Annotated in this window: 27 protein-coding genes, 4 tRNA genes and 1 riboswitch (1 of these 32 only partly in view); of the genes, 22 read left to right on the top strand and 9 right to left on the bottom strand. The window is 63.1% G+C overall.

Features of this window, described 5'->3' with window-relative positions:
- Nucleotides 1–1,632, bottom strand: a 1,632-nt coding sequence (locus GEV02_RS28470; RefSeq protein WP_152841235.1) for a methyl-accepting chemotaxis protein, incomplete at its 3' end; no start/stop codon positions are given.
- Between the two features lie 28 nt (nucleotides 1,633–1,660).
- Nucleotides 1,661–2,143: a chemotaxis protein CheW gene (locus GEV02_RS28465; RefSeq protein ID WP_152841234.1), complete on the bottom strand. Its 483-nt coding sequence runs from the start codon at nucleotides 2,141–2,143 to the stop codon at nucleotides 1,661–1,663.
- Nucleotides 2,144–2,383: 240 nt separating this feature from the next.
- On the opposite strand from GEV02_RS28465, the gene GEV02_RS28460 reads away from it, so the two are divergent.
- Nucleotides 2,384–3,967, top strand: a complete 1,584-nt coding sequence (locus tag GEV02_RS28460; RefSeq protein ID WP_152841233.1) for a DUF3369 domain-containing protein — start codon at nucleotides 2,384–2,386, stop codon at nucleotides 3,965–3,967.
- 39 nt (nucleotides 3,968–4,006) lie between these two features.
- On the top strand, nucleotides 4,007–5,551 hold the full coding sequence (locus GEV02_RS28455) for an HDOD domain-containing protein (protein ID WP_152841232.1): 1,545 nt from the start codon (nucleotides 4,007–4,009) through the stop codon (nucleotides 5,549–5,551).
- A gap of 66 nt (nucleotides 5,552–5,617) precedes the next feature.
- Here the strand turns inward: GEV02_RS28455 and GEV02_RS28450 are convergent, their stop codons facing one another.
- Entirely contained in the window at nucleotides 5,618–8,881 is a 3,264-nt protein-coding gene (locus GEV02_RS28450; RefSeq protein WP_152841231.1) for an EAL domain-containing protein, read from the bottom strand.
- A gap of 195 nt (nucleotides 8,882–9,076) precedes the next feature.
- Between GEV02_RS28450 and GEV02_RS28445 the strand changes: the two genes are divergently transcribed.
- From GEV02_RS28445 to GEV02_RS28380, 14 genes are all read left to right on the top strand, one after another.
- Nucleotides 9,077–9,160, top strand: a tRNA-Tyr gene (locus tag GEV02_RS28445).
- Nucleotides 9,161–9,229: 69 nt separating this feature from the next.
- Nucleotides 9,230–9,303, top strand: a tRNA-Gly gene (locus GEV02_RS28440).
- Nucleotides 9,304–9,333: 30 nt separating this feature from the next.
- Nucleotides 9,334–9,408, top strand: a tRNA-Thr gene (locus GEV02_RS28435).
- A gap of 108 nt (nucleotides 9,409–9,516) precedes the next feature.
- Nucleotides 9,517–10,707, top strand: a complete 1,191-nt coding sequence (gene tuf / locus GEV02_RS28430) for an elongation factor Tu (RefSeq protein WP_008444105.1) — start codon at nucleotides 9,517–9,519, stop codon at nucleotides 10,705–10,707.
- Nucleotides 10,708–10,773: 66 nt separating this feature from the next.
- Nucleotides 10,774–10,849 (top strand) — tRNA-Trp (locus GEV02_RS28425).
- 36 nt (nucleotides 10,850–10,885) lie between these two features.
- The gene (gene secE, locus GEV02_RS28420; protein ID WP_008444107.1) at nucleotides 10,886–11,269 is read left to right on the top strand and encodes a preprotein translocase subunit SecE; all 384 of its coding nucleotides are present in this window, start codon (nucleotides 10,886–10,888) and stop codon (nucleotides 11,267–11,269) included.
- Complete coding sequence (gene nusG, locus GEV02_RS28415) at nucleotides 11,269–11,883, top strand: transcription termination/antitermination protein NusG (protein WP_008444109.1); 615 nt, start codon at nucleotides 11,269–11,271, stop codon at nucleotides 11,881–11,883. The genes secE and nusG overlap by 1 nt, the downstream gene beginning before the upstream one ends.
- Nucleotides 11,884–12,004: 121 nt before the next feature.
- Nucleotides 12,005–12,436 carry a 50S ribosomal protein L11 gene (rplK, locus tag GEV02_RS28410; protein ID WP_008444110.1) on the top strand — a complete coding sequence of 144 codons (432 nt, stop codon included), beginning with the start codon at nucleotides 12,005–12,007 and terminating at the stop codon, nucleotides 12,434–12,436.
- A gap of 2 nt (nucleotides 12,437–12,438) precedes the next feature.
- Nucleotides 12,439–13,134: a 50S ribosomal protein L1 gene (rplA, locus tag GEV02_RS28405; RefSeq protein WP_152841230.1), complete on the top strand. Its 696-nt coding sequence runs from the start codon at nucleotides 12,439–12,441 to the stop codon at nucleotides 13,132–13,134.
- 258 nt (nucleotides 13,135–13,392) lie between these two features.
- Nucleotides 13,393–13,932, top strand: a complete 540-nt coding sequence (gene rplJ / locus GEV02_RS28400; protein ID WP_070359471.1) for a 50S ribosomal protein L10 — start codon at nucleotides 13,393–13,395, stop codon at nucleotides 13,930–13,932.
- 72 nt (nucleotides 13,933–14,004) lie between these two features.
- Nucleotides 14,005–14,376 carry a 50S ribosomal protein L7/L12 gene (gene rplL / locus GEV02_RS28395; protein ID WP_008444126.1) on the top strand — a complete coding sequence of 124 codons (372 nt, stop codon included), beginning with the start codon at nucleotides 14,005–14,007 and terminating at the stop codon, nucleotides 14,374–14,376.
- A gap of 270 nt (nucleotides 14,377–14,646) precedes the next feature.
- Nucleotides 14,647–18,753 carry a DNA-directed RNA polymerase subunit beta gene (gene rpoB, locus GEV02_RS28390; RefSeq protein WP_152807843.1) on the top strand — a complete coding sequence of 1,369 codons (4,107 nt, stop codon included), beginning with the start codon at nucleotides 14,647–14,649 and terminating at the stop codon, nucleotides 18,751–18,753.
- Nucleotides 18,754–18,841: 88 nt separating this feature from the next.
- On the top strand, nucleotides 18,842–23,074 hold the full coding sequence (gene rpoC, locus GEV02_RS28385; RefSeq protein ID WP_152841229.1) for a DNA-directed RNA polymerase subunit beta': 4,233 nt from the start codon (nucleotides 18,842–18,844) through the stop codon (nucleotides 23,072–23,074).
- Between the two features lie 430 nt (nucleotides 23,075–23,504).
- Nucleotides 23,505–24,113 (top strand): helix-turn-helix domain-containing protein, encoded by a 609-nt coding sequence (locus GEV02_RS28380; protein ID WP_070359397.1) that lies wholly within the window; start codon nucleotides 23,505–23,507, stop codon nucleotides 24,111–24,113.
- Here GEV02_RS28380 and GEV02_RS28375 read toward each other — a convergent pair.
- Nucleotides 24,110–25,516, bottom strand: a complete 1,407-nt coding sequence (locus GEV02_RS28375; protein WP_152841228.1) for a sensor histidine kinase — start codon at nucleotides 25,514–25,516, stop codon at nucleotides 24,110–24,112. The genes GEV02_RS28380 and GEV02_RS28375 overlap by 4 nt on opposite strands.
- A gap of 198 nt (nucleotides 25,517–25,714) precedes the next feature.
- Here GEV02_RS28375 and GEV02_RS28370 point away from each other — a divergent pair, with 198 nt between their 5' ends.
- Nucleotides 25,715–26,173, top strand: a complete 459-nt coding sequence (locus GEV02_RS28370; RefSeq protein WP_152841227.1) for an acyl-CoA thioesterase — start codon at nucleotides 25,715–25,717, stop codon at nucleotides 26,171–26,173.
- 40 nt (nucleotides 26,174–26,213) lie between these two features.
- Here GEV02_RS28370 and GEV02_RS28365 read toward each other — a convergent pair whose 3' ends face one another.
- Entirely contained in the window at nucleotides 26,214–28,031 is a 1,818-nt protein-coding gene (locus tag GEV02_RS28365; RefSeq protein ID WP_152841226.1) for a DUF885 domain-containing protein, read from the bottom strand.
- A 211-nt stretch (nucleotides 28,032–28,242) separates the two neighbouring features.
- Between GEV02_RS28365 and GEV02_RS33490 the strand changes: the two genes are divergently transcribed.
- Nucleotides 28,243–28,905, top strand: coding sequence for a PEP-CTERM sorting domain-containing protein (locus GEV02_RS33490; RefSeq protein WP_235922999.1), 663 nt, complete (start codon nucleotides 28,243–28,245; stop codon nucleotides 28,903–28,905).
- A 59-nt stretch (nucleotides 28,906–28,964) separates the two neighbouring features.
- On the opposite strand, the gene GEV02_RS28355 is transcribed toward GEV02_RS33490, so the two are convergent.
- Both GEV02_RS28355 and GEV02_RS28350 read right to left on the bottom strand, forming a co-directional pair.
- Nucleotides 28,965–30,137 carry an HPP family protein gene (locus GEV02_RS28355; protein ID WP_152841225.1) on the bottom strand — a complete coding sequence of 391 codons (1,173 nt, stop codon included), beginning with the start codon at nucleotides 30,135–30,137 and terminating at the stop codon, nucleotides 28,965–28,967.
- 62 nt (nucleotides 30,138–30,199) lie between these two features.
- Nucleotides 30,200–30,676 (bottom strand): Lrp/AsnC family transcriptional regulator, encoded by a 477-nt coding sequence (locus GEV02_RS28350; RefSeq protein ID WP_070272348.1) that lies wholly within the window; start codon nucleotides 30,674–30,676, stop codon nucleotides 30,200–30,202.
- A gap of 132 nt (nucleotides 30,677–30,808) precedes the next feature.
- On the opposite strand from GEV02_RS28350, the gene GEV02_RS28345 reads away from it, so the two are divergent.
- From GEV02_RS28345 to GEV02_RS28335, 3 genes are all read left to right on the top strand, one after another.
- Nucleotides 30,809–32,854, top strand: a complete 2,046-nt coding sequence (locus tag GEV02_RS28345) for an aminotransferase class V-fold PLP-dependent enzyme (protein ID WP_152841224.1) — start codon at nucleotides 30,809–30,811, stop codon at nucleotides 32,852–32,854.
- Between the two features lie 194 nt (nucleotides 32,855–33,048).
- Nucleotides 33,049–41,718: a glycoside hydrolase family 94 protein gene (locus GEV02_RS28340; protein WP_152841241.1), complete on the top strand. Its 8,670-nt coding sequence runs from the start codon at nucleotides 33,049–33,051 to the stop codon at nucleotides 41,716–41,718.
- Between the two features lie 150 nt (nucleotides 41,719–41,868).
- On the top strand, nucleotides 41,869–44,025 hold the full coding sequence (locus GEV02_RS28335) for a CehA/McbA family metallohydrolase (RefSeq protein ID WP_328595940.1): 2,157 nt from the start codon (nucleotides 41,869–41,871) through the stop codon (nucleotides 44,023–44,025).
- Nucleotides 44,026–44,031: 6 nt separating this feature from the next.
- On the opposite strand, the gene GEV02_RS28330 is transcribed toward GEV02_RS28335, so the two are convergent.
- Together GEV02_RS28330 and GEV02_RS28325 are read right to left on the bottom strand one after the other, a co-directional pair.
- The gene (locus GEV02_RS28330) at nucleotides 44,032–44,277 is read right to left on the bottom strand and encodes a PEP-CTERM sorting domain-containing protein (protein WP_235922998.1); all 246 of its coding nucleotides are present in this window, start codon (nucleotides 44,275–44,277) and stop codon (nucleotides 44,032–44,034) included.
- 108 nt (nucleotides 44,278–44,385) lie between these two features.
- Nucleotides 44,386–44,961, bottom strand: a complete 576-nt coding sequence (locus tag GEV02_RS28325; protein WP_152841222.1) for a TMEM165/GDT1 family protein — start codon at nucleotides 44,959–44,961, stop codon at nucleotides 44,386–44,388.
- A gap of 11 nt (nucleotides 44,962–44,972) precedes the next feature.
- Nucleotides 44,973–45,157: riboswitch (yybP-ykoY riboswitch) on the bottom strand.
- Between the two features lie 90 nt (nucleotides 45,158–45,247).
- Here GEV02_RS28325 and GEV02_RS28320 point away from each other — a divergent pair.
- A protein-coding gene (locus GEV02_RS28320) for a M1 family metallopeptidase (RefSeq protein ID WP_152841221.1) crosses the window boundary here: on the top strand, nucleotides 45,248–46,208 show its 5' portion. 884 nt of this gene lie beyond the right edge of the window; 961 of the gene's 1,845 nt are visible here — the first part of the coding sequence; it begins with the start codon at nucleotides 45,248–45,250; its stop codon lies beyond the right edge, outside the window.

Raw genomic sequence — 46,208 nt, 5'->3', positions numbered from 1 at the left:
CGCGGCGGCCGGCGTCGCCGCCCTGACTGCGGCCGGACGGGCGGCCGCACGCGATGGCGCCGGCGCCGGCGCCGCTGCGGCAAGCGCTTCATCCAGCGTGAACACGCTGACCGAGGCCGACAAGGTGGCCGCCTCGTCCTGCATGCTTTGCGCGGCGGCCGCCGCCTGCTCGACCAGCGCGGCGTTCTGCTGGGTCATCTCGTCCATCTGCGAAATCGCTTCGTTGACCTGCTCGATGCCCAGGCTCTGCTCCTGGCTGGCCGAGGTGATCTCCGCCATGATGTCGGCCACCTGCTGCACCGACGTGACGATCAGGCCCATGGTCTGGCCGGCCTCGTCGACCACGGCGCTGCCGCCGTCGACCTTTTCCACCGAATCGTCGATCAGCACCTTGATTTCCTTGGCCGCCGTGGCCGAGCGCTGCGCCAGTCCGCGCACCTCCGACGCCACCACCGCGAAGCCGCGCCCCTGTTCACCGGCGCGCGCCGCTTCCACCGCCGCGTTCAGGGCGAGGATATTGGTCTGGAAGGCGATGCCGTCGATGACGCCGATGATGTCGACGATCTTGCTGGAGCTGGCCTTGATCGAGCCCATGGTGTCGACCACCTGGGCCACCAGCTCGCCGCCGCGCGTGGCCACCGACGACGCCGAGATCACCAGCTGGTTGGCCTGGCGGGCGTTGTCGGCGTTCTGCTTGACGGTGGAGGTCAGCTCTTCCATGGTGCTGGCGGTCTGCTCCAGCGAGCTGGCCTGCGATTCGGTGCGGCCCGACAGGTCCATATTGCCGGTGGCGATTTCGCTCGACGCCTGGCTGATGGTGCCGGTGCTGCGCCGCACCTCGTGCACGGTGCGCGCCAGGCTGGCGTTCATGTGCTGCAGCGCGTCCAGCAGCTGGCCGGTTTCGTCGCCGGCGTTGACTTCGATGCGGGTGCTCAGGTCGCCGGCCGCCACCGATTTGGCGATCGCCACCGCTTCCTCCAGCGGGCCGGTGATCGAGGCCGTGATCCACACCGCCAGGCCGCCGGAAACGATCAGCGCCACCACGCCCAGCACCACCATCATGGTGCGCGAGAAGTCGATGTGGCCGGTGGCCACCTTGCCGCCGTCCTCGATGTCGCTCTTCTGCTGCTTGACCATGTCGCCGGTCAGGTCTTCCAGCGAGTCGAGCAGAGGGAAGGTTTCGCTGTTCATCAGCGCGGCCGCCTTGTCGCGCTCGTCCGCCTCGACCAGGTCGGCCACCTTCAGGAAGGAGGTGTTGTAGGCGGTGCGCGCCGCCTGGATCTTGCCCAGCAGCGCCTTTTCTTCCGGGGTGTCGGTCAGCTGGGCCAGCGTGGCCAGGGCGGCGTCGATGGCCTTCTTGTCCTGGTCGATGCGTTCGTAGCTCTTGGCGCGCATGGCCTTGTCGGTGATGACGAACAGGGCCAGCACGCGGCGCGCATCCTCGCGCGCGGCGGCGTCGATGGTGGCGGCGGCCGAGGCGCTGGGCCAGTCGCGCTCGACGATGCCCTTGGTGCTCTGGCTGATGGCGCCGAAGCGGCCGATGGCGGTGACGATCATGATGAGCATCAGCAGCACGACCAGGCCGAAGCCGGCGCCGAGGCGGGTTTTGATTTTGAAGTCGGTCAGGTTCATGGGGCGTGGTCGGGTAAGAGGTCGGGGGTCAGGTGGCGGCGGCGGTGACGTCCATCAGGCCCATCTCGGCGCTGGACATCAGTTTGTCGATATTGACCAGGATGAGCATGCGTTCGTCGATGGTGCCCAGGCCGATCATGTAGTCGGAGCTGAAGGCGGTGCCCATCTCCGGCGCCGGCTTGACCTCCTCGGGCATGAGCGTGGTGACGTCGGACACCGAGTCGACCACCATGCCGACCACCCGGCCGCCGATGTTGAGGATGATGACGACGGTGAACTGGTCGTACACCGGCTCGCCCAGGTTGAACTTGATCCGCATGTCCACCACCGGGATGATGATGCCGCGCAGGTTGATGACGCCCTTGATGAACTCGGGCGCGTTGGCGATGCGGGTGACGGTTTCGTAGCCGCGGATCTCCTGCACCTTGAGGATGTCGATGCCGTATTCCTCGGCGCCGAGGGTGAAGGCGAGGAACTCCCTGCCGGCGATATCCGATGCGTTTTCTTGCATGATTGTGGTCCTTGAAATGTTGATCTGACCGCTGATCGTCTTGGTCGCCGACAGCGCCGCTAACCTTACAATGACGGCCCTAGCGTATCAGAGTCGGGGCCTGATGACGAGCGCGGCCCGGCTGGGAATGGGCGAAAAGAACACGGCTGTTGCTAGCATTTTCGAAGGGGGTTGTCACAGGGGGGGAATCTGATTATGCTAGGCCTAAGACAGCCACGGGCCTAGCCCCAGGAGACGCGCATGACCGATTCCAACGCCGCAGACGACAACTGGCTGATCCAGGAGGACGAGGAAGCGGCGCCAGCTGCCGGCTCGGGTTCCCCGGACCAGCGCCTGTGGCGGGTGCTGATCGTCGACGATGATGTCGATGTCCACGCCGTCACGCGGCTGGCGCTGCGCAACGTCTCCTTCAAGGGCCGCGAGCTGGAGCTGTTTTCCGCCTACAGCGGGCGCGAGGCCTACGACTTCCTGCGCGACACGCCGGACATCGCGCTGGTGCTGCTGGACGTGGTGATGGAAACCGACGACGCCGGCCTGCTGCTGGCGCGCCGCATCCGCGAGGAACTGCACAACGCCATCGTGCGCGTGGTGCTGCGCACCGGCCAGCCGGGCCAGGCGCCCGAGCAGCGCGTCATCATCGAATACGATATCAACGATTACAAGGCCAAGACCGAGCTGACCACGCAGAAGCTGTTCACCACGGTGATCTCGGCGCTGCGCGCGTACGAAAGCCTGAACATGCTCGAACGCAGCCGCATCGGCCTGGGCAAGATCCTGGCCGGCGCCACCAATCTGTACCAGATCCACTCGCTGCGCGAATTCGCTTCCGGCGTGCTGAACCAGGTCAGCGCCATTCTCGATGTCGGCGCCGACGGCGTGCTGTGCCTGATGCAGGGCGATACCGGCGTCACCAGCGTGGTGGCCGCCACCGGCGGCTACGCCCAGCTGAGCGAATCGGAGCTGATGCCGACCGGCCATCCGCTGTGGCCGACCATCGCCAAGGCCTTCGCCGAAAAGAAAAGCCAGTTCGACCATCCGGCCAATGTGCTGTTCATCCACACGCAGGAAAACCGCGAGGTGGCGATTTCGGTCACGCCGCCGTGGCCGCTGGCGCAGATCCAGCGCGACCTGCTCGAAGTGTTTTGCCAGCGCATCGCCGCCGCCTTCGACAACCTGTACATGTTCGGCCAGCTGCGCAAGGCGCAGGAGGCCACCGTGGTGGCGCTGGCCGACCTGGCCGAGTTCCGCGACAGCGGCACCGGCGGCCATGTGCGCCGGGTGCAGATGCTGTCGTCGTCGCTGGCGCAGCGGCTGGCCGCGCGCGGCGTCTACCCCGACGAGCTGACGCCGCAGCTGCTCGACATGATAGGCCTGGCCAGCATCCTGCACGATGTCGGCAAGGTTGCCACGCCGGACCACATCCTGCTCAAGCCGGGCATCCACACGCCGGAAGAGCGGGCCGAGATGCAGACCCACGCGGCGGTCGGCAAATCCATCCTGGAGCGCGCCGCCAACATGGTCGACGGCGTCAGCTACCTGACCTACGGCGCCGAGATCGCCGGCGGCCATCACGAGCACTACGACGGCAACGGCTACCCGAATCAGCTCAAGGGCAAGGAGATTCCGATCTCGGCCCGCATCGTCGCCGTGGTCGACGTGTTCGACTCGCTGCTGCACGAGCGCCCGTACAAAGACCCGTGGCCGCACACCGAGGTGATGACCTACATCACCGACCGCGCCGGCAAGCAGTTCGACCCCGAGGTCGTGGCCGCGCTGCTGGACCTGATCGAGCGCGATCCGACCATCGGCCGTACGCCGGACTAGGCTGCGCGCCCGCGGGCGGCAGCACGCCAGGACCATGCCATGCCTACCCTTCCGTCACCGTCTGACAGCGAGCTGCGCCCGGTGCAGGGGTTGGCACGGACTGCGCTGCTGAAAAAGCTCAGCGGCGACGAAGGCATGTTCGCGCTGGGGGCGTCGGTGGCGCGCGTGGTGCAGCTGGCCGACTCCGACGACCAGGGCACGCAGAGCCTGGCCTACTATGTGCTGTCGGACGTGGCGCTGACGCAGAAGGTGCTGCGGCTGGCCAACACGCCGACCTACCGCGCCGCCGGCGGCACCGCCGTCACCACCATCTCGCGCGCGATTTCCCTGCTCGGCTTCGACAACGTCAAGACCACGGCGATGGCCATGCTGCTGGTCGATACGCTGGCCAACAGCAAGCACGCGCACAGCGTGCGGGTGGAGCTGGAGGCGGCGCTGTGCGCCAGCCTGGTGGGGCGCGAGATGGCCCGCTTCAGCGTCTACCAGGGCGCCGAGGAGGCGGCCATCGGCGCGCTGTTCAAGAACATCGGCGCGCTGGTGGTGGCGTCGCACGAGCATGGACTGTTCCGCGAAATCGCGCTGCTGACGGCGGCCGGCAAGCTGACGCAGGCGCAGGCGGCCCTGCAGGTGCTGGGCTGCAGCTACGACAGCCTGTCGGCCGCCATCCTCAACGAGTGGAAGATCCCGGACGTGATCGTGCGCTCGCTGGCGCCGCTGCCGCCGGGCGTGCTGAAGCCGGCCACGGCGCGCCAGGAGTGGATGCGCCAGGTGGTGTCGTTCAGCATGGAGACGGCGCGCCTGCTGGCGCGCCGCCAGGGCCCCGACAGCACGGAGGGCAGGGCGCTGGCGCAGCGCTATGGCGCCGCCCTCAATCTCGATCATGAGCGCCTGACGCAGCTGTTCACCACCGTCGCGCGCGACATGGACGGCTTGCTGGAGAGCCTGCAGATGGGCGGCCACGCCGATCCCGACGAGGGCGGCCCCGGCCTGCCCAGCGTGCTGGCGCAGGCGGCGATGAGCGCGGCCGAGCCGGCGCAGGGCGGCCATCCGAGCGGCAAGCCGTACAACGCGCGCGACCAGTTGCTGGCGGGCGTGCAGGAGGTGACGCAGATGCGCGCCGGCGGCCACGGCAAGGTCAACGACATCATCCAGGCGGTGCTGGAGACGCTGTATCGCGGCATGGGTTTCCGCTTTGCCACCGTGTGTCTGAAGGATGTGCGCAGCGGCCAGTACCGGGCGCGGGTGGCGTTCGGCGAGCGGCATGTGGAGCGCCAGGCGGGCTTCGTCTTTCCCACCGCCAGCGGCGACGATCTGTTCCATCTGGCGATGCAGAACAACGCCGACCTGATGATCGCCGACGCCAGCACGCCCAAGATACGGGCGCTGCTGCCGGAGTGGCACCGCCAGCTGCTGCCCGACGCGCGCAGCTTCATCGTGCTGCCGCTGGTGGTCAACTCGATCCAGCTGGGACTGTTCTACGCGGACCGCGCGCTGCCGGCGCCGGAGGGCGTGCCGCCCGACGAGACGTCGCTGATCCGCGCCCTCAAGGCGCAGGTGCTGGTGGCGCTGACCCCCGGCCCTTGATCAGTCATTCCCGCGCACGCGGGAATCCATACGCCGCGTCCGAATTCATTCAGCATGGGTCCCCGCTTACGCGAGGACGACATCCATGCTTTCGCTGCGCACCATCGCCTCGAACTGTGCCACCGGCATCGGCCGCGCGAACAGATAGCCCTGCGCCTCGTCGCACTGCTTGGCGCGCAGGAAGCTGCGCTGGGCCTGGGTCTCCACGCCCTCGGCCACCACGCCCAGGCCCAGCGAGTGGGCCAGCGCGATGGTGGCGGCGACGATCACGGCGTCGTTCGGATCGCTCTCGATATCCTTGACGAAGCCGCGGTCGATCTTGATGCGGTCGATCTCGAACAGCTTCAGGTAGCTCAGCGAGGAATAGCCGGTGCCGAAATCGTCGATCGCCACCTTGATGCCGCGCGAGCGCAGTTCCACCAGCAGCGCGCGGCTGCGTTCCGGATCCTGCATCGCCGCCGATTCGGTGATCTCCAGCTCCAGCAGGGCCGGGTCGATGCCGTGGGTGTCGAGCAGGCGGTCCAGGTGCGGCAGCAGGCCGGCGCCGTGGCACTGGCGCGCCGACAGGTTGACCGCCAGCCGCAGGTGCTCCAGCCCCGGCGTGCGCCACGAGGCCAGCAGGTGGCTGGCGCGCTGCAGCACCCAGTCGCCCAGCGGCAGGATCAGGCCCGATTCCTCGGCGATCGGAATGAAGCGGTCCGGCCCCACCATGCCCAGCTCCGGATGGTGCCAGCGCAGCAGCGCTTCGGCGCCGATGATGCGGCCGGACGCCAGTTCGATCTGCGGTTGCAGGTAGAGCTCGAATTCGTTTTGCTCCAGCGCCTGCCACAGCCGGTTTTCCAGCAGCAGGCGTTCGTGGGTGGCGGTGTTCATCTCGGCCGAGAAGAACTGGAAGTTGCCGCGTCCCTGGCTCTTGGCCGCGTACATCGCGGTGTCGGCGTGGCGCAGCAGGGTGCTGCCGTCTTCGCCGTCGGACGGGAACATGGCGACGCCGACGCTGGCGCCGCTGTGCACGGTCTTGCCTTGCAGATGGTAGGGCGAACTCAGCGAATCGACGATGCGCACGGCGATGTTGGATGCCTCGTCCGGCGTGACGCTGCCGGAGGTGACGACGATGAATTCGTCGCCGCCCAGGCGGGCGATGGTGTCGACTTCGCGCAGCAGTTCCTGCAGGCGCTGGGCGACGGCGACCAGCAGCAGGTCGCCGGTCTGGTGGCCGTGGGTGTCGTTGATTTTCTTGAAGTGGTCGAGGTCGATGAACAGCACGGCCGCCGCGCCGCCGCTGCGGCGGGTCTGGGCCAGCAGTTGATCGAGCCGCAGGTTCAGCGACAGGCGGTTGTCGAGGCCGGTCAGCGTGTCGTGGTGGGCCAGGCGGTGGATGCGCTCCTGCGCCAGCTGCTGCTCGGTGAGGTCGTGCAGGATGGCGACGAACAGGTGCTCGTCCGGCAGCTCCACTTCGCTGACCGACATCGCCAGCGGGAATTCGTTGCCGTCGCTGCGCCAGCCGGTCAGCTCGTATTCGTGGGTGACGCCGCAGGCGATCATGCGCAGCAGGCCGGCCGCATCGAGGCCGTCGGCGTCGCCGACGCCGACCGGGATCAGGCGGTCCAGCGGCAGCGCCGTCATGTTTTCCGGCGCGTAGCCGAACAGGCGGCCGGCGGCGGCGTTGGCCGACATCAGCAGGCCGTTGCCGTCGATGGTGAGGATGGCGTCGGCGGCCTTGTTGAGGATGGCCTGCAGGCGCGCCTCGCGTTCGCGCAGGCGCGCGGTGCTGTCCTTGACCTGGGCCTGGATGCGCGCGCGCTCGCCGCTGATCAGCATCATCAGCGTGCCCAGCAGACCGGTCAGCAGCAGGCCGCAGGTCAGCACGGTCCAGCTCTGCCAGCCGCGCTGCTGTTGCAGGTAGGCCGGCGTGGGCGCCAGCGTCAGTTCGTAGATGCGGCCGCCGAAGTGCAGCTGGCGCTGGAAGTCGCCCTGTTCGGCGGCGCGTTGCAGGCTGTCGCGCACGACGTGGCGCGGGCCATCGTCGTCCATGTCTTCGAAGCGTATCAGGAAGTGGCCGAACTCGGAGCGCCGCAGCGCCTGGTCGAGGTAGGCGTCGAACTGCATCGAGATCAGCAGCGAGCCGATGGCCTGGTGGCGGCTGTTATTGGGATAAACCGTTTGCAGCAATAGCAGGCCGGCGCTGGACTGCGAGGGGATCAGCAGCAGCGGCGCGGTGGCGGTGGGCTGGCCGGACTGGATGGCGCGCTCCAGCGCGGCGCGGCGCTGCGGGTCGGACAGCAAGTCCAGGCCCTGGTAGGCGCGGCTGGCTTCGGGTTCGATGAAGGTGGAGACGAAGTAGCGTTCGCGCTGCACGGCGGTGTGCAAGGTGCCGTCGGCGCTGCGCTGGCGGATTTCGAAGCCGGGCGCGACGTGGTCGCGGGCCCAGGCTTCGAAGGCGGTGCGCTCGCTGCCGGCCACCGGCGTCAGCCACGCCATCGACAGCAGCTCGGGGCGCTGGTCCAGGTAGCCGTGCGCGAGGTTGCCGAAATCCTCGGGGCTGAGCGTGCGGCGCGGATCGTTGAGCGCCTTGGCCATCGCATAGATGAAGCGTTCGTGTTCGCTGAACTGCGCTTGCAACAGATCGCCGGTCTGCTGGGCCTTGAGGCGGAAGGCTTGCAGCTGCTGGTTGTTTTCCCAGCGGTCGGCTTGCAGGTAGATGGCGATGAAGGCCGCGGCCGACAGCAGCAGCGGCAGGCCGACCAGCAGCCGGCGGCGCGACCACAGCGCGCGCGGGCGGCCGATGACGATCCAGGTCAGCGGCGCCGCCAGCAGGATGCCGATGGTGTCGCCCATCCACCAGGCCAGCCAGTCGAGGAAGATGGTGTCCCATTGCAGGATGCCGAGCAGGCCCATGCCGGTCAGCGAGACGGTGCTGCTGATGACGGTGACGCCGGTGGCCAGCAGGATGAAACGCACCACGTCGCGGCCGGAGCCGATGGCGGGATCGATATAGCGGCGGAACAGGGTGCTGCCGGCCCAGGCTTGCAGCGCGGCGCCCAGCGCCGGGGCGGTGGCGCCGGCCAGCGCGGTGGCGCTGATGCCGTCGGGACTGAGGAAGGGATAGACCAGGTTGACCGCCAGCGAGCCGAGCGCCACGGCGGGGAGCAGGCCGCGCCCGCCGATCACGCAGCAGGCCAGCGCCAGGCCGGCCGGCAGGAAGATCGGCGAGGCGTAGCCCGGCGGCAGCGCCAGCAGCAGGCCGAGACGGCCGGTGACGAAGTAACAGGCCAACAGGCCCACATTGGCCAGCACCAGGCTGCGCAAACTACCGCTACGGTTGTTCAACTGCGGGGCTCCAGATCTCACTATCGTCAGCCGATTGTATAGGAATTTGTGCAACGTAAAAACAACACTTGCACTTTTGCAGTTGGTGCAGTTAAAATCTCGCCCCGAAGCAGACAGTTCATCCGGATGACGCGAAATAACGTTGAGAAGGGTTGACAGGTCAAAGTAGTTGCTTCATACTCTGCGGTTCCTCGCGGAGGGGTGGCCGAGTGGTTAAAGGCGACAGACTGTAAATCTGTTCTTTCGAGTACGCTGGTTCGAATCCAGCCCCCTCCACCAAGTTTTTGCAAAAAGACTGGGTATGCAAGAAGTTACGCAAGTAGATGAAGTAAGAATTGAACAATCCTCGCGGGTGTAGCTCAATGGTAGAGCAGAAGCCTTCCAAGCTTACGACGAGGGTTCGATTCCCTTCACCCGCTCCAGTGTTGTTGCAATGCAGTAGTACCCCATAAGCCCTTTTAGCTCAGTGGTAGAGCACTCCCTTGGTAAGGGAGAGGCCACGTGTTCAATCCACGTAAAGGGCACCAGAATTCGCAGTATCCCGCAGTACCGCAGCATATAAATACATACGCAGCACTATCAAAGACAGTCGGGCGCACGCCCGGGCAATCACACCAAATCGTTAGGAGTCTAAAATGGCAAAAGAGAAATTCGAGCGGACCAAGCCGCACGTTAACGTCGGCACCATCGGCCACGTTGACCACGGCAAGACCACCCTGACCGCTGCGATCGCAACTGTTCTGTCGAAGAAATTCGGCGGCGAAGCTAAAGCATACGACCAGATCGATGCTGCTCCAGAAGAAAAAGCACGCGGCATTACCATCAACACCGCTCACGTCGAATACGAAACCTCCGGCCGTCACTACGCTCACGTTGACTGCCCAGGCCACGCCGACTACATCAAAAACATGATTACCGGTGCAGCGCAGATGGACGGCGCGATCCTGGTTTGCTCCGCAGCCGACGGCCCAATGCCACAGACCCGCGAGCACATCCTGCTGGCCCGCCAAGTTGGTGTTCCATACATCATCGTGTTCCTGAACAAGTGCGACCTGGTCGACGACGCAGAACTGCTGGAACTGGTTGAAATGGAAGTGCGCGAGTTGTTGTCGAAGTACGACTTCCCAGGCGACGACCTGCCTATCGTTAAAGGTTCGGCACGTATGGCGCTGGACGGCGACACCGGCCCAATGGGCGAGCAAGCCATCATGGCTCTGGCCGAAGCACTGGACACCTACATCCCTACGCCAGAGCGCGCAGTGGACGGCGCCTTCCTGATGCCAGTTGAAGACGTGTTCTCGATCTCGGGTCGCGGTACCGTTGTGACCGGTCGTATCGAGCGCGGCATCATCAAAGTCGGCGAAGAGATCGAAATCGTTGGTATCACCGACACCGTCAAAACCACTTGCACCGGCGTGGAAATGTTCCGCAAGCTGCTGGACCAGGGTCAAGCTGGCGACAACGTTGGTCTGCTGCTGCGCGGCACCAAGCGTGAAGACGTACAGCGTGGTCAGGTTCTGGCGAAGCCAGGCTCGATCAAGCCGCACAACCACTTCACCGGCGAGATCTATGTTCTGTCGAAAGACGAAGGCGGTCGTCACACTCCGTTCTTCAACAACTATCGTCCACAGTTCTACTTCCGTACGACTGACGTGACCGGTTCGATCGAACTGCCAGCGGACAAAGAAATGGTTATGCCAGGCGATAACGTGTCGATCACCGTCAAGCTGATCAACCCGATCGCGATGGAAGAAGGTCTGCGCTTCGCAATCCGCGAAGGTGGCCGTACCGTTGGTGCAGGTGTTGTAGCGAAGATCATCGCTTAAGGAATACTGGTCTTACCACCAGGGGCGTCTCTGGTGGTATAATCGATATCCTTTGTAGTTTTACGTAGGGACGTAGCTCAATTGGCAGAGCGTCGGTCTCCAAAACCGAAGGTTGGGGGTTCGATGCCCTCCGTCCCTGCCACCGTTTTCAGGTGCAGGGCACCGAAAGTAAATATAAATGTCAAATCAATCCGTGCAGACCGTCAGCACGTCGAATGACAAGATTAAGGTTGCTCTGGCAATAGCCGTTGCAATCGCAGGTGTGGTCGGGTTTTATTACCTGTCAGACAAACCAGCTCTCGTACGCGCAGGCGCACTTGTAGCTGGTTTGGCTTTTGCCGTTCTGCTCTTGTGGACCTCGACGACTGGCCGTGAATTCCTGAATTTCGCCAAAGAAGCCGTACGCGAAACGAAAAAGGTCGTCTGGCCTACTCGTCGCGAAGCTACCCAGATCACGGGCATCGTGTTTGCCTTCGTGCTGGTGATGGCGCTGTTCCTGTGGGGCACGGATAAGACACTTGAGTTCCTGTTGTACGACGTCATTCTGGGTATACGAAAATAATGAGCGAAAATGTGCAAGACGACGTGCCGGGCGAAGTTCCGGCACAAGATGCTGGCGCAGCGCCTATCAGCGTCCCAGTCAGCAACAAGCGCTGGTACGTTGTGCATGCGTATTCCGGCATGGAAAAAAGCGTACAGCGTGCTTTGACGGAACGCGTCGAGCGCGCCGGCATGCAAGACCAGTTCGGCCAGATCCTGGTGCCGACCGAAGAAGTAGTCGAAGTCAAGAACGGTCAAAAGTCCGTCACCGAGCGTCGTTTCTTCCCAGGTTATGTCCTGGTTGAGATGGAAATGACCGACGAAACGTGGCACCTGGTGAAAAACACCAATAAAGTGACCGGCTTCATCGGCGGCAAATCGAACAAGCCGACCCCGATTCCAGCGCGCGAGATCGACAAGATCATGCAGCAGATGCAAGAGGGTGTCGAGAAGCCGCGGCCGAAAGTGCTGTACGAAGTGGGCGAGCAAGTCCGCATCAAGGATGGCCCGTTCACCGATTTCAACGGCAATGTCGAAGAAGTCAATTACGAGAAATCCAAAGTACGCGTCTCGGTCACGATCTTCGGCCGCGCTACTCCGGTGGAACTTGAGTTCGGCCAGGTCGAAAAAGTATAAGCAGCACCGTTCGCCAGAACGGGCGACGGTGTAAAAACCTGACAAATCTGGCAAAGAGGAGCCCCGCCCTGCAACTGCGCATGGTGGGGCGCTACTACTCATATCCAAGATAGGAGCCATCATGGCAAAGAAAATCATTGGTTTTATCAAGCTGCAAGTGCCAGCTGGTAAAGCAAACCCATCCCCACCGATCGGTCCAGCTCTGGGTCAACGCGGTCTGAACATCATGGAATTCTGCAAAGCGTTCAACGCGCAGACCCAAGGTATGGAACCAGGCATGCCGATTCCAGTCGTGATCACCGCGTTCGCTGACAAGTCCTTCACCTTCGTGATGAAGACGCCTCCAGCAACCTTCCTGATCAAGAAGCACTCGGGCGTTGTCAAAGGTTCGCCGAAGCCACATACCGACAAAGTCGGTAAGCTGACCCGCGCTCAAGCTGAAGAAATCGCTAAATTGAAAACCCCTGATCTGACCGCTGCCGACCTGGATGCTGCTGTACGCACCATCGCTGGTTCCGCACGTTCGATGGGCATCACGGTGGAAGGTCTGTAATCATGGCAAAACTGTCCAAACGCGCAAAAGTTATCAAATCCAAAGTTGATAGCACCAAGTCCTACGCATTCGACAACGCAGTCGCTCTGATCAAAGAACTGGCTACCGCCAAGTTCAATGAATCGATCGACGTGTCGGTACAACTGGGCGTAGACCCTAAGAAGTCGGACCAGGTCGTTCGCGGTTCCGTCGTGCTGCCAGCTGGCACCGGCAAAACCGTTCGCGTTGCTGTGTTCGCTTCGGGCGACAAAGCTGAAGCCGCTAAAGCTGCTGGTGCTGACGTTGTTGGTATGGAAGACCTGGCCGAGCGCGTCAAAGCCGGCGACATGCCTTTCGATATCGTCATCGCTTCGCCAGACACCATGCGTATCGTTGGTACCCTGGGTCAGATCCTGGGCCCACGTGGCCTGATGCCTAACCCGAAAGTCGGCACCGTAACCCCTGACGTCGCTACCGCCGTGAAAAACGCGAAAGCCGGTCAAGTTCAGTACCGTACCGACAAAGCCGGTATCATCCACGCGACCATCGGCCGCAAATCGTTCGCTGACGCAGATCTGAAGAGCAACCTGGTTGCCCTGATCGACGCACTGAACAAAGCTAAGCCAGCCACCAGCAAGGGTGTCTACCTGCGCAAGGTATCGCTGTCGTCGACCATGGGCGCTGGCGTCCGTGTTGACCAGGCTACCCTGGCTGCTTAAGTACCAGTTTAAGTCCTTGTATCGCCTTAGCGCGGTATGGGGCAGTTCTTTGGGCTGGCCGTTTCTTCGGGAACGGCCAGGCAATCAAAGACCGTTGGGCCGGGTGCATCAGGCAGGCACTCAGTTAATTGAATTTTTCACCCAACGCAGATGGTGTACCCGATCAAGTTTCGTAGTCCATTGGACTCCTAAACCTCGGACGCCGTTGTTCGAACCGATGGCAGGCAGTTTGCCCGTCATCATTTAAGGAGGTTGACCGTGGGTCTCAATCTGAATGACAAAAAGGCCGTAGTCGCCGAAGTTTCCGCAAAAGTAGCAACTGCGCAAACTATCGTCGTGGCCGAATATCGTGGCATCCAGGTTGCTCACTTGACGCAACTTCGTGCTAAAGCGCGCGCTCAAGGCGTGTACCTGCGAGTGTTGAAAAACACCCTCGCACGTCGCTCCGTCGAAGGCACGCAGTTCGCCGGCCTGGCAGACAGCATGACCGGTCCGTTGATCTACTCGATCTCGGACGATGCCGTTGCAGCAGCTAAAGTCATCGCTGACTTCGCTAAAACCAACGACAAACTGGTCATCACCGCAGGTAACTACGCAGGCAAGCAGCTGGATAAAGCAGCTGTTGCAGCGTTGGCGAGCATTCCTTCCCGTGAAGTTCTCATTTCGCAGCTGTTGGGCGTTATGCTGGCTCCGGTGTCGGGCTTTGCACGTGGTCTGGCTGCTCTGGCAGCGAAAAAATCCGAAGGTGCTCCAGCTGTTGCCGAAGTGGCCGCAGAAGAAGCGCCAGCCGCAGCGTAATTGCCGCGACCGGTTTTTTTCTCAAGTACCAATCTGATGTATTAACGAATCAAAAAATTATTGGAGTTTCAAATGGCAATTAGCAAAGACGACATCCTGAACGCAGTTAGCGAAATGTCCGTAATGGACCTGAACGAACTGGTCAAAGCTTTCGAAGAAAAATTCGGCGTTTCGGCCGCTGCAATGGCTGCTCCAGCAGCTGGCGGCGCAGCTGTTGCTGCTGCTGAAGAGCAGACCGAATTCAACGTTGTTCTGACCGAAGTCGGCGCGAACAAAGTTGGCGTCATTAAAGCAGTTCGCGAAATCACCGGTCTGGGCCTGAAAGAAGCCAAAGACGTGGTTGATGGCGCTCCTAAGACCGTTAAAGAAGCCCTGTCGAAAGCTGACGCTGAAGCCGCTAAGAAAAAGCTGGAAGAAGCTGGCGCCAAGGCCGATCTGAAGTAATCAAGTTGTACGGCGGCTAGTTAGTTAGCGCCTCGAGCCAAAGCTGCGGATTTCCTCTCGAAAGGGAGGAAATCCGGCTTTGGCTCCTTTGTCGTCCTCGTCGTATTTGTAGCGTTTTGTCCGACGCCGCAGTTTTATCGAATCAGCTGGAAATGGTAGAAGTTTCAGGTTTCGTCTGTGTGACATGCAGCCGATCTTGTTGCTGAAGTGGCTAAAAATGCACTGGCAAAACCTGAATTTTTTATCCTTTCTGTCACTCACGGAGTGTCCATGCACTACTCATTTACTGAGAAGAAACGCATTCGCAAATCATTCGCGAAGCGCGCCAACGTTCACCACGTTCCGTTCCTGCTGGCTACCCAGCTCGAGTCCTACCATAGTTTCTTGCAAGAAGACGTAGCACCGTCGACACGCAAGAACGACGGCCTGCAGTCGGCCTTTACCTCGATTTTCCCTATCGTTTCGCACAATGGCTTTGCGCGTCTCGAATTCCTGTCGTACGTTCTGGGCGATCCTGCCTTTGACGTCAAGGAATGCCAACTGCGTGGCCTGACCTTCGCGTCGCCGCTGCGCGCCAAGGTCCGTCTGGTGATCCTGGACAAGGAATCGCCGACCAAGCCGGTCGTCAAAGAGATGAAGGAACAGGAAGTCTACATGGGCGAACTGCCCCTGATGACCACCACCGGTTCGTTCGTCATCAATGGTACCGAGCGCGTTATCGTTTCGCAGCTGCATCGCTCGCCTGGCGTGTTCTTCGAGCACGACCGCGGCAAGACCCACTCCTCGGGCAAACTGCTGTTCTCCGCGCGTATCATTCCTTACCGCGGTTCGTGGCTGGACTTCGAGTTCGACCCGAAAGACATCCTGTTCTTCCGCGTCGACCGCCGCCGCAAGATGCCAGTGACGATACTGCTGAAAGCAATCGGCATGTCGCACGAGCAGATCCTGGCGAACTTCTTCGTGTTCGACAATTTCAACCTGCGCTCCGAAGGCGCGGAAATGGAATTCGTCGCCGAACGCCTGCGTGGCGAAGTCGCGCGTTTCGACATCGTCAACAAGGAAGGCAAGACGCTGGTCCTGAAGGACAAGCGTATCAACGCCAAGCATGTGCGCGATATCGAATCGAACGGCATCAAGCACATCTCGGTACCGGAAGACTACCTGCTGGGCCGCGTGCTGGCCAAGAACATCGTCGATCCTGAGACCGGCGAAGTTGTCGCGTCCGCCAACGATGAACTGACCGAAGACGTGTTGGGCCGCCTGCGCGAAGCCAACATCTCCGAAATCCAGACCTTGTACACCAACGATCTGGACCAGGGCGCCTACATTTCGCAAACCCTGCGCATCGACGACACCGCCGACCAGATGGCCGCCCGTGTCGCGATCTACCGCATGATGCGTCCTGGCGAACCGCCAACGGAAGACTCCGTCGAAGCGCTGTTCAACGGCCTGTTCTACAGCGCCGACCGTTACGACCTGTCGGCCGTGGGCCGCATGAAGTTCAACCGCCGCATCGGCCGCGATGAACTGACCGGCGCCATGACGCTGTCGAACGAAGACGTGCTGGCCGTGATCAAGATCCTGGTGGAACTGCGCAATGGCCGCGGCGAAGTCGACGATATCGATCACCTGGGTAACCGTCGCGTACGTTGCGTCGGCGAACTGGCCGAGAACCAGTTCCGCGCCGGCCTGGTGCGCGTTGAACGCGCGGTCAAGGAACGCCTCGGCCAAGCCGAAGCGGACAACCTGATGCCGCACGACCTGATCAACTCGAAGCCGATCTCGGCCGCAATCCGCGAGTTCTTCGGTTCGTCCCAGCTGTCGCAGTTTATGGACCAGACCAACCCGCTGTCGGAAATCACGCACAAACGCCGTGTTTCCGCCCTGGGCCCTGGCGGTCTGACCCGCGAACGCGCAGGCTTTGAAGTACGCGACGTGCACCCGACCCACTACGGCCGCGTGTGCCCGATCGAAACGCCTGAAGGCCCGAACATCGGCCTGATCAACTCGCTGGCGCTGTACGCCCGCCTGAACGAATACGGCTTCCTGGAAACCCCATACCGCAAGGTCGAAGGCTCCAAGATCACCGACCAGATCGACTACCTGTCCGCCATTGAAGAAGGCCGCTACATCATCGCTCAGGCGAATGCGACCATCAACGACGCAGGCATGCTGAGCGATGAGCTGGTATCGGCCCGTGAAGCCGGCGAAACCATCCTGGTATCCCCAGAGCGCATCCAGTACATGGACGTGGCGCCGGGCCAGATCGTTTCCGTCGCAGCGTCGCTGATTCCGTTCCTCGAACACGATGATGCGAACCGCGCATTGATGGGTGCCAACATGCAGCGTCAGGCAGTACCTTGCCTGCGCCCAGAAAAAGCACTGGTCGGTACCGGCATCGAACGCACCGTGGCAGTCGACTCGGGTACTACTGTGCAGGCGCTGCGCGGCGGTATCGTCGACTACATCGATGCGGGCCGTGTCGTGATTCGCGTGAACGATGACGAAGCAACCGCCGGCGAAGTCGGTGTCGACATCTACAACCTGATCAAGTACACCCGTTCGAACCAGAACACCAACATCAACCAGCGTCCTATCGTCAAGGTAGGCGACCGTGTGGCCAAGCGCGACGTGATCGCCGACGGCGCATCGACCGACCTGGGTGAACTGGCTCTGGGCCAGAACATGACCGTGGCCTTCATGCCATGGAATGGTCTGAACTTCGAAGATTCGATCCTGATCTCGGAAAACGTGGTTAAAGACGACCGCTACACTTCGATTCACATCGAAGAGCTGTCCGTCGTTGCACGCGATACCAAGCTGGGCGCGGAAGAAATCACCCGCGACATCTCGAACCTGGCTGAGAACCAGCTGGCTCGTCTGGATGAGTCCGGTATCGTCTACATCGGCGCGGAAGTGCAAGCAGGCGACACCCTGGTCGGTAAAGTGACGCCTAAAGGCGAAACCCAGCTGACTCCGGAAGAGAAGCTGCTGCGCGCGATCTTCGGCGAAAAAGCATCGGACGTCAAAGACACCTCGCTGCGCGTGCCATCGGGCATGATCGGCACCGTGATCGACGTCCAGGTCTTCACCCGTGAAGGCATCGTTCGCGACAAGCGCGCGCAACAGATCATCGACGATGAACTGAAGCGTTTCCGCCTGGACCTGAACGACCAGATGCGTATCGTTGAAGGCGATGCCTTCCAGCGTCTGGAAAAAATGCTGATCGGCCAAGTCGTCAACGGCGGTCCGAAGAAGCTGGCCAAAGGCGCCAAGATCACCAAGGAATACCTGGCGGATCTGGACAAGTACCACTGGTTCGACATCCGTCCATCGGAAGACGCATCGGCTACCGCGCTGGAAGCGATCAAGGAATCGATCAACGAGAAGCGCCACCAGTTCGACCTGGCCTTCGAAGAGAAGCGCAAGAAGCTGACCCAGGGCGATGAACTGCAACCTGGCGTGCAGAAGATGGTCAAGGTTTACCTGGCCGTTAAACGCCGCCTGCAGTCGGGCGACAAGATGGCGGGTCGCCACGGTAACAAGGGTGTGGTTTCCCGTATCGTGCCGGTGGAAGACATGCCATACATGGCCGACGGTACGCCGGCCGACGTGGTGCTGAACCCGCTGGGTGTTCCTTCCCGTATGAACGTGGGTCAGATTCTTGAGACCCACCTGGGTTGGGCAGCGAAGGGCCTGGGTATCCGTATCGGCGAAATGCTGGCCGTGCACACCAAAGCCGAAGAGATGCGCAAGTATCTGACCGTGATCTACAACGAAAACGGCCGTCCGGAAGATCTGGACCAGTTCGACGACGAAGAGATCATGAAGCTGGCGAACAACCTGAAGAAGGGTGTTCCGTTCGCTACTCCGGTGTTCGACGGCGCGCACGAATCGGAAATCCGCCGCATGCTGGACTTGGCTTACCCGGACGACATCGCTCACAAGCTGGGCATGACGCCGTCGAAGAATCAGGTCACGATGTACGACGGCCGCACCGGCGAAGCGTTCGAGCGCAAGGTCACCGTTGGCGTGATGCACATGCTGAAACTGCACCACTTGGTCGACGACAAGATGCACGCGCGTTCGACCGGTCCATACTCGCTCGTTACGCAGCAGCCACTGGGCGGTAAAGCCCAGTTCGGTGGCCAGCGCTTCGGTGAGATGGAGGTGTGGGCACTGGAAGCATACGGCGCATCGTATGTGCTGCAAGAGATGTTGACCGTTAAGTCGGATGACGTGAACGGCCGTACCAAAGTGTACGAAAACCTGGTCAAAGGCGACCACGTGATCGACGCCGGTATGCCTGAATCGTTCAACGTGCTGGTGAAAGAGATCCGTTCCCTGGGTATCGATATCGACCTGGAACGCAACTAAGGCTTCGGCTTTATCTTCACAAGCACGGGCCCCGCCGGTCGTTGCCGGCGGGGCAGTTTAAAGAATTCATCACTACCTGGAGTGATACATGAAAGCACTGCTCGATTTATTCAAGCAAGTACAGACGAACGAGACTTTTGACGCGATCAAGATCGGTCTCGCTTCGCCTGAAAAAATCCGTTCGTGGTCCTACGGCGAAGTTAAAAAGCCGGAAACCATCAACTATCGTACCTTCAAGCCTGAGCGCGACGGTCTGTTCTGCGCCAAGATCTTTGGCCCGATCAAGGACTACGAATGCCTGTGCGGTAAGTACAAGCGTCTGAAACACCGCGGCGTGATCTGCGAAAAGTGCGGCGTCGAAGTGACGCTGGCCAAGGTGCGCCGCGAGCGCATGGGCCACATCGAGCTGGCTTCGCCTACCGCCCACATCTGGTTCCTGAAGTCGCTGCCATCCCGTCTGGGCATGGTGCTGGACATGACCCTGCGGGACATCGAACGCGTGCTGTATTTCGAAGCATACGTGGTGACCGATCCAGGCATGACCCCGCTGAAAAAATGCCAGATCATGTCGGAAGACGACTACGCCGCCAAGTACGAAGAGTACGGCGACGACTTCACCGCCTTCATGGGCGCTGAAGGTATCCGCGAACTGCTGCGCTCGATCGACATCCACCGCGATGCCGAAACCCTGCGCGTGGAACTGAAGGAATCGAAGTCCGAAGCCAAGATCAAGAAATACGCCAAGCGCCTGAAAGTGCTGGAAGCGTTCCAGCGTTCGGGCATCAAGCCTGAGTGGATGATCATGGAAGTGCTGCCGGTGCTGCCGCCGGAACTGCGTCCGCTGGTACCGCTGGACGGTGGCCGTTTCGCGACCTCGGATCTGAACGATCTGTATCGCCGCGTCATCAACCGTAACAACCGTCTGAAACGCCTGATGGAGCTGCGCGCTCCAGAGATCATCACGCGCAACGAAAAGCGCATGCTGCAAGAAGCAGTCGATTCGCTGCTGGACAACGGCCGTCGCGGCAAAGCGATGACCGGCGCCAACAAGCGTCCGCTGAAATCGCTGGCTGAAATGATCAAGGGTAAGGGCGGCCGCTTCCGTCAGAACTTGCTGGGTAAGCGCGTCGACTACTCGGGCCGTTCGGTCATCGTGGTGGGTCCGCAGCTGAAACTGCACCAGTGCGGTCTGCCGAAGCTGATGGCTCTGGAACTGTTCAAGCCGTTCATCTTCAACAAGCTGGAACTGATGGGCCTGGCTACCACGATCAAGGCCGCCAAGAAGCTGGTCGAGATCCAGGAGCCGGTCGTCTGGGACATCCTGGAAGACGTGATCCGCGAACATCCGATCATGCTGAACCGTGCGCCTACGCTGCACCGTCTGGGTATCCAGGCTTTCGAGCCGGTCCTGATTGAAGGCAAGGCGATCCAACTGCACCCACTCGTCTGCGCGGCATTCAACGCCGACTTCGACGGTGACCAGATGGCAGTTCACGTTCCGCTGTCGATCGAAGCACAGATGGAAGCCCGCACACTGATGCTGGCTTCGAACAACATCCTGTTCCCGTCGAACGGCGAACCATCGATCGTTCCTTCGCAGGATATCGTGCTGGGTCTGTACTACGCGACCCGCGAAGCGATCAATGCGAAAAACGAAGGCATGCTGTTCCCTGACGTGTCGGAAGTCATCCGTGCCTACGACAACAAGGAAGTGGAACTGACCACCCGTATCACCGTACGTATCGTTGAGAATCCAAAAGATCCAGCGACGGGCGAATTCGTTCGCACCGTGACCCGTTACGAGACCACGGTCGGCCGCGCCATCCTGTCGGAAATCCTGCCGAAAGGCCTGCCATTCTCCGTGCTGAACCGCGCGCTGAAGAAGAAAGAGATTTCCAAGCTGATCAACACGTCCTTCCGTAAGTGCGGCCTGCGCGCGACGGTGGTGTTTGCTGACCAACTGATGCAGTCGGGCTTCCGCCTGGCGACCCGCGCCGGTATTTCGATCTGCGTGGACGACATGCTGGTACCGCCTCAAAAAGTCACCCTGATTTCGGCTGCAGAATCCGAAGTCAAACAGATCGAGCAGCAGTACGCTTCGGGTCTGGTGACGGCCGGCGAGCGTTACAACAAGGTAGTCGACATCTGGGGCAAGACCTCCGATGAAGTCGGCAAGGCCATGATGGACCAACTGAAAGTGGAAGACGTCATCAAGCGTGACGGCACCAAGTCCACCCAGGAATCCTTCAACGCGATTTACATGATGGCCGACTCGGGCGCCCGCGGTTCCGCAGCGCAGATTCGCCAGCTGGCAGGTATGCGTGGTCTGATGGCGAAACCGGATGGTTCGATTATCGAAACGCCGATTACCGCGAACTTCCGCGAAGGCCTGAACGTTTTGCAGTACTTCATCTCGACCCACGGCGCTCGTAAAGGTCTGGCGGATACGGCACTGAAAACCGCGAACTCGGGTTACCTGACCCGTCGTCTGGTCGACGTGACCCAGGATTTGGTCGTCATCGAAGATGATTGCGGCACCTCGAACGGCACGCTGATGAAGGCGATGGTCGAAGGCGGTGAAGTGATCGAAGCCCTGCGCGACCGTATCCTCGGCCGTGTGGTGGTCAACGACGTCGTCAATCCGGAAACCCAGGCTACGCTGTACGAAGCCGGTACTCTGATGGACGAAGACATGGTGGAAGAGATCGAGCGTCTGTCGATCGATGAAGTCAAGGTCCGTACGCCGCTGACTTGCGACACGCGCTTCGGCCTGTGCGCCAAGTGCTACGGTCGCGATCTGGGCCGCGGCATGCTGGTCAACGCCGGCGAAGCCGTCGGTGTGGTCGCTGCGCAGTCGATCGGTGAACCAGGTACCCAGCTGACCATGCGTACCTTCCACATCGGTGGTGCGGCGTCGCGTGCGGCAGTGGCATCGTCGGTGGAAGCGAAGTCGAACGGTACCATCCGCTTCACCTCGACCATGCGTTACGTTACCAACGGCAAGGGCGCGCAAATCGTCATTTCCCGTTCGGGCGAAGTGCTGATTACCGACGACCACGGCCGTGAGCGCGAGCGTCACAAAGTGCCGTATGGCGCGACCCTGATCGTCAAAGACGGCATGGTGATCAAGGCCGGTACGGCCCTGGCAACCTGGGATCCGCTGACCCGTCCGATCATTACCGAGTACGCCGGTACGGTGCGTTTCGAGAACGTCGAAGAAGGCGTGACCGTTGCCCGTCAGGTGGACGAAGTGACCGGTCTGTCGACCCTGGTGGTAATCGATGCCAAGCGTCGCGGTTCGCTGACCAAAACCCTGCGTCCACAGGTCAAACTGTTGAACGAAGATGGTCACGAAGTGAAGATCGCCGGTACCGAACACGCTGTAGCGATCGGCTTCCAGGTCGGCGCGCTGATCATGGTGAAAGATGGCCAGGCAGTGTCCGTCGGTGAAGTGCTGGCACGTATCCCGACCGAATCGCAGAAGACTCGCGATATTACCGGTGGTCTGCCGCGCGTTGCCGAGCTGTTCGAAGCTCGTTCGCCGAAAGATGCGGGTATGCTGGCGGAAGTGACCGGTACTGTTGCATTCGGTAAAGAAACCAAAGGTAAGCAGCGTCTGGAAATCACGGACATGGACGGCAACAAGCACGAGTTCTTGATCACCAAGGACAAGCAAGTGCTGGTACACGACGGCCAGGTAGTGAACAAGGGCGAGATGATCGTGGACGGTCCTGCCGATCCGCAAGACATTCTGCGTCTGCTGGGTATCGAAGCGCTGGCGCGTTACATCGTTGACGAAGTGCAAGACGTGTACCGTCTGCAGGGCGTGAAGATTAACGACAAGCACATCGAAGTGATCGTGCGTCAGATGCTGCGTCGCGTACAGATCGTCAATGCCGGCGACACCAACTACATCGTTGGCGAGCAGGTTGAGCGTTCGGAACTGCTGGACGAGAACGATCGCGTAACCGCAGAGAATAAGATCCCTGCGACTTATGAAAACGTTCTGCTGGGTATTACCAAGGCATCGCTGTCGACCGATTCGTTTATCTCGGCCGCATCGTTCCAGGAAACTACCCGCGTTCTGACCGAAGCCGCGATTATGGGCAAACGCGATGGTCTGCGTGGTCTGAAAGAAAACGTCATCGTTGGTCGTCTGATTCCAGGCGGTACCGGTCTGGCATTCCACCGCGCTCGCAAAGAGAAAGAGCAGTGGGAAGTGGAAGAGCGTCAAGCTCTGCTGCTGGCCGAGAAAGCCTCGATGTCCAGCGGCGATGTGGAAGTGACCGAAACGGTTACTCCACACGACGGCGAAGCGTAATTCAGCTTTTAGTCCCGCAAAATAAAAACGGCACCTTCGGGTGCCGTTTTTTTATTTGTGGCACGATTAATTAATGCGCTACGCTGTATTAATCTGCCTCGACCGGAATATATTCAGAATGGCGGAGTGAGCGATCTGTCATGCGCCACGAATAGAATAACTAATTAGCGTCTGCTTTCGATTTTAAATAATAGTGGGCAGGTTTAATATGCTGCGCTGCCCCGGTTTTAAATGCCGCCCATGATCCGTTGGCTGTGGCAGCGGCGATGGCCACACCTAGCGGCTGGCCGGCATATCTCCGGCGCTGCTGAACTCATCCACTTACCGGCTGCCGCGACGCCGGGCTCATGACTCCTCGGATGCAAGCCAATCTGGAAAACCCTACGTTAAACATGCCAGCCAGTGGTGCGTTCATGCTAAGATTTGGCTCATGATCGCTCAAGCACTCTTCACCCCTGCCCAGCAAAAGCTGCTGGGCTTGCTATTTGTACGTGTCAATCAAGGATTCCACTTGAATGAGATCATGCGCCTGACCGGTTTGGGCAGCGCCTCGGCCCAGCGCGAGCTCAAGCGCCTGCACGAGTCGGGCGTCATCGTGTCCGAGCGGATCGGCAACGTACGTCGTTTTAAACCCAACAAGGAATGCATCGTATTCGGGGAATTAAGCAACCTGGTCAAGAAAACCTTCGGCCTGGTCAGCGTCTTGAATTCGGCGCTGGCACCGCTGCAACATGTGCTGAATGTGGCGTTTGTTTATGGCGCGACGGCCAAGGAACATGAGGGCATGGATACGCCGGTGGAATTAATGCTCATCGGCGATAACACCAGCTACGGCGAATTATTATCCCGCCTGCCGGTCGCCGAGCGATTGCTGCGCCGTAAAATCAATCCCAATCTGTATTCGATTCCGGACTTTAAACGCCGCCTGCGCGAACAGCAGCCGTTTATTCTCCAGGTGCTGCGCGAACAAAAGATTTATGTATTGGGCGATGAAACTGATTTGGAAAAAGTCAGTGGCGAGGAAGTCGGCGTCAGTTAATCCAATTCCCGTCCGACGCCATACGCCTGTTTTTGCGGAAAGAATAAAGAAAATCTGGTGTAATGGCCGGCGCGGGATTCGCAATGTATCTTGCCGCCGAATGCCGTGATAACCCTCTGGCAAAAAGCCAATCCCATCCCCGTGCCGCCGCCATTATGCCGCGTGCTGTAAAACGGTTCGAATACGTGCGGCAATACATCATCCGGTATTCCCGATCCGGTATCGGTCACTAATAATTGCTTGCTATTGCCATTGGTGAAGAACGCTATTTCCACATCTCCCCGTCCCGCCGATTTAATCGCGTGCATCGCGTTTTTAAAGAGATTATATAAAACGTAGACCAGCAATACATCCGAACCAAAAAAGGTGAAGTCTTCGGCGGCTTTGACCACGACCTTGTCGCGCATCGAGCTTTCAAACGGATAGCAGGCCAGGGCTTCGTCGACGCATTTCTTGATGGAATGATCGGCGAAATCATTGCGGTTCAGCGTGCCCGCCCGGGCCGACGCCAGCATCATGTCGACAATGAAATTGGAGCGGCTGATCTCGGCCTCGATGTGCTGGGTCAGCTTGCTGAGGTAGTTCAGCTGCGCCGGCTGCAGCAGCGGCTCGATATGCCGATGCTCCACCGCGCTCTGGTAGCCGGCCAGCAAATCCGGCAGGCACTTGGCCAGCACCCGCGACTGATTGCGTATGGTCGCCAGCGGCGTGCGCATTTCGTGGGCGATGGTGGCGGCCACCTCCATCGGGTCCGCCAGCAGGTTGTGCCGCACCATGGCCTGGGCGATCAGGCCCAGTCCGGCCGCGACGAACAGCACGCCGGGCGGGTAGAACTGCACGCCGTAGTTGCACAGGTAGTCGACCGAGGCAAAAAAATAGATCAGCAGGCTGACCAGGCAGTAGCGCAGCCTCGTCTTCTCGGTCGAAACGGCCAACTGCTGGCGCCGGTACAGCAGCCACAGGCCGCGCCCCACGACCAGTCCGGTCTGTACCAGATGCAGCGGGTGCAGCGGACCCGCCTTGGGATAGAAACCGAAGAAATACGGATACAGCCCGTCGATCACCCAGTCGGTGCTCAGCATGATGACGCCCAGCAGGCCGGCGGTCACATAGGACAGGTCCACCCAGCGGCGTTCGCTGCGCTGGGCCGTCAGTTCGGCGATGAAATGGTACAGCGTGGTCGGCAGGAACAGGATCAGCAGGTAGCCCAGCTTGGCCAGCGCCAGCGCCTCATCCTCGTTGTTGATTTGGAATAACACGGCCCAGGTGAATTGCCAGCAAAACGTGGTCGCGCACAGCAGGAAAAAGGTCAGGCTGATGCGGCTCACCCCGCGCGAATGCAGCACGTAAGCGCCGTAGCACAGGAACAGCAGGGAAACCACGGCGGGCAATAGGGAATGCATGCGCTCTTTCCACGGACTTTGGATGGTAGTCCGCAGTATTACGCGTGTTGATGTAGCTCGCTTGGCTATCGATTAACTATTTGCGTTATATCAAACAAGCGCAGGAGAAACCCGCTTTAAGTGTTTCTGCCCGGCTTGCGGGCAAAACGTCCCCGGCCGCAGGCCGGGACGGTCCAACTCACTGATAGGGGAATTCTCATGCTGCTGCACGCCACCGAAGTAGAAATGTCCGCACCCACCGCTGCCAGCGCCGCCAACGCCAGGCAGACTTTTACCCACGCCCTGACGATTTATCTGAAGGACTCCAACGCCTACGGCAACACGTATTTCGCGCGCTACTTTGAATGGCAGGGAATTTGCCGCGAAAAGTGGTTCTTCGACTGCATTTCGCGCGATATGCTGCAAAACGAAGGCGTCTTCATCACCAAGCACGCCGAGCAGGACTATCTGCAGGAGACTTTCCCATTCCAGGAAATTCACTGCGAGTTGAATGCTTATGATGTCAGGAAGTGCTCGTTTTGGCTGGAGTTCCGGTTTTATGCCGACGGCAAGCCGGTCTCGGTGGGGCGCCAGCAGATCGTCTTTGCCAACCACGCCAAGCAGATCACGGCCTTGCCCGAGCTGGTGATCGCCCGCATCAAGCGCTACGCCAGGTAATGCAAAAAGGGGCGGGCCTGTGCGGCCCGCCCCCTGGCGTTTATTTCTCCGCCGCGATCCAGCGGTCGACTTTCTCTTCCAGCAGCGCCAGCGGCAGCGTGCCGTCGCCCAGCACGATGGCGTGGAACTTCGGCAGGCTGAACTTGTCGCCCAGCGCCTGGGCCGCGCGCTGGCGCAGCTCGACGATCTTCAGCGCGCCGATCTTGTAGCCCAGCGCCTGGCCCGGCCAGGCCATGTAGCGTTCGGTCTCGGTCTTGGCCGAATTGTCGTAGCCCAGCGTGTCGTGCATGTACTGGATGCTTTGCTCGCGGGTCCAGCCCTGCGCGTGCATGCCGGTGTCGACCACCAGGCGGGTGGCGCGCAGCAACTCGTCGTTCAGGTGGCCGAAGTACTGGGCCGGATCGTCGAACAAGCCCATTTCCTTGCCCAGCGTTTCCGCATACAGCGCCCAGCCTTCGATAAAGGCGTTGTTGCCGCCATATTTGTGGAAGTTAGGCAGATTTAGCTCTTGTACCAACGCCAGGTGGAAGTGGTGGCCGGGCTTGCCCTCGTGCAGGAACAGCGTGGTCATGCCGGTGTTGCCGTACTTCGCGGGATCGTTGACCACCGACCAGAACACGCCGGGGCGCGAACCATCGCCGGCCGGCGAGGTGTAGTGGTCCGACGCGGTGGCGCGGCTCAGCTCAGGCTCCAGGCGCAGGTCCAGCTTGGCCTTGGGCAGCAGCGTGAACATCATCGGCAGCTTGGTGTCGAGCACGTCGTTGAGCTTGTGATAGACGGCCTGGACTTCGTTCTCGGTCTTGAACGGATAGAACTTCGGCTGCGCCGCCACCCAGACCGGCAGACCCGCGGCCGGGCCGGTGTAGCCCAGCTTGGGGCCCAGCACTTCAAACTGCGCCTGGATGCGCGCCACTTCCTTCAGGCCGATGGCGTGGATGGCGTCCGGCGTCAGCGAGGTGGTGGTGGCTTCGGCGACGCGGGCCTGGTACCAGGCGGCGCCGTTCGGCAGCGCGCCGAGGCCGGTCGTGGTGCGGCAGGCCGGCACGTATTCTTTTTCCAGGAAGGTGGACAGGCGGGCCAGCGCCGGCATCAGTTTTTCGCCGACGGCCTTGCGGTAGGCGGCCGTCAGGCGCTGCTTGTCGGCGTCGGAGAAGGCAGCCGGCAGCTTGGTGATCGGGGTGTAGAAGATGCTGCTTTCCGGCGTCGCGCTGACCAGCTTCTGGAACTGCGGCAAGCCCGATTCCATGATGGCTTTCGGCTGGGTGATGCCTTGCTTCATGCCCACGCGCATATTGGCGATGGCCTGGTCTATCCATGCCGGCAATTGCTTGATACGGCTCAGGTAAGCGTCATATTCCTTGACCGTGCCGATCGGTTGCGACGCTTCGCCGCCCGCGTAGTTGGCCAGCGTGACCGGCACGCTGTCCATCTGGTTGATCGGCAGCAGGTGCTGCGGGAAGGGCTCCATCGACAGCAGGCCGTGCAGTTCGTAGGCGAGGATGTCGTAGCTGACGCGGTCGGTGTTATTCAGCTGTGCGCGCTGAACCGCCTTCAGCCGGGTGGCGAACTGGCGGTACAGCTTGAACTGCTGGGCGCGCTTGGCGGGGGCGATGCTCATGCCCAGCTGGTCGTCGAAACGGTTGTCGCCGTTTTCGGTGGCGCCTATCGGCTCGAAGCGGGCGACGGCGTCGTAGTACTGGTCGGCGATGGCCAGCAGCGCCTTGTGCGCGGGCGCGGCGCTGACCTGCGGCACGGCGGCGGTCGGCGCGACGGCGTGAGCCGCCAGCGGCGCAAACGCCAGCATCACGGCGGCGGCGAGAGGGGCGAAAGCGGCGTAGGTGTTGCGGCGATGCGTCATATTCTTTCCTTCAAATGTAACAAAATTGGCGCATAGCATAAGCCATTGCGGGGCATCGCTGGGACAAAAATTGTATCCGCGATACATTGTTCTCTTGTGGAAATATTAAATTCTAATTTGAAAATATAATTGCCCAAATCGCATCGGAAGCGCGCTATGCTTGTCACATGGCAGCGCACCATCGCGCCGCAAAAAAATACGGGGAATACACATGAAAAAAGTAATGAAAGCCGCATTGGCGCTGGCCCTGGCCGCACCGCTGGCCGCGTTTGCGGCCGTACCGACCGTCAGCTGGACCGCCTGGAGCAATGGCAACAGCGGCACGCTGACCCAGAACGCCCAGACCGTCAACGTCAGCTACTCCGGCGACACCATCGGCGTCGACTACAACGCCTACATCTACGACGTGCCTTCGTCGTTCACCAGCGCCGAAGTGACCAACACGCCGGGCACCAACGGCACCATCCTGATGTCGGGCGGCTATGCCACCGTCAACAGCTTCCATTTCGACAAAGCCGTGGTCAATCCCTACATCGAGCTGTTCAGCGTGGGCCAGAACGGCGTGCCGGTGACCTTCGCATTCCAGGGCGGCGCGATCACCATCCTCAGCCAGGGCGGCGGACACTGGAACGGCGGCACGCTGACCCAGACCGGCCCATTGACCATCAGCGGCGAGGAAGGCAACGGCCTGCTGAAGTTTACCGGCACTTATACCGACATCACCTTCGTCACGCCGAACTACGAGTATTACTACGGCGCCACCGTCGGCGCCGCGTCGATCGCCGCCGTGCCGGAACCGGAAACCTACGCCATGCTGCTGGCCGGCCTGGGCCTGGTGGGCGCCATCGCCCGCCGCCGCAAGGCCGCCAGGTAACAACAGAATAACAAAGCAGTAACGACTGGCCGCTGCCTTCGGGGAGCGGCCTTTTTTATTCAGGCCGCCGCTTCGGCGAAGCGGCTTTCGTACAGCGCCGCCACCAGGTCCGATTGCGTGACGATGCCGGCGAAGCGCTGCTCCGCGTCGACGATGGGAATGTGGTGGAAGCCGGAGTCGGCCATCAGCGGCACCAGGTCGACGATGGGCGTATCGAGCTGTGCCGTGGTCGGGTGCTGGCTCATGATCTGGCCGACCACCTCGGCTTTTTCCGTGTGGGTTACGCCGCTTTTGCGCAGAAATCGCTGCAGTTGATTGCGGATGCCGCGGTAATCGTCCAAGCCGCCGTGTTCCAGGAAATCCGTCTGGGTGACGATGCCGATCACCCGCCGCGCGCGGTTGAGCACCGGCAGCGCCGCCACGCGGTGCGTGCGCATCTGTTGCCAGGCCTGTTCCAGGCTGGTGCCGAACTCGGCGCTGACGACATCGCGCGACATGATGTCGGCGCAGCTGATGATGCCGAAGCGGCGCTGGTAGGCGCGCTGCTCGGTCTGCATGAACAGCGATTCCAGATCGTCGCGGCTGATGTCCAGCACCTGGTTGTACTGCTTCAGCACGGCGTCCAGGTCTTCCGGCTTGAAGCCCAGCCGCACCGTCGGCACCGCGTCGGCGGTGGCGTGCGGATGCGGCTGCGCGCTTTGCTGCGCGTGGGGATAGCGGCGCCCGGTCAGCTTGTTGTAGAGCATGGCCACGACCACCAGCACCACCGTGTCGGCCAGCACCGTCAGCATGACGAAATCGAAGCCGGCCGCGTGCACGGCGGGGCCGCCGATCACCGTGGTCAGCGCCACCGCGCCGCCGGGCGGATGCAGGCAGCGCAGCGCGAACATGGCGGCGATCGCCAGCCCGGTGGCCAGCGCGCCCAGCAGCGGCAGCGACAGCGTGTCGCCCAGCAATTGCACGCAGGCCACGCCGACCAGCCCGCTGACGACATTGCCGCCGATGGCCGACCAGGGCTGGGCCAGCGGACTGGCCGGCAGCGCGAACAGCAGCACGGCGGAAGCGCCGATCGGGGCCACCATGAAAATCGCCGTGCCGACGGGGGCCAGCAGCAGGTGGCTGAGCAGGGCGGTGATGAACAGGCCGAGCAGGGCGCCGGCGGCGGCGCGCACTTGTTCGCGGCGGCCGGCGGTGATGGGGCTGGGCAGCCAGCGGTCGAGGAAAGCACGCATAGGCTTAATCAAGTATTTGATATGGGACAAATATTATCCCACGCCCAGCCCGCCTCTGCACTTCATTGGTGCGAAACCAGCTCCAGCGGCAGGGCCGTGGTGATCTTGATCTGTTCCATCGAAAACGCCGACGACACCCCGGTCAGCTGCGCAACCTTGATTAACTTCTTGTAAAAGCGGTCATATCCTTCGATATCGCTCGTCACCACTTTCAGCAGGTAATCGATGTCGCCGCTCATGCGGTGAAACTCCAGCACTTCCGGCAAGGCGATGACGGCGGCGGCAAAGCGCGCCAGCCATTTGTCATCGTGCTGGCTGGTGCGCACGCTGACGAACACCGTCACCGGCAAGCCCACCTTGCGGCGGTTGACGATGGCCACGCGGCTCTCGATATAGCCCTCCTCCTCCAGCCGCCGCACCCGCTTCCAGCATGGCGTGGTGGACAACCCGACCCGCTCGCTGAGCTGGGCGATCGACAGCGTGCCGTCGCCCTGCAATGCTGACAAAATTGCATAGTCGTAGCGATCTAGTTCATTCATTCTCTGTTTTCCTTGAATTCGGCATGAACATGCTACAAGTTGTCCGTGACAAGAGTATTTTAGTACATATGTTTCGCCTCGACTGAGTAAGCTATACGTATCAACGATACAAGCAGCGATACAAGCAAACTCATGACGACCGAAATCTACCTCGATGGTAACGCCACAACCGCCGTACTGCCGGCCGCCATCGCCGCCGCGGCCGACGCCATGGGCCAGCGCTACGGCAATCCCAGCAGCAGCCACGGCACCGGCCTCAAGGCCAAAGCCGTGCTCGACCAGGCCCGCGCCTGCGCGCTGCGCCTGCTGGGCGTCGGCGACGGCCGCCTGATGTTCAACAGCGGCGCCACCGAGGGCATCCAGACCGCCGTGCTGTCGGCGCTGGTCGCGCTGCGCGAGCGCCGCGAACGTGGCGAAGCCATCGGCAGCCTGCTGGTCTACGGCGCGACCGAGCACAAGGCCGTGCCGGAAAGCCTGGCGCACTGGAACCGCCTGCTGGGCCTGAACCTGACGCTGCACAAGCTGCCGGTCGACCACGACGGCGCGCACGACCTGGCGCAGCTGCGCGCGCTGGCGCCGCAAGCCGCGCTGGTGTGCACCATGGCCGCCAACAATGAAACCGGCATCATCACCGATCTGGCCGCGATCTCCGCGCTGCTGACCGAAACCGGCAGCCAGGCCTACTGGCTGGTCGATTGCGTGCAGGCGCTGGGCAAGCTGGACCTGAACCTGTCCGCCACCCGCATCGACTACGCGCCGTTCTCCGGCCACAAGCTGTACGCGCCCAAGGGCGTGGGCATGTTGTACGTGCGCGCCGGCGCGCCGTTCACGCCGCTGATCATGGGCGGCGGCCAGGAGAGCGGACAACGCTCCGGCACCGAGAACATGGCCGGCATCGCCGCATTGGGCGCCGTGCTGGCCGCGCTGGAGCAGGGCGGCACCTTCCGCAGCCACCACGAGCTGGCCAGCTTCCGCGCCCGCCTGGCCGACAGCCTGCGCGCGGCCCTGCCCGGCGTGGTGTTCAACCACCCCTTCGACAAATCGCTGCCGACCACGCTGAACTTTTCCGTGCCCGGCCTGACCAGTCGCGAACTGATGGATGTGTTCGACGCCGCCCACGTGCGCGTCAGCTCCGGCAGCGCCTGTTCCGCCGCCAAGGCCGCGCCCAGCTACGTGCTGGACGCCATGCAGGCGCCGCTGTGGCGCAGCGCCGGCGCGATCCGCATGTCCTTCGGTCCGCTGGCCGACGAAGCCACCATCGCCGACGCCTGTCGCCGCATCGAACGCTGCGGCGCCGCGCTGCGCGCCAGCTGCCTGATCCCGTCCGAGCGTACCGCCGTGCCGCACGACGGCTTGCTGCAACTGGGCGTGGAGGGCGCCTGCGGCTGGCTGGTGCTGGACGCAGCCAGCCGCAGCTGCATCGTCATCGATCCCTTGCCGGACATGACGTGCCGCATTGAATCCTATGTGCGCTGCCAGAATTACCAGGTGCAGGCCATCGTCAGCACCCTGCCGGGCGCCGACCGCACGCAACTGGCCGAGGCGCTGGGCCGCCACTTCGATGTCCACGCCGCCACCGATGCCTACGGCTGGCCGTCAAGCGCCGCCGGTACGATACAGATCGGCGCGCACACCCTGGCCAGCGTGGCCGACGGCGCATCGCGCCACTACCTGCTGGGTTCCGCAGGCCTGGCGCCGCAGTCGGTGCGCTTCGCCTTCTGCGCACAGCCGGCACTGGATGTGCTGCGTCCGCTGACCTGCGCGCAGACGCTGCTGTGTCCGACTCGCGACGAGCACAACCAGTTCTGCCTCGGCATGGCTGAGCCATCCACCACCACCGCGCAAGCCGGGCTGCCGCTGCAGCTGGACGGCGCCGCACTGGACGCCTTCCTGCAAGCCCACCCCGACGCCCAGTTGATCGACGTGCGCGAGCCGTACGAATTCGCAGCCACCATCGCCCCCGGCCCCGCCGGCCGCAGCGCCCGCAGCGTGCCCCTGAGCCGCCTGGCCGAGCACGCCAGCAGCTGGCTGCAGGACCCATCCGTGCCGCTGGTGTTCTTCTGCCGCAGCGGCAACCGCAGCCTGAAGGCCGCGCAATGCCTGCGCCGCCTGGGCCACCACCATGCATACAGCCTCGGCGGAGGACTCGCGCTGGCGCCGATGGCGCTGGCTGCATAGGTGCTAAACAGTATTAACTTTTTCTTCCTTTACAAGGCCGCGCAAGCGGCCTTTTTTTTCGTGGAAATTCTGTACGTACGTCACCGCACAGTCGCGAGGCGTGCGCCCCCGTAGGATTCCTTGGCACATAATTTCCTATTCGCAGAATCAAAGCGAGGTATCAGTTGAAACAGTCCGCCCCCCTCCTGCCCGCGATGACGCTGGGTTTTCGCGAAGCTCCCGCCGGCACCCTGTTGTCCGGCGAGGACGACGAAGACCTGCCGTTACGCGCCGAACTTTTCAGTGCCGCCCAGATGGCGGCGCACGGCAAGACGCTGGCCACGCATCACGAACTGAGCAAGCGCGGCGGCCGTGACCGCCTGCTGGCACGGCTGGCGGAAAACGCCGCCGTCATCGATTCCACCTGCGACGAGCTCACCGCCGCCGCCAAGGCCGGCCGCCAGATCACGCCCGCCTCCGAATGGCTGCTGGACAATTTCTACCTGATCGAAGAGCAGATCCGCATCGCCCGCCGCCACCTGCCCAAGAACTACAGCAAGCAATTGCCGCGCCTGGGCAAGGGCGCGCCGGAGGGCACGCCGCGCGTCTACAAGATCGCGCTGGAAATCATCGCCCACGGCGACGGCCGCGTCGATCCCGAATCGCTGTGCCGCTTCGTCGACGCCTACCAGGAAGTGGCCAGCCTCACGCTGGGCGAGCTGTGGGCCATCCCCATCATGCTGCGCCTGGCGCTGATCGAAAACCTGCGCCGCGTGGCCGCGCGCGTGGCCGACAACCGCATCCACCGCGACCTGGCCAACACCTGGGCCGACCAGATGACCGAGGTCGCCGAGAAAAATCCCAGCGGCCTGATTTTGATGGTGGCCGACATGGCCCGTTCCAATCCGCCCGTCACCAGCGCCTTCGTGGCCGAACTGGCGCGGCGCCTGCAGGGACAAAGCCCGGCGCTGACGCTGGCGCTGTCGTGGATCACGCACCGCCTGGCCGAATCGGGCCAGACCATCGAGCAGCAGATCCAGGCCGAGATCCAGCAGCAGGCGGCCGAGCAGGTCTCCATCGCCAACAGCATCGGCAGCCTGCGCTTCCTCGGCACCATGGACTGGCAGGAGTTCGTCGAAACCATGAGCGTGGTCGAGCAGACCTTGCGCCAGGATCCCGCCGCCATCTACGGCCGCATGGAGTTCGCCACGCGCGACCAGTACCGCCACGCGATCGAGAAGATCGCCAAGCGCTCGCGCTACTCGGAAATCGAAGTGGCGCAGCAAGCCTTGCAGCTGGCGCAGGCGCACTACGAAGGCGGCGATGCGCGCCATGGCCACGTGGGCTTCTACCTGATCGGCGGCGGCCTGGCCGCGCTGGAAAAACAGACCGGCATGCGCCGGCCATGGCTGGAAGCCCTGCAGCAGACCTCGCGCGCTTCGCCGCTGACGTCCTACCTGGGCGCCATCGCCGCCATCGCGTTGGTGTCGACTGCGATGCTGCTGGAGCGCGCCGCGCACGACGGCGTCAGTGGCGGCGTGATCGTCATGCTGGGCGTGCTGGCGCTGCTGGGCAGCAGCCAGCTGGCGCTGAGCCTGGTCAACTGGGTCGCCACGCTGGTGACGCGTCCCAACCCGCTGCCGCGCATGGACTTCAAGGACGGCGTGCCGGCCGACGCCCGCACCGTGGTGGTGGTACCGACGCTGGTCTACAGCAAGGAAAACATCGCCGAACTGTGCGAGCAGCTGGAGGTGCGCTTCCTCGCCAACCGCGATCCCAACCTGGTGTTCTGCCTGTTGACGGACTTCGCCGACGCCGCCTCCGAAACCCTGCCGGCCGATGCCGCGCTGGTCGAACAGATGCAGCGCTGCGTTGGTCATTTGAACCGCAAGTACGCCACCCATCCGAACGGCGAACCGGCTTCGCCCTTCCTGCTGCTGCATCGCCCGCGCCAGTGGAACCCGCACGAAGGCGTGTGGATGGGCTATGAACGCAAGCGCGGCAAGCTGCAAGCCCTGAACCGCTTCCTGCGCGGCGGCGCGCGCGACCAATTCAGTTTGGTGGTGGGCGAAACGCACGAACTGGAAAGCATCAAGTACGTCATCACGCTGGACACCGACACCCAGCTGCCGCGCGACGCCGCGGCGCAGTTCATCGCCACCATGCAGCATCCGCTGAACCAGCCGCGCATCGACACCGCGCGCGGCCGCGTGGTGGAAGGCTACGGCATCCTGCAGCCGCGCGTGACGGTCAGCCTGCCGAGCGAAAACGCCTCGCGCTACGAAAAGCTGTGCGGCGGCGAACCGGGCATCGACCCCTACACCCGCACCGTGTCCGACGTCTACCAGGACGTGTTCTTCGAAGGCTCCTTCATCGGCAAGGGCATCTACGATGTCGACGTGTTCGAGCAGGTGCTGGGACATCGTCTGCCGGAAAACCGCATCCTCAGCCACGACCTGCTGGAAGGCTGCTACCTGCGCGCCGGCCTGCTGAGCGACGCCCAATTGTACGAAGCCTATCCGGCCCGCTACGCCGACGACGTCAGCCGCCGCCAGCGCTGGATACGCGGCGACTGGCAACTGGCCTCGTGGGTGTTCGGCCGCGTGCCCGGCGCCAACCGCAAGCGCGAGCGCAATCCGCTGTCGCTGCTATCGCGCTGGAAGCTGTTCGACAATCTGCGCCGCAGCCTGACCGCGCCGGCGCTGGTGCTGTCGCTGATCACCGCCTGGCGCTGGTTGCCCGATCCGTGGCTGTGGACCGGCGCCGTGCTGGCCGTGATCTTCATCCCGTCGCTGGTCAGCACCCTGCACGACCTGTGCCGCCGTCCGGAAGACACCTTGTGGAGCCAGCACCTGCGCGCCTCGCTGCGCCGCAGCGGCCTGCAGTTCTCGCATGCGATCCTGATGCTGGTGTTCCTGCCGTACGAAGCCTGGTTCAGTCTCGACGCCATCCTGCGCAGCGCCTGGCGCATGCTGGTCTCGCACAAGCACCTGCTGGAGTGGCGCGCATCGGCGCTGGCGCGCACCGACGGCGTCTGGCGCACCATGTGGTGCTCGCCGGCGCTGGCGCTGTTCGTCGGCGGCGCGCTGCTGGGATGGCGTCCGGCCAGCCTGGCGCCGGCCGCGCTGTTCCTGCTGGCCTGGCTGGTGGCGCCGGCCGTGGCGCAATGGATCAGCCGTCCGATCGAACGCCGGCAGGCCAAACTCACGCCGGACCAGCAGCAGTTCCTGCACCTGCTGGCGCGCCGCACCTGGGCCTATTTCGACCGCTACGTCGGCCCGGAGGACAACTGGCTGCCGCCCGATAACATGCAAGAGCACCCGGCCCACGTGGTCGCGCACCGCACCTCGCCGACCAATATCGGCATGGCGCTGCTGGCCAATCTGAGCGCCAGCGATTTCGGCTACATCAGCATCGGCCAGATGATGCAGCGCACCGCCGCCACGCTGTCGACGATGGACCAGCTGGAGCGCCACCAGGGCCACTTCTACAACTGGTACGACACGCAGACGCTTAAGCCGCTGCACCCGATCTACATCTCGACCGTCGACAGCGGCAATCTCGCCGGCCACCTGCTTACGCTGCAGGCCGGCCTGACCGGCCTGTACGACCAGCCGGTGCTGGGCCCGCAGACGGTGGACGGCATCGTCGCCACCTGCCGCGTGCTGCAGGAGTCGCTGGGCGGCGCGGCAATGGCGTCCGCGCCCACAGCCGATGCGCCCGACGCTGCCGGTCTGCGCGAGTTGAACGCCTTGCTGGCCGCGCTGACGCCCGCACCGGAAAGCGGCAATCTTCAGCAGCTGCACGCCTGGCTGACGCGCGTCGCCGCCGCCGCCGCCGGCCTTCCCGCGACCGATGCACACGGCGAAGCAGCCATGTGGGCCGCGTCGCTGGCGCAGCAATGCCAGGCCGCGCTGGACGAACTGGCCCTGCTCACGCCCTGGGTCGACCTGCCGGCGGACGCCGTGTTCGACACCAGCCTGACCCGCGTGCCGACGCTGCGCGAACTGGCCGCCATGATCGACAGCGCCTCCACCGTCCTGGCCAACGACCTGGCCCCGGCTGAACGCGATCGCCAGCTGCTGCTGGCCGGCCTGTGCGCGCAGGGCGCCGCCGCCGCGCACGAGCGCATGCGCGAACTGTCCGAACTGGCGCGGCGCTGCGGCGCCTACGCCCAGATGGAATACGGCTTCCTGTACAACACCACCACCAACCTGCTGGCCATCGGCTACAACGTCACCGAGCGCCGCCTGGACGCCAGCTACTACGACCTGCTGGCGTCGGAAGTGCGGCTGGCCAGCTTCGTCGCCATCGCCCAGGGGCAGCTGCCGCAGGAGCATTGGTTCGCGCTGGGCCGCCAGTTGTGCATCGTCGCCGGCAAGCCGGTGCTGCTGTCCTGGAGCGGTTCGATGTTCGAATACCTGATGCCGCTGCTGGTGATGCCCAACTATCCAAGTACGCTGCTCGACCAGACCTACAACGCGGTGATCGACGCCCAGATCGACTACGGCAAGCGCCGCAGCGTGCCGTGGGGGATATCCGAGTCCGGCTACAACACCGTGGACGCCAGCCTCAATTACCAGTACCGCGCCTTCGGCGTGCCGGGTCTGGGCCTGAAGCGCGGCCTGGCCGACGACCTCGTGATCGCGCCTTACGCCACCATGCTGGGATTGATGGTGCAGCCGGAAGCGGCCTGCCTCAACCTGCAGAAGATGGCGGGCATGGGCTATATGGGCCGCTACGGTTTCTTCGAAGCGGTCGACTACACGGCCTCGCGCCTGCCGCGCGGCCAGAGCGCCGCCGTGATCCGCTCCTTCATGGTCCACCACCAGGGCATGGGCCTGCTGGCGCTGAGCTACCTGCTGCACGACCGGCCGATGCAGCGCCGCTTCGAATCCGATCCGCTGCTGCAATCGACGCTGCTGGTGCTGCAGGAACGCAGCCCGCAGGCGGGCGCCTTCTACTCCAACACCACCGAGATGGCGGCCGTACGCTCCACCGCGCCGGAGCAGGCCATGCCGATGCGCGTGCTGACCCAGCACAGCACACCGGTGCCGGAAACCCAGCTGTTGTCCAACGGCCGCTATCACGTCATGGTGACGAACGGCGGCGGCAGCTACAGCCGCTGGAAGGATCTCGCCGTCACCCGCTGGCGCGAAGACAGCACGCGCGACAACTGGGGCAACTTCTGCTACGTACGCGACATGGACGACGGCCAGTTCTGGTCCACCACCTACCAGCCGGCGCTGGTCGAGCCGCGCAAGCACGAAGTGATCTTCTCCGAAGGCCGCGCCGAGTTCCGCCGCTCCGACCGCAACATCGACCTGTACACGGAAATCGTGGTCTCGCCGGAAGACGACATCGAACTGCGCCGCACCCGCATCACCAACAAGTCCGACCGCGAGCGCACCATCGAGGTGACCAGCTTTGCCGAAGTGGTGATGGCGCCCGCCGCCGCCGATGCCTCGCATCCGGCCTTCAGCAAACTGTTCGTGCAGACTGAAATCCTGCGCGACGAAAACGCCATCCTGTGCACGCGCCGCCCACGCGGGCAGGCCGACGCCATGCCGTGGCTGATGCACTCGATGATGGTGCACGACGCCGCCGTCGCCGGCGTCTCCTTCGAAACCGACCGCTCGCGCTTCATCGGCCGTGGCAACACCGCCGCCGCGCCGCAGGCCATGCTGAGCGACGAGGCCCTGAGCGGCGCCGAAGGCTCGGTGCTTGACCCGGTGGTGGCGATCCGCTACACCATCACGCTCAAGCCCGACCAGACGGCCATCGTCGACATCGTCACCGGCATGACCGAGCAGCGCGACGCCGCGCTGCACCTGATCGACAAATACCAGGACCGCCACCTGGCCGACCGCGTGTTCGAACTGGCGTGGACCCACAGCCAGGTGGTGCTGCGCCAGCTCAACGCCAGCGAGGCAGACGCCCAGCTGTACGGACGCCTGGCCAACTCGGTCATCTATCCGAACGCCGCGCTGCGCGCCGACGCCGCCACGCTGATCAAGAACCAGCGCGGCCAGTCCGGCCTGTGGGCGTATGCGATTTCCGGCGACCTGCCTATCGTGCTGCTGCAGATCAAAGATCCGGCCAACATCGAGCTGGCGCGCCAGATGGTGCAGGCGCACGCCTATTGGCGCCTCAAAGGGCTGGTGGTCGACCTGGTGATCTGGTACGAAGACCAGTCGGGCTACCGCCAGCTGCTGCACGAGCAGATCATGGGCCTGATCGCTTCCGGCATCGACGCGCAAGCGATCGACCGGCCGGGCGGCATCTTCGTGCGCCTGGCCGACCAGATCGCGAACGAGGACCGCATCCTGCTGCAATCGGTGGCGCGCGCCATCCTCAGCGACAGCCGCGGCACGCTGGCCGAACAGATCAAGCGTCCCGGCCCGCCGGCCATGCGCATGCCGCCGCTGCTGGCGGACAATCGCAGCGACTACGCGGACGCCGTTCCGCCACCCGCCCCGGCGCGCGAATTGATGCTGGAAAACGGCATTGGCGGCTTCACGCCGGACGGCCGCGAATACGTCATCACCACCAGCGCCGCGCAGCGCACGCCGGCGCCGTGGTCCAACGTGCTGGCCAATCCGCAGTTCGGCAGCGTGATCTCGGAAAGCGGCCAGGCCTACACCTGGCACGAGAACGCCCATGAATTCCGCCTGACGCCGTGGCACAACGATCCGGTCAGCGACGCCAGCGGCGAGGCCTTCTATCTGCGCGATGAGCAGAGCGGCCAGTTCTGGTCGCCGACCGCCTTGCCCGCGCGCGGCAACGGCAGCTACGTCACGCGCCACGGCTTCGGCTACAGCGTGTTCGAACACAGCGAGGCCGGCATCGCCACCGAGATGACCACCTTCGTCGCCATCGACGCGCCGATCAAGTACACGGTGCTCAAGGTGCGCAACGATTCGCTGGTGGCGCGGCGCCTGTCGGCCACCGGCTACGTCGAGTGGGTGCTGGGCGACATGCGTTCCAAGTCCGGCATGCACATCGTCACCGAGGCCGATCCGGTCAGCGGCGCGCTGTTCGCCAAGAACGCCTACAACACCGAGTTCACCGGCCGCGTCGCCTTCTTCAATTGCGACGCCACGCTGCGCTCCGTCACCGCCGACCGCAGCGAATTCCTGGGCCGTAACGGCTCGCTGGCGTCGCCGGTGGCGATGCGCCGTTCCCGCCTGTCCGGCAAGACCGGCGCCGGCCTCGATGCCTGCGCCGCCATCCAGGTGCCGTTCGACCTGCTGCCGGGTCAGGAGCGCGAGATTGTCTTCGTGCTGGGCGTGGCGGGCCGCCGCAACGCCGACGCCAGCAGCCTGGTGCAAAAACACCGCAGCGCCGGCGCCGCGCACGAGGCGCTGGCCGCCGTGCACGCGCACTGGGATCAGACCCTGGGCGCGGTGCGCATCGACACGCCGGAGCCGCAGCTCGACCTGCTGGCCAACGGCTGGCTGATGTACCAGACCATCGCCTGCCGCATGTGGGCGCGCAGCGGCTACTACCAGTCCGGCGGCGCCTTCGGCTTCCGCGACCAGTTGCAGGATGCGATGGCCACCATCCACACGCAACCGCAACTGCTGCGCGACCAGCTGCTGCTGTGCGCCGCCCACCAGTTCCTGGAAGGCGACGTGCAGCACTGGTGGCATCCGCCGTCCGATCGCGGCGTGCGCACCCACTGCTCCGACGATTATCTGTGGCTGCCGCTGGGCGCGTGGCGCTACGTCATCGCCACCGGCGACGTCGGCGTGCTGGCGGAAAGCGCGCCTTACCTGGAGGGCCGCGCCGTCAAGCCGGAAGAGGATTCGTATTACGATCTGCCCGGCCGCTCCAGCCAGAGCGGCACGCTGTACGAGCACTGCGTGCGCGCCATCCGCAACGGCTTGCGCTTCGGCGTGCACGGCCTGCCGCTGATCGGTTCCTGCGACTGGAACGACGGCATGGACAAGGTAGGCGAGCATGGCAAAGGGGAGAGCGTGTGGCTGGCCTTCTTCCTGTGCGAAGTGCTGCAGCGCTTTGCCGAAGTGGCGGACCTGATGCAGGACGCGGACTTCGCCACCGAATGCCGCAGCGAGGCCAGGAAGCTGGCTGCCAGCGTCGAACAGAATGCATGGGACGGCGAGTGGTATCGCCGCGCCTATTTCGACGACGGCACGCCGCTCGGCTCGCACACCAACGAGGAATGCCAGATCGATTCGATTTCGCAGAGCTGGGGCGTGCTGTCCGGCGCGGCCGATCCGGTGCGCGTGCGCGGGGCAATGGAGCAGGTCAATCAGCGCCTGGTGCGGCGCGATTCAGGCATCATCCAGCTGCTTGATCCGCCGTTCGACAAGGCGGGGCCGAACCCCGGTTATATCCGAGGCTACGTGCCCGGTGTGCGCGAGAACGGCGGCCAGTACACCCACGCCGCCATCTGGACCGCGATGGCCTTCGCCCGCCTGGGCGAGACCGAGCGCGCCTGGGAGCTTGCGCGCATGATCAACCCGGTGCAGCACGGCGGCACGCCGGAAGGCATGGCGCGCTACAAGGTCGAGCCGTATGTGGTGACGGCCGATGTCTACGCCGTGGCGCCGCATGTGGGGCGCGGCGGCTGGAGCTGGTACACGGGTTCGTCGGGCTGGATGTATCGCCTGATACTGGAGTCGCTGCTCGGCCTGACCCGCACCGCGACCCAGCTGACGCTGGCGCCGCGCATGCCGGCCGAGTGGCAGCACTTCACGTTGACCTACCGCTACGGCGCGGCATCGTATGTGATCCGCGTGACGAAGTCGTCGGAGGCCGTTCCGGTCATGACGGTGGACGGCGTGCGGCAGCAGGGCATGGCGATCGACCTGCACGATACGGCCAGCATCCATAAGGTGGAATTGTTCGTGCCGGCCTAGTTCAATTTTTAACAGAGTGTCCCATTCTGGACATTTTAGGCATCCACACCACAACGCGGCGCTTTATGCGCCGCGTTCTCTTTGTGCGTCATCTTCCTGTCATGCATAGTTGCGAGACTTTTGGATTACCAACCGCAAAGAGAGTCCCTAGTGAACAAATCGCAGACGCTGTCCCGCCTTGCCTTCATCATGCTGTTGTCCGCCGGAGTCGCCGGCGCCGCCCACGCATCCAAAGCCGATCACCACGAATTCGAAGCCACGCTGCACGCGCCGTTCGCCGCCGACGGCGCCGACCAGGATCGTCCGGAAGCCCGTACCTTCAAGCTCGGTTTCGATTTCCCCTTGCTCGAACGCGAGCAGGATGTGAAGTGGCGGCTGGAGCTGGTCAGCCCGGACGGTGTGGTGGTGCAGCAGTGGCAGGGCGTGCAGCGCATAGCCGGCAAGCCGGTTGATGTCAGCATCGCCTGGGACGGCCGCGCCGACGGCTTGATCCTGACCGATGGCGTGTATGTGGCGCGCATGCTGGCCGTCACCGGCGACGACACCGTCGAGCAAAGCTGGGATATCTCGGTGGGCCGCAATCCGGCCCAGGCCATGCCGGCCTTCAAAGCCTTGCCAACCTCCGCGACCGCAGCCAAGCCGGCGCGCGGCAACGGCCGCGTAGTGCAGGGCGCCATTGCCGCCACCGCCTCGCTGCCATACACCGTCTACCTCGGCAACCTGCACAGCCAGACCAACCATAGCGACGGCGGTGGAGCGCTGGGCAGCTGCACCGGCGCGCAGGCGCCGCAAAGCGCGGCGCTGGGACCGGCCGACGCCTACCAGTACGCGATGAACAAGGGCCTCGATTTCCTGATGGCCTCCGAGCACAATCATATGTACGACGGCTCCGACGGCACCAACGCCTCGGCCGATCCGGCCGCCGCCAAGGCGCTGTTCCAGTCCGGCCTGACCGCCGCCGCCAACTTCAACAGCGCGCACGCGGGCTTCCTCGGCATGTATGGACTGGAGTGGGGCGTCATCAACAACGGCGGCCATATGAACATCTTCAACACCACCGAGCTGCTGGGCTGGGAGAGCAACAGCAGCGGCCAGCTGATCGCCGATACGCTGACCGCCAAGGGCGACTATGCGGGCCTGTACACGCTGATGCGCCAGCGCGGCTATGTCGGCCAGTTCAACCATCCGGAATCGTCGGGCCAGTTCCTGGTCAACGGCACGGCGCTGGGCTACACCGCCGACGGCGACCAGGCGATGGCGCTGTGCGAAGTGCTCAATACCTCGGCCTTCTCCACCAACACCAGCGAGACCGAGACCGGCCGCAGCACCTACGAAGGCGCCTGCAACAAGGCGCTGGAGGCGGGCTACCACGTCGCCTTCTCCAGCGACCAGGATAACCACTGCGCCAACTGGGGCGCGTCCTACACCAACCGCACCGGCGTGCTGCTGCCGAACGGTACGCCGCTGACCACCGCCAGCATGATCGCCGCCATCAAGGCGCGCCGCGTGTTCGCCACGATGGACAAGACCTCGCAACTGATCCTGACCGCCAACGGCCACGTGATGGGCGAGCGCTTCACCAACAGCGGCCCGCTCAACCTGGTCGCCAACTTCGCCAGCAGCAGCGGCAAGACGGTATCGTCGGTGAAGATGTACGAGGGTGTCCCGGGCCGCAACGGCACCGTGACGCAGCTGTCGGCCACCGCCAGCACCACCATCACGCCGGCCGTGGGCGAGCACTTCTACTACGCCAAGATCACCCAGAACGATGGCAACATCCTGTGGTCGGCGCCGGTGTGGGTCACGCAGGGCACCGGCGGCGGCACCACGCCGCCCGGCCCGGCGGAGCTGATCGTCAACGGCGGCTTCGAATCCGGCGCCGCCTCATGGACCGCCAGCGCCGCCGCGATCACGTCCGACATGGCGCAAGCGGCGCATGGCGGCAGCGGCAAGGCCAAGCTGAATGGCTACGGCAGCACCCATACCGACACGCTGTACCAGAGCGTGACGATACCGGCCGCCGCCACCAGCGCCAATCTGTCGTTCTGGCTGAAAGTGGTGTCCAGTGAGACCACCACCACCAACGCCTACGACACGCTCAAGGTGCAGGTGCGCAGCAGCGCCAACGCCGTGCTGGCGACGCTGGCGACGTATTCGAATCTGAACAAGGGGAGCACGTATGTGCAAAAGAGCTTCGACCTGTCGGCCTATAAAGGGCAGACGGTGAAGATATACTTCGAGGGTGTGGAAGGCACGATGGTATCGACCGCCTTCCTGGTGGACGATGTCAGTCTGATCGCGCAGTAAGGCCGTTTATTTGGTCCAAGGCTGTTCGCGTTTTTTTCCGGTCCGCGCGAACAGCAGCAGCACCGCTATGCCGAGCAGTATCAGCTTGTAGCTCACCGGTTCCGGCACCGACACCATGTTGGCTTTGCCGGCCGCCGGTTTAACCGTCTGCACGGTGCTGGCGGCATGTGCGGCCGCCGGCGCCGCTTCGGCGGCATATACTTGAACGCTCACTGCGCAGGCGCTCAATAACAGCGCCGCTATCTTGCTCATCAATCGCATTCCCTGCCTCTGTTAATACTCAAGTGGCAAGTATAATAGATTGTTAATTTCTCCGCATCCGTGCGGTAACACACGGAGCGGAACATAAAGTGGTTGACCTTACACGCCGAGGCTGGCGCCCGCGCCCAGCAGCGTGGCCACGCCCAGCACCGCGAACACCAGCGCGGCGATGCCGTGCACCAGCTTGAGCGAGACGCGGTTGGCGATCTTGTCGCCCAGGTAGACCGCCGGCACGTTGGCCAGCATCATGCCGAAGGTGGTGCCGCAGACCACGGCCACCAGGCTGTCGTAGCGGGCCGCCAGCGCCACCGTGGCCACCTGCGTCTTGTCGCCCATCTCGGCGGCGAAGAAGGCGATCAGCGTGGTCAGGAACACGCCGTATTTCGCCAGCGGCATGTCGCCTTCATCGATCTTGTCCGGCACCAGCGTCCAGGCGGCCATCGCCAGGAAGGACACGCCCAATACCCAGCGCAGGATGTCCGGCCCGAGCAGGCTGGTGATCCAGGTGCCGACGGCGGCGGCAAACGCGTGGTTGGCGATGGTGGCGACGAAAATCGCGGCGACGATGGGCAGCGGGCGGCGGAACTTGGCGGCCAGGCAGAAGGCGAGCAGCTGGGTTTTGTCGCCGATTTCAGCGAGGGCGACGATGCCGGTAGAGACGAAGAAGGCTTCCATGGGTTTTGTATGTAGTACGCGGGCCGGAAACGATTAACCAATGATCCAGGCGCGACTCCGGCCCATCATGGCCGCACCTCGATCATGGTCTCGTCAAGTTTTTCAACCACCTGCACCACGGTCTGCGGACCGATTATGTTGACACAGGTTCTTGCGCCGGGGTGGCGCAAGCCGACTACTCCCCACTTACGGCCCGAATGATAGCATAGCCACGCGCATGTACACATCTTCGATACATGGCTATGCTATTCTGCTTCGCGCTCCAGACCTTATTGAAAAGATCACCATGCCTATCAAGAAAACACTGTCCGCCTTCGTCCTGTCCGCCCTCGCTGCGCTGGGCGTCGCCCATGCCGACCCCTTGAGCTACGCCCGCTACGACCAGGTGCGCACCAGCGACCTGTATCTGGACCTGAAGGCCGATTTCGGCCACAAGACCCTGGCCGGCTACGCCGAGCTGACGTTGAACTGGATCGACAAGTCGGCCCGCACGCTGGTGCTGGATACGAACGAACTCAATATCGCCAAGGTGCAGGTGCTGAACCCGAACGGCCGCTGGAGCGCCGCCTCCTTCATGCTCGACAAGCTCGATGCCGAGAAGGGCCGGGCGCTGCGCATCGCGCTGCCGTTCCAGCCGCAGAAGGTGCGCGTGTACTACCGCACCGCGCCGTCGGCCGCCGCGCTGCAATGGATGTCGCCGCAGCAGACCATGTCCGGCAAGCGTCCGTTCATGTTCAGCCAGTCCGAGGAAATCAACGCCCGCTCGTGGGCGCCGGTGCAGGACACGCCTGCCGTGCGCTTCACCTACAGCGCCCGCATCGAAGCGCCGACCGGCATGCGCGTGGTGATGAGCGCCGAGAACGACCAGCAATCGACCGGCGCCGGCGGCTGGAAATTCAAGATGGCGCAGCCGATTCCATCCTACCTGCTGGCGATCGCCATCGGCGAGATCGACGTGCGCAACCTCGGCCCGCGCTCCGCCGTCTACGCCGAACCGGCGCGCATCGAGGCCGCCGCCTACGAGCTGGCCGACACCGAGAAAATGATCAGCGCCGCCGAAGGCCTGTATGGTCCATACCGGTGGGAGCGCTACGACATGATCGTGCTGCCGCCGTCGTTCCCTATCGGCGGCATGGAGAACCCGCGCCTGACCTTCCTCACGCCGACCATGATCGCGGGCGACCGCAGCCTGGTCGACCTGATCGCGCATGAACTGGCGCACTCGTGGTCCGGCAATCTGGTGACCA

The sequence above is a fragment of the Rugamonas aquatica genome, assembly GCF_009380215.1.
Taxonomy (GTDB): Bacteria; Pseudomonadota; Gammaproteobacteria; order Burkholderiales; family Burkholderiaceae_D; genus Rugamonas; species Rugamonas aquatica_B.
This window is presented reverse-complemented; position numbering and strand designations above follow the sequence as displayed.

Coding starts and splice junctions, on each gene's coding strand:
- GEV02_RS28465 (WP_152841234.1), bottom strand. CDS start 2,143: ATGCAAGAAAACGCATCGGATATCGCCGGCAGGGAGTTCCTCGCCTTC.
- GEV02_RS28460 (WP_152841233.1), top strand. CDS start 2,384: ATGACCGATTCCAACGCCGCAGACGACAACTGGCTGATCCAGGAGGAC.
- GEV02_RS28455 (WP_152841232.1), top strand. CDS start 4,007: ATGCCTACCCTTCCGTCACCGTCTGACAGCGAGCTGCGCCCGGTGCAG.
- tuf (WP_008444105.1), top strand. CDS start 9,517: ATGGCAAAAGAGAAATTCGAGCGGACCAAGCCGCACGTTAACGTCGGC.
- secE (WP_008444107.1), top strand. CDS start 10,886: ATGTCAAATCAATCCGTGCAGACCGTCAGCACGTCGAATGACAAGATT.
- nusG (WP_008444109.1), top strand. CDS start 11,269: ATGAGCGAAAATGTGCAAGACGACGTGCCGGGCGAAGTTCCGGCACAA.
- rplK (WP_008444110.1), top strand. CDS start 12,005: ATGGCAAAGAAAATCATTGGTTTTATCAAGCTGCAAGTGCCAGCTGGT.
- rplA (WP_152841230.1), top strand. CDS start 12,439: ATGGCAAAACTGTCCAAACGCGCAAAAGTTATCAAATCCAAAGTTGAT.
- rplL (WP_008444126.1), top strand. CDS start 14,005: ATGGCAATTAGCAAAGACGACATCCTGAACGCAGTTAGCGAAATGTCC.
- rpoB (WP_152807843.1), top strand. CDS start 14,647: ATGCACTACTCATTTACTGAGAAGAAACGCATTCGCAAATCATTCGCG.
- rpoC (WP_152841229.1), top strand. CDS start 18,842: ATGAAAGCACTGCTCGATTTATTCAAGCAAGTACAGACGAACGAGACT.
- GEV02_RS28380 (WP_070359397.1), top strand. CDS start 23,505: ATGATCGCTCAAGCACTCTTCACCCCTGCCCAGCAAAAGCTGCTGGGC.
- GEV02_RS28375 (WP_152841228.1), bottom strand. CDS start 25,516: ATGCATTCCCTATTGCCCGCCGTGGTTTCCCTGCTGTTCCTGTGCTAC.
- GEV02_RS28370 (WP_152841227.1), top strand. CDS start 25,715: ATGCTGCTGCACGCCACCGAAGTAGAAATGTCCGCACCCACCGCTGCC.
- GEV02_RS28365 (WP_152841226.1), bottom strand. CDS start 28,031: ATGACGCATCGCCGCAACACCTACGCCGCTTTCGCCCCTCTCGCCGCC.
- GEV02_RS33490 (WP_235922999.1), top strand. CDS start 28,243: ATGAAAAAAGTAATGAAAGCCGCATTGGCGCTGGCCCTGGCCGCACCG.
- GEV02_RS28355 (WP_152841225.1), bottom strand. CDS start 30,137: ATGCGTGCTTTCCTCGACCGCTGGCTGCCCAGCCCCATCACCGCCGGC.
- GEV02_RS28350 (WP_070272348.1), bottom strand. CDS start 30,676: ATGAATGAACTAGATCGCTACGACTATGCAATTTTGTCAGCATTGCAG.
- GEV02_RS28345 (WP_152841224.1), top strand. CDS start 30,809: ATGACGACCGAAATCTACCTCGATGGTAACGCCACAACCGCCGTACTG.
- GEV02_RS28340 (WP_152841241.1), top strand. CDS start 33,049: ATGACGCTGGGTTTTCGCGAAGCTCCCGCCGGCACCCTGTTGTCCGGC.
- GEV02_RS28330 (WP_235922998.1), bottom strand. CDS start 44,277: ATGAGCAAGATAGCGGCGCTGTTATTGAGCGCCTGCGCAGTGAGCGTT.
- GEV02_RS28325 (WP_152841222.1), bottom strand. CDS start 44,961: ATGGAAGCCTTCTTCGTCTCTACCGGCATCGTCGCCCTCGCTGAAATC.